Source organism: Bradyrhizobium sp. MI1.11 (assembly GCF_055811255.1).
This window is the reverse complement of sequence record NZ_JBVVPM010000019.1, coordinates 89210-141904: the sequence shown is the minus strand read 5'-3', so window position 1 is coordinate 141904 and position 52695 is coordinate 89210. Positions and strand designations below refer to the sequence as shown.

51 protein-coding genes and 1 pseudogene (1 of these 52 running past the window's edge) are annotated in these 52695 nt (G+C 61.4%); 12 read left to right on the top strand and 40 right to left on the bottom strand.

The window, feature by feature from the left end; all coding sequences use genetic code 11:
- Positions 1-687, top strand: a 687-nt coding sequence (locus AC0L30_RS20360; RefSeq protein ID WP_473405010.1) for an SIS domain-containing protein, incomplete at its 5' end; no start/stop codon positions are given.
- Between the two features lie 60 nt (positions 688-747).
- Here the strand turns inward: AC0L30_RS20360 and AC0L30_RS20355 are convergent.
- The 12 genes and pseudogenes from AC0L30_RS20355 to AC0L30_RS20300 all read right to left on the bottom strand — a co-directional run.
- Positions 748-1290 (bottom strand): annotated as a pseudogene (locus AC0L30_RS20355) (YeeE/YedE thiosulfate transporter family protein); the annotation flags it as partial.
- A 107-nt stretch (positions 1291-1397) separates the two neighbouring features.
- Positions 1398-1841, bottom strand: a complete 444-nt coding sequence (locus AC0L30_RS20350; protein WP_007601182.1) for a DsrE family protein — start codon at positions 1839-1841, stop codon at positions 1398-1400.
- 10 nt (positions 1842-1851) lie between these two features.
- Positions 1852-2751: an alpha/beta hydrolase gene (locus AC0L30_RS20345; RefSeq protein WP_007601695.1), complete on the bottom strand. Its 900-nt coding sequence runs from the start codon at positions 2749-2751 to the stop codon at positions 1852-1854.
- A gap of 14 nt (positions 2752-2765) precedes the next feature.
- Positions 2766-3173, bottom strand: coding sequence for a DsrE family protein (locus AC0L30_RS20340; RefSeq protein ID WP_035994430.1), 408 nt, complete (start codon positions 3171-3173; stop codon positions 2766-2768).
- A 53-nt stretch (positions 3174-3226) separates the two neighbouring features.
- Positions 3227-3922, bottom strand: coding sequence for a c-type cytochrome (locus AC0L30_RS20335; RefSeq protein ID WP_007601692.1), 696 nt, complete (start codon positions 3920-3922; stop codon positions 3227-3229).
- Entirely contained in the window at positions 3906-5177 is a 1272-nt protein-coding gene (gene soxC, locus AC0L30_RS20330) for a sulfite dehydrogenase (RefSeq protein ID WP_007601691.1), read from the bottom strand. Before soxC ends, AC0L30_RS20335 begins: the two co-directional genes overlap by 17 nt.
- Positions 5178-5183: 6 nt before the next feature.
- A complete protein-coding gene (gene soxB, locus AC0L30_RS20325; protein WP_007601690.1) occupies positions 5184-6875 on the bottom strand; it encodes a thiosulfohydrolase SoxB in 1692 nt (563 codons plus the stop codon).
- A 27-nt stretch (positions 6876-6902) separates the two neighbouring features.
- A complete protein-coding gene (gene soxA, locus AC0L30_RS20320; protein ID WP_007601689.1) occupies positions 6903-7724 on the bottom strand; it encodes a sulfur oxidation c-type cytochrome SoxA in 822 nt (273 codons plus the stop codon).
- 21 nt (positions 7725-7745) lie between these two features.
- The gene (gene soxZ / locus AC0L30_RS20315) at positions 7746-8072 is read right to left on the bottom strand and encodes a thiosulfate oxidation carrier complex protein SoxZ (protein WP_007601688.1); all 327 of its coding nucleotides are present in this window, start codon (positions 8070-8072) and stop codon (positions 7746-7748) included.
- 19 nt (positions 8073-8091) lie between these two features.
- The gene (gene soxY / locus AC0L30_RS20310; protein WP_007601687.1) at positions 8092-8544 is read right to left on the bottom strand and encodes a thiosulfate oxidation carrier protein SoxY; all 453 of its coding nucleotides are present in this window, start codon (positions 8542-8544) and stop codon (positions 8092-8094) included.
- Between the two features lie 17 nt (positions 8545-8561).
- Positions 8562-8960 carry a sulfur oxidation c-type cytochrome SoxX gene (gene soxX, locus AC0L30_RS20305; RefSeq protein WP_051058552.1) on the bottom strand — a complete coding sequence of 133 codons (399 nt, stop codon included), beginning with the start codon at positions 8958-8960 and terminating at the stop codon, positions 8562-8564.
- 200 nt (positions 8961-9160) lie between these two features.
- The gene (locus AC0L30_RS20300) at positions 9161-9727 is read right to left on the bottom strand and encodes a thioredoxin family protein (RefSeq protein WP_007601679.1); all 567 of its coding nucleotides are present in this window, start codon (positions 9725-9727) and stop codon (positions 9161-9163) included.
- Positions 9728-9825: 98 nt separating this feature from the next.
- Between AC0L30_RS20300 and AC0L30_RS20295 the strand changes: the two genes are divergently transcribed.
- The gene (locus tag AC0L30_RS20295; RefSeq protein WP_473405009.1) at positions 9826-10545 is read left to right on the top strand and encodes a hypothetical protein; all 720 of its coding nucleotides are present in this window, start codon (positions 9826-9828) and stop codon (positions 10543-10545) included.
- Between the two features lie 124 nt (positions 10546-10669).
- Here AC0L30_RS20295 and AC0L30_RS20290 read toward each other — a convergent pair whose 3' ends face one another.
- Entirely contained in the window at positions 10670-11401 is a 732-nt protein-coding gene (locus AC0L30_RS20290) for a cytochrome c biogenesis CcdA family protein (RefSeq protein ID WP_007601677.1), read from the bottom strand.
- A gap of 102 nt (positions 11402-11503) precedes the next feature.
- Here AC0L30_RS20290 and AC0L30_RS20285 point away from each other — a divergent pair, with 102 nt between their 5' ends.
- The 3 genes from AC0L30_RS20285 to AC0L30_RS20275 all read left to right on the top strand — a co-directional run bounded on the left by AC0L30_RS20285 (position 11504) and on the right by AC0L30_RS20275 (position 13414).
- Positions 11504-11875, top strand: a complete 372-nt coding sequence (locus tag AC0L30_RS20285) for a thioredoxin domain-containing protein (protein ID WP_007601675.1) — start codon at positions 11504-11506, stop codon at positions 11873-11875.
- A gap of 37 nt (positions 11876-11912) precedes the next feature.
- A complete protein-coding gene (locus AC0L30_RS20280) occupies positions 11913-12263 on the top strand; it encodes an ArsR/SmtB family transcription factor (RefSeq protein ID WP_007601673.1) in 351 nt (116 codons plus the stop codon).
- A 71-nt stretch (positions 12264-12334) separates the two neighbouring features.
- The gene (locus tag AC0L30_RS20275; protein ID WP_007601671.1) at positions 12335-13414 is read left to right on the top strand and encodes a YeeE/YedE family protein; all 1080 of its coding nucleotides are present in this window, start codon (positions 12335-12337) and stop codon (positions 13412-13414) included.
- Between the two features lie 1170 nt (positions 13415-14584).
- Here AC0L30_RS20275 and AC0L30_RS20270 read toward each other — a convergent pair.
- The 16 genes from AC0L30_RS20270 to AC0L30_RS20195 form a co-directional block, all read right to left on the bottom strand.
- The gene (locus tag AC0L30_RS20270; protein WP_157158663.1) at positions 14585-15898 is read right to left on the bottom strand and encodes an MFS transporter; all 1314 of its coding nucleotides are present in this window, start codon (positions 15896-15898) and stop codon (positions 14585-14587) included.
- Positions 15899-16167: 269 nt separating this feature from the next.
- The gene (locus tag AC0L30_RS20265) at positions 16168-17079 is read right to left on the bottom strand and encodes a LysR substrate-binding domain-containing protein (protein WP_007601669.1); all 912 of its coding nucleotides are present in this window, start codon (positions 17077-17079) and stop codon (positions 16168-16170) included.
- Between the two features lie 123 nt (positions 17080-17202).
- A complete protein-coding gene (locus AC0L30_RS20260; RefSeq protein WP_007601668.1) occupies positions 17203-18411 on the bottom strand; it encodes an ABC transporter substrate-binding protein in 1209 nt (402 codons plus the stop codon).
- Between the two features lie 53 nt (positions 18412-18464).
- On the bottom strand, positions 18465-18788 hold the full coding sequence (locus AC0L30_RS20255) for a 2Fe-2S iron-sulfur cluster-binding protein (RefSeq protein ID WP_007601667.1): 324 nt from the start codon (positions 18786-18788) through the stop codon (positions 18465-18467).
- 3 nt (positions 18789-18791) lie between these two features.
- The gene (locus AC0L30_RS20250) at positions 18792-19991 is read right to left on the bottom strand and encodes a cytochrome P450 (RefSeq protein ID WP_007601666.1); all 1200 of its coding nucleotides are present in this window, start codon (positions 19989-19991) and stop codon (positions 18792-18794) included.
- A gap of 356 nt (positions 19992-20347) precedes the next feature.
- On the bottom strand, positions 20348-20827 hold the full coding sequence (locus AC0L30_RS20245) for a RidA family protein (RefSeq protein ID WP_007601665.1): 480 nt from the start codon (positions 20825-20827) through the stop codon (positions 20348-20350).
- A gap of 261 nt (positions 20828-21088) precedes the next feature.
- Positions 21089-21871: a fumarylacetoacetate hydrolase family protein gene (locus tag AC0L30_RS20240; protein WP_007601664.1), complete on the bottom strand. Its 783-nt coding sequence runs from the start codon at positions 21869-21871 to the stop codon at positions 21089-21091.
- 91 nt (positions 21872-21962) lie between these two features.
- On the bottom strand, positions 21963-22349 hold the full coding sequence (locus tag AC0L30_RS20235; RefSeq protein ID WP_007601662.1) for a RidA family protein: 387 nt from the start codon (positions 22347-22349) through the stop codon (positions 21963-21965).
- Complete coding sequence (locus AC0L30_RS20230) at positions 22349-23386, bottom strand: helix-turn-helix domain-containing protein (RefSeq protein WP_007601660.1); 1038 nt, start codon at positions 23384-23386, stop codon at positions 22349-22351. The genes AC0L30_RS20235 and AC0L30_RS20230 overlap by 1 nt, the downstream gene beginning before the upstream one ends.
- A gap of 30 nt (positions 23387-23416) precedes the next feature.
- Entirely contained in the window at positions 23417-23959 is a 543-nt protein-coding gene (nbaC, locus tag AC0L30_RS20225) for a 3-hydroxyanthranilate 3,4-dioxygenase (RefSeq protein ID WP_007601658.1), read from the bottom strand.
- Between the two features lie 13 nt (positions 23960-23972).
- Positions 23973-24503 carry a flavin reductase gene (locus AC0L30_RS20220; RefSeq protein WP_007601656.1) on the bottom strand — a complete coding sequence of 177 codons (531 nt, stop codon included), beginning with the start codon at positions 24501-24503 and terminating at the stop codon, positions 23973-23975.
- A complete protein-coding gene (locus AC0L30_RS20215) occupies positions 24503-26053 on the bottom strand; it encodes a 4-hydroxyphenylacetate 3-hydroxylase N-terminal domain-containing protein (RefSeq protein ID WP_007601654.1) in 1551 nt (516 codons plus the stop codon). Before AC0L30_RS20215 ends, AC0L30_RS20220 begins: the two co-directional genes overlap by 1 nt.
- 418 nt (positions 26054-26471) lie before the next feature.
- The gene (locus AC0L30_RS20210; RefSeq protein ID WP_007601653.1) at positions 26472-28175 is read right to left on the bottom strand and encodes an amidohydrolase; all 1704 of its coding nucleotides are present in this window, start codon (positions 28173-28175) and stop codon (positions 26472-26474) included.
- 148 nt (positions 28176-28323) lie between these two features.
- Complete coding sequence (locus AC0L30_RS20205; protein ID WP_473405007.1) at positions 28324-29445, bottom strand: hypothetical protein; 1122 nt, start codon at positions 29443-29445, stop codon at positions 28324-28326.
- A gap of 522 nt (positions 29446-29967) precedes the next feature.
- Entirely contained in the window at positions 29968-31452 is a 1485-nt protein-coding gene (locus tag AC0L30_RS20200; protein WP_473405006.1) for a carboxylesterase/lipase family protein, read from the bottom strand.
- Positions 31453-32179: 727 nt separating this feature from the next.
- Complete coding sequence (locus AC0L30_RS20195; RefSeq protein WP_007601649.1) at positions 32180-32932, bottom strand: SDR family NAD(P)-dependent oxidoreductase; 753 nt, start codon at positions 32930-32932, stop codon at positions 32180-32182.
- Between the two features lie 202 nt (positions 32933-33134).
- On the opposite strand from AC0L30_RS20195, the gene AC0L30_RS20190 reads away from it, so the two are divergent.
- Positions 33135-33917, top strand: a complete 783-nt coding sequence (locus AC0L30_RS20190) for a helix-turn-helix transcriptional regulator (protein WP_007601648.1) — start codon at positions 33135-33137, stop codon at positions 33915-33917.
- A 148-nt stretch (positions 33918-34065) separates the two neighbouring features.
- On the opposite strand, the gene AC0L30_RS20185 is transcribed toward AC0L30_RS20190, so the two are convergent.
- Positions 34066-34455, bottom strand: a complete 390-nt coding sequence (locus AC0L30_RS20185; RefSeq protein ID WP_035994418.1) for a fumarylacetoacetate hydrolase family protein — start codon at positions 34453-34455, stop codon at positions 34066-34068.
- Positions 34456-34551: 96 nt separating this feature from the next.
- On the opposite strand from AC0L30_RS20185, the gene hmgA reads away from it, so the two are divergent.
- Entirely contained in the window at positions 34552-35865 is a 1314-nt protein-coding gene (hmgA, locus tag AC0L30_RS20180; RefSeq protein ID WP_007601647.1) for a homogentisate 1,2-dioxygenase, read from the top strand.
- 475 nt (positions 35866-36340) lie between these two features.
- On the opposite strand, the gene AC0L30_RS20175 is transcribed toward hmgA, so the two are convergent.
- From AC0L30_RS20175 to AC0L30_RS20165, 3 genes are all read right to left on the bottom strand, one after another.
- Complete coding sequence (locus AC0L30_RS20175) at positions 36341-38020, bottom strand: FAD-dependent monooxygenase (protein WP_007601646.1); 1680 nt, start codon at positions 38018-38020, stop codon at positions 36341-36343.
- A gap of 745 nt (positions 38021-38765) precedes the next feature.
- Positions 38766-39968, bottom strand: a complete 1203-nt coding sequence (locus AC0L30_RS20170) for an MFS transporter (protein WP_007601645.1) — start codon at positions 39966-39968, stop codon at positions 38766-38768.
- Between the two features lie 14 nt (positions 39969-39982).
- Positions 39983-41794, bottom strand: a complete 1812-nt coding sequence (locus tag AC0L30_RS20165) for an amidohydrolase (RefSeq protein WP_035994416.1) — start codon at positions 41792-41794, stop codon at positions 39983-39985.
- 166 nt (positions 41795-41960) lie between these two features.
- Between AC0L30_RS20165 and AC0L30_RS20160 the strand changes: the two genes are divergently transcribed.
- A complete protein-coding gene (locus AC0L30_RS20160; RefSeq protein WP_007601637.1) occupies positions 41961-42647 on the top strand; it encodes a TetR/AcrR family transcriptional regulator in 687 nt (228 codons plus the stop codon).
- A gap of 183 nt (positions 42648-42830) precedes the next feature.
- On the opposite strand, the gene AC0L30_RS20155 is transcribed toward AC0L30_RS20160, so the two are convergent.
- From AC0L30_RS20155 to AC0L30_RS20135, 5 genes are read right to left on the bottom strand one after another with little or no spacing between them, the layout of a single operon-like run.
- Complete coding sequence (locus AC0L30_RS20155; RefSeq protein ID WP_245286020.1) at positions 42831-43055, bottom strand: SDR family oxidoreductase; 225 nt, start codon at positions 43053-43055, stop codon at positions 42831-42833.
- 31 nt (positions 43056-43086) lie between these two features.
- Positions 43087-43290, bottom strand: coding sequence for an SDR family NAD(P)-dependent oxidoreductase (locus AC0L30_RS20150; protein ID WP_473405005.1), 204 nt, complete (start codon positions 43288-43290; stop codon positions 43087-43089).
- A gap of 27 nt (positions 43291-43317) precedes the next feature.
- Positions 43318-44115, bottom strand: coding sequence for an SDR family oxidoreductase (locus AC0L30_RS20145; protein ID WP_007601636.1), 798 nt, complete (start codon positions 44113-44115; stop codon positions 43318-43320).
- A gap of 2 nt (positions 44116-44117) precedes the next feature.
- Positions 44118-45506, bottom strand: coding sequence for a transaminase (locus tag AC0L30_RS20140; protein WP_007601635.1), 1389 nt, complete (start codon positions 45504-45506; stop codon positions 44118-44120).
- Entirely contained in the window at positions 45503-46987 is a 1485-nt protein-coding gene (locus AC0L30_RS20135; RefSeq protein WP_007601634.1) for an aldehyde dehydrogenase, read from the bottom strand. The genes AC0L30_RS20140 and AC0L30_RS20135 overlap by 4 nt, the downstream gene beginning before the upstream one ends.
- A gap of 215 nt (positions 46988-47202) precedes the next feature.
- Here AC0L30_RS20135 and AC0L30_RS20130 point away from each other — a divergent pair, with 215 nt between their 5' ends.
- The 4 genes from AC0L30_RS20130 to AC0L30_RS20115 are packed head-to-tail and all read left to right on the top strand — an operon-like array spanning position 47203 to position 50667.
- A complete protein-coding gene (locus AC0L30_RS20130) occupies positions 47203-48465 on the top strand; it encodes a Tm-1-like ATP-binding domain-containing protein (RefSeq protein ID WP_007601632.1) in 1263 nt (420 codons plus the stop codon).
- The gene (locus AC0L30_RS20125; protein WP_007601631.1) at positions 48462-49127 is read left to right on the top strand and encodes an HAD family hydrolase; all 666 of its coding nucleotides are present in this window, start codon (positions 48462-48464) and stop codon (positions 49125-49127) included. Before AC0L30_RS20130 ends, AC0L30_RS20125 begins: the two co-directional genes overlap by 4 nt.
- Positions 49128-49139: 12 nt before the next feature.
- A complete protein-coding gene (locus AC0L30_RS20120) occupies positions 49140-50492 on the top strand; it encodes an aminotransferase class III-fold pyridoxal phosphate-dependent enzyme (RefSeq protein WP_007601625.1) in 1353 nt (450 codons plus the stop codon).
- 13 nt (positions 50493-50505) lie between these two features.
- The gene (locus AC0L30_RS20115; protein WP_157158662.1) at positions 50506-50667 is read left to right on the top strand and encodes a hypothetical protein; all 162 of its coding nucleotides are present in this window, start codon (positions 50506-50508) and stop codon (positions 50665-50667) included.
- A gap of 112 nt (positions 50668-50779) precedes the next feature.
- On the opposite strand, the gene AC0L30_RS20110 is transcribed toward AC0L30_RS20115, so the two are convergent.
- Complete coding sequence (locus AC0L30_RS20110; protein ID WP_007601624.1) at positions 50780-52240, bottom strand: amidase; 1461 nt, start codon at positions 52238-52240, stop codon at positions 50780-50782.
- A 230-nt stretch (positions 52241-52470) separates the two neighbouring features.
- Positions 52471-52695: the 3' portion of a SphA family protein gene (locus tag AC0L30_RS20105; RefSeq protein WP_007601623.1), read on the bottom strand. It continues 777 nt past the right edge of the window; 225 of the gene's 1002 nt are visible here — the last part of the coding sequence; the start codon falls outside the window, past its right edge — the gene reads right to left on this strand; its stop codon occupies positions 52471-52473.

Here is a 52695-nt window from a genome sequence, read left to right as displayed (position 1 = left end):
GCGCGCGCCGCGGGCGCCCGCACCATCGCCATCCTCAATGCGACGTCGTCGCCGGTGGCTGACGAAGCGGAATTCGTTGTTCCGATCGAAGCCGGCCAGGAGCACTCCGTAGCGGCGACCAAGACCGTGATCGGCTCGATGGCCGCCGCCGCCGGACTTGTTGCCGAGCTGGCGGGAGATCATGCGCTGCGGTCAGCCCTCGACAGGCTGCCGGAGCGCCTGCACTGCGCGCTACCGCTCGACTGGTCCGGAATTGCTGACGACCTCACCAAAGCGTCAGCGGTGTTTGTGGCGGCGCGGGGCCTGGGCCTCGGCTCGGCGCGGGAGATCGCTCTCAAATTGTCGGAAATCCTGCGCCTGCCTTCCATTGGTCTGAGCGCCGCCGAGCTGCAGCATGGGCCGCGCGCTGCGTTATCGTCGCGCACGCCGGTTATCATGATGCGCCTGATGGATGAAACGGCGGCCATGGTGGACGCGCTGGCAGACGAATTGCGCGGGCAAAACATCGCGCTTCATTTATGCGGCGGACCGCGTGGCTCGCTGCCCTGGTTGGCCGCGGATGATCCCGCCACCGACCCGATCACCATGCTGGTTCCGGCCTATCGGATGATCGAGCAGACGGCGCGGGCCTGCGGGTTTGACCCGGATCGTCCACCTCGCTTGAGCAAGATTACCGAGACGTTCTGACAGCTCACCGCTGAGATGCCGCAGATGTCTCAGCAGGGCACCGCGTCCTTCTGGTAAGTCCCATAGGGGTGCAGAAGGCAAGTTTCTCGGCGTGCCAGCACCGAACATGGCCATGATGTCGCGCGACGGGCCGCCATCGACCAGCCACAGATTGCGTTCGCGAGCAGGCGATACCAGGCCGCGATAGGAGGCCCGCGCGGTCACCGCAAACACCAGCCCTGACAATAATGCGCGGAGATTGCCGTTGGCCGAAAGCACCAAGAGCCGGCTGGCACAGCCCCGCGCCAAAATCATCCCGCAACCGAACATCAGGCCGCCCACGAGATCGCCAGAGATGCTGCCCTGTTGAGCGAGCTGGCGCGCCTCGGATACATCGAGCCAGCCGAGCGCGACCAGGCCTTGCGTGCCCACCAGCGCCGCGGCAAAGGTCAGGAGCCAGACCGCAAGGCGCGGTCCACCCTCGCCACGGGAGAATTCGACCGCCGCGGCACGCAGGCAGAAGCGGCTGCGCTGGGCGAAGAACCCGAACAGACCTCCGACCAGGAGCCCGCCGAGCCATGACAGCCGGTCTTCACCCAAGAGATCGATGATCGGCGTCAGCACGTCCGCCTCAGCTATTCCTGCGAGCATGCGATTCTAGCGATCTCGGCGTCGCGTCCCATGAGCCAGATCAAAGCGCCAATGCCTCAGGATGCCCGAGCGAAGCGGCCTCATGGCCGTAGATAGGCATATCCCTGCTGCTGCAACTCAGCGAGCCGCACCACGCCGCCCCTCTCGGCCACCACGAAGCCGGGCGTGAGGTCGTCCAGCTCGACGCCCTGCGCCTTCATCGTGTTGGCACAAGCGTCGAAACCGACGCCGGCGTCGACGAGCTTTGTCATCATCGCAATCGTGTGGTCCTGAGCCGCGAGCGCGTGGAAGGCTCGCAGCGCCGGCCCGTGCACCACCAGCCTGATGTCGGCCTTCCCGGATCCGCCGACGCCGTCGACATGGTTCTGCAGATTGCCGAGAACGAAGACGACACGATCGGCATCGGCGAGATGATAGACGACGCGCTGTCGCGCGGACGCTTCCGTCGCCGCGGACGCCTGGTGCACCGCGAAGGCACCAAATAGTCCGGCAAGGCTCGCGCGAAGCATGGATCGACGCTGCATGATCCCCCTCCTATCGTGTCTGCTTGATGAATCCGGCGATGCGGTCGGCGACGTCTTCCGCGAACAGGTCGCGGAAGAAATGATCGGCATCCTCGATCTTGTCGAGCTGGACCCTGCCCCCGCTCGAACCCGCAAGCGGAGCGAATGCGTCTGCCACGTCGGGCACGACATTATCCTTGGTCGCGGCGAGCACCAGCACCGGAAGCTTGATGCGCGCCACCAGCGCGGCCGTGTCCTGGCCGGCATCGGGTCCGTAGAATGACGCAAGGGCCCGCGCGGTGACCACGGCATTGCGACAATAGATGAAGCCGGGCACGTCCATCCACTCCCCGCCGTGGCCCGCCGCGACCGCCTTGGTCGCAAGCTCCAGAAATGGCTCGAGCGGCTTGCCATATGTCTTCACGTAGGACGCGCGCAAGTCGGCCTCGGCTTTTGCGGTCACCGGCGCCAGCAGCACCGCACCCGCCAGCGGGGTTTCACTTGCGAGATACCGCGCGACCTGGTTGCCGCCGCGCGAATGGCCGAACGCGAAGACGAGCCGGGACATACCCCCCGCCCGCGCGACCCAGGCGCCGATCTCCGCAACTGCATCCGCAACGACGTAGTCATGCCGCACGGCGCAGTCATACATGCCCTTGCGGCGGTCGAGCCCCAGCGACAGCGTATGGGCGAGCGAAGCGATGCCGCGCTGCTCCAGTGCCTTGGCAACGCCCTGAATGACCTCCATGTCCTTGTGTGCGAGCGTGCCGTGGGTCATCACGACGAGCGGCGTGTCCGGTGTCATCGCAGCGGGTGTGCGCAAGGTCGCGAACGTCGTACGGCCGGCGACCGACTGTTCGAGCTCCTGCTCGGCAGCGTTCGCAGGCGCCGCGAGCGCGAGCAAGACCGTCAGTTCCATCAACCATCGCATCGGCGGCTTTCTCCTCAGGGCCGGACAATCGTCCAGTTCTTCTCCGCAAGTTCGATCAGCGCGGCAACCCCGACCTGTGTGACGCTGACGCCCTCGATCAGCGGCGGTCGCTTGTCCTCCTTCGCCGCCAGCGTCTCCAGGGTGTTGCCGCAGGCGATGAAGCTCACATTGGGCATCGATTTCAGGAAGTTCACCAGGCGCTCCTTTACCGGCGAGCGGTCCTCGAGCAGCATGTCGAGACCGCCGTTGAAGGCGACCACTGCGATTTCGACGTCCTCGCCCTGCCCGGAATAATGCCGCGAGACGTTGGCCGCAACATCGAGGACGGCGCGCATCTTGAGCGGGTCGTCGTCACTGATCTGCAGCGCGAGCCCATGAGGTTTGGCCGCATGGGCCGCGGCCGGACGGATCGCGATGAGCAAGCCAACAGCGAGTCCGGCATGCAGAAGCGTGCGACGGCTCGCCCGGCCTGTTCTCACTCCACGCCCCGCGACTTCTTCTCCTTGCCGTCCTCGGGCGTCACGTCGATGGCGGCAGCTCGCCCGGTGATCTTCACCGGCGCGATGCAATCCTTCATGCAGGGGTCCTTCTGCCAGAACGACTTCTCACTGGTGGCGCGGTCGTCCATCACGAAGCCCTGCTCGTTCGGCATCTTGATCGCGGCAAGGTTCTTTTTGTTCAGCTCGAAGTTCTGATCGGTAACGACGTCATTGAGATAGAGGACGTAGGCGACCAGCGCATAATATTCATCGACGGACAAGGACCCCGTGTTGCCATAAGGCATGGCGTGCCTGATGTAGTCGAACACGGTTGACGCGTAGGGCCAGTACGAGCCCACGGTCTTGACCGGATTGTCTGAGGTCAACGAACCCTTGCCGCCGGCCAGAACCGGCCAGCGGCCGTTGCCCTCGCCGAACTCGCCGTGGCAGGTCGCGCAATTGTCCATGAACAGTTTTTCGCCCTGCGCGACCGTGCCCTTGCCTTCCGGCAGGCCCTGGCCGTCGGGGCGAACGTCGATGTCCCAGCCGCGGATCTCGTCCGCCGTTGGCGCGCGGCCGATGTGATAGCGCGAACCGCTCTTGGCGTCCGCCTTCTGCTGCGCGAGCGCCGGCGCGTTCAGCGCGCAGGCCGTCGTCAGCGCGGCTGCAATGAGCTTAAGCGACTTCGACATTCTCGACCTCACCATTGGCCTGCACATGCCAGGTCTGGATGCCATTGTTGTGATAGATGGAGTTGACGCCGCGAATCTTGCGCAGTTCGGCCTTGCTCGGTTGCACGTATCCGGTTTCGTCCTGCACCCGCGATTGCAGCAGCAGCGGCTCGCCGTTCCAGTCGAACTCGTAGTAGAAGCGGGTCAGCGCCTTGTCGAGAACGGGCCCGTCGAGCCGCGCCGGCCACCAGTTGCGGCCGCCGTCGAGCGAGACGTCCACGCGCTTGACCTTGCCGTTGCCGCTCCAGGCCAGACCCGAGACGATGGTAAAGCCCTTGCCGTGCCTGATCGGCGCCTGCGGGCTCGGAGACGTGATCACCGACTTGGCGTCCATCGACCAGGTGAAGCGGCGCGCCTTGCCGTTCGGCATCAGGTCCGTGTATTTCGACGTCTCCTCGCGGGTGTGCCAGGGCTGGTCACCGACCTTGATGCGGCGCAGCCACTTGACCCAGAGATTACCCTGCCAGCCCGGCACCACGAGCCGCATCGGATAGCCCTGCTCGGGATACAGCGCCTCGCCGTTCATCTTGTAGGCGATGATGCAGTCGTCGAGCGCCTTCTCGATCGGCAGGCTGCGATCCATCGCGGCCGCATCGGCACCCTCGACCAGCAGCCACTTGCCGCTCGTCTTGACGCCGGCTTCTTCCAGCAAGGTGCGCAGCGAGACGCCGGTGTACTGCACGCAGTGGATCATGCCGTGGGTGAACTGGCAGCCATTGAGCTGGGCGCCGCGCCATTCCATGCCCGAATTCGCCGCGCATTCCATGAAGTGGATGCGGTTGACGCGCGGATAGCGCTTCAGCTCGTCCAGCGTGAGAATGAGCGGACGCTCGACCAGCCCGTGGATCATCAGGCGATGATCGGCCGGATCGACCTCGGCGATGCCGCCGTGATGCCGCTCGAAGCAGAGTCCGTTCGGGGTTATGATGCCTTCGAGCTCGTGCAGCGGCGTGAAGCTCACCGAGGACTCGCGCGAGGCGGTCAGCCATTCGACATCGCGCCGCACGACGTCCTTCTCGAATTTCGACGGCTTGCCGTACGGGCGGACGGCGACGCCCTCGCCGAGCGACTTGGTCCATTCAGGGACGTTGGGCGGCTGGTTGGCAGGATTGCCGGCGCCGGCCGCGGCAGGCTTGGCGAGCACAGACGCTGCAACACCGGCGCCAGCGGCCAGGAAACTGCGTCGGGATTGCCGGGGAGTGTCCAACTTCGACATCGCTTCTTACGCTCCGGTAACTTTGACGGCCCTGTTGGGCTCGAGCCGAACGGTTTTCTGTCGCGTCAAATAGTTCGCGACGACGTCCCAGATCGGCGGCCCTTCAGTTCCTTCGTTGACGCTGGCCCAGCCGGCAACCTGGTATTCCCTGGCGGGATCGATCGGCGCGCCGGTCTTGAGAACCTGCATGTCCGAGATGCGGCCGCCTTGCGGCTTGGTGACGTCGATCGCGTAAGACAGTCCGCCGATCCGCACCATGTCGCCGCCTTGCTGATAATAGGGATCGACATTGAAGAGATTGTCGGCGACGTCCTCGATGATCTCCTTCAACCGTGCGCCCGTCATGCCCATGCGATAGACCGCGGGATAGGTGATCGCGGTTGCGTTGGTGACGTCCTCGAAGGTGATGTCCTGCCCCGGCAGCACGCTGGTGCCCCAACGGAAGCCGGGCGACAGCGCGATCTCGGCGTCGCGCTCCTGCATCAGCGCCTGGCAGATCAGATCGTCGAAGGTGCCATTGAAATTGCCGCGCCGGTAGAGCAGCGAGTCGGTCCTGCCGAGCACTTTGGCCAGATCCGCCGCGAAGGGCTTGCGAACCTCGGCGATCTTCGCGGCCATCTCGGCGTCCGCCGCGATCACATCGGTGAACAGCGGAATGAGCCTGTAGCTGTAAGCCTTGACTTCGCCGTCGCGAACGTCGAGATCGAGCCGCGATACGAACTTGCCGGACGAGCCTGACGCGATCAGCAGGGTCTTGCCGACCTTGACGGCTTCGGGCAGCGCGTCATGGGTATGCCCGGTCAGGATAACGTCGATGCCCTTGACGCGGCTCGCAAGCTTACGATCGACGTCAAAGCCATTGTGGGAGAGCAGCACGACGAGTTGCGCGCCGCCCCTGCGCGCCTTGTCGACCTGCGCCTGAACGTCCTCCTCGCGCACGCCGAACGACCAGTTCGGAATCATCCAGCGCGGATTGGCGACCGGCGTATAGGGGAACGCCTGGCCGAGCACCGCGATCTTGACGCCGCCACGCTCGATCGTGGTCGAGGCGTCGAAAGCCGCCTCGTTCCATTCGGTGTCGCGGATATTGAGGCCGAGGAACGGAAAGCCGAGGCCTTCGATGGCCTGCCTGACTCGCTCGGTGCCGTAGGTGAACTCCCAATGCCCGGTCATGGCGTCAGGCTTGAGCAGCGCCATGCAGTCGATCATGTCCTGGCCGCGCGTCTTCAGCGACGACCACGAGCCCTGCCAGGTGTCGCCGCCGTCGAGCAGCGCGACCTTGTCGCCGCGCTCGGCGCGGATCGCCTTGATCACGGTCGCGGCGCGATCGAGGCCGCCGATCCGACCATAGCTCCTGGCGAGTGCCTCGAAATCCTCCGAGGTCAGGGCATATGCCGCCGACGAGCCGGGCGCGATGCCGAAACGGGAGAGAAACTCCTTGCCGCTGACGTGCGGCGGAACGCCCTTAGCCTCGCCCACCCCGAGATTGGTCGAGGGCTCGCGGAAATAGAGCGGCATCAGCTGGCCGTGGATATCGGTCACGTGCACCAGCGTAACGTTGCCGAGCGGCTCGAAGACCAGCAGGTCCTTTTCGGTCAGGCGCTGCTGGGCAACCGCCCGGCTGAGGCCGGAACCTGCGCCGGCCGAGAGTGCCGCCGTTGCAGCGGCAACCTGAATGAACTCGCGGCGAGAGATCATGCGCAATACTCCTGCAGGTTCATCGTTTCAGTTGCGGACGGACGGCGTCTCGACCGGCAAGCCGATGCCGCGCCAGGCCACATAGAGCTCGAGCGCGAGGAACTCGTCCGAGAGCGGCTTAAACGGCTCGGCCCGCACGTCGAACATGCAGCCCTCGAACCGCTCATGCAGCGGCACCACACGCTGGTCGCGCAGCCGATAGGTCGGAAAGCCGTTGGTCTGGCCCTGGCTCAGGAAATCGGCGCGCATGAACTTGCCGTTGTTGCGCTCGTGGCAGGATTCGCAGGCGAGATCGAGCTGACCATAGCGCGTGTAATAGATCTGCTTGCCGCGCTCGAACCAGGGCGACATCGGCCCGTCGGTCTTCACCGACACCTTCATGCCGTGCGACTGATAGCGCACGAAAGTCGTCATGTCGGTCAGCTCCTGGGATTTGAATTTCCAGGGCTCCGCCTTCATGTGCTCGCTGCGGCAGATGTTGATTCGCTGCTCGAGATTGACCGGCTTCTTCAGCTTGTCGTCCCATTTCGGCATCGCCGCGCCGACACCCTTCATGCTGGTCTCGGCCTCGCCGTGGCAGCTCATGCAAGACTTGCCCTCGCCGCCCTCGACCTTCTTCCAGACATCCGCCGCGCGTTCGACGGCGAGGAAGCCGGGGTTCTCCAAATCGTCGTCCTGCAGCGCCCGCGTTTCCTTGCTGCGGAACTGGTAGCCGGAGATGATGGTCTTGAAGACGTGTCCTGGGGGCGCCGGGATGCCCTTGCGTTCGACCTCCTGCGCGGAGGCACATGTCGCTACCGATGTGGCCGCGGCGACCGCGACGGCGAATCCAATATATCGCGACAGCATCCGCCCTCTCCCTCTCCGGCGTTACGCCTTGAGCGCGATCTTCTCTTCGGCCGTGATCACCGAGCCGTCGTCGTCGGTCCAGGCGAACTTGAACGTTCCGGATTCGTCGATCCTGGCATCGAACTGGACGTAGGGATTGGCCGAGATCGCCGGCTCGAGTGCGCAGGAGAACACCGGCTTGCCGTTGAACTCGCAGGCGAACTTGTTGATGATCTTGCGCGGAATGGTCTTGCCCTGCGCGTCCTTGCGCTGGCCCGATTCCATCAGATGCGAGACCAGGGTCTTGATCTGGATGACCTCGCCCTTGGCCGCTTCCTTCGGAAGCTTGATGCGCGGTTTGTCTGCCATTGTTTCTCTCCTGAAGCTCTTAGCCGCCGCAGCCGCCGATGGTGACCTTGACGGTCTTCTGCTCCGTGAACAGCGACCCGTCGCTCATCTTCGCGACCGCAACCACGTTCTGCGTGGTCGCGAGCCGGATCCGGATCGAGGCTTCCGCCTTGCCGGACAGCGGCGTGAACGACAGCGTCGCGACGCCCGCATTCGGATTGCCGTCCGCGATGATCAGAACGTCCGTGACGTGGGACTCCGCGGTCATCGGGCTATCGATATTGATCGACAGCGGCACGGTGTTGCCGTTCTCCGCGATCTCCGGCAGGTCGAGCGCGATCTTGCCCTTGACCGGCTGCTTGCCGCCGGTGAACTTCTCGATCCACTTCGCCGCGTCATTCGTCACTTCGGCATCGGCCGCCATCGGCATCAGCGTCAGCATGATGAAGCCGCCCCCGAGTGCAAATGCCTGCCGTCGATTGATGGCTTTCATTCCGATCCTCCTCGCCGTCAGTTCAGCGTCTTGAGATAAGCGATAACGTCCTCGACCTGCGCGGCCGTCAGAATGGACTTGCCGGCGAATTCCGGTCGCACCCGGCTGAGGCCCTCGTTCCTGAAGAACGCCGGCATGACCGTGTTGGTGAAGATGCGCTTGGGGTCGGCGACGATGAGGCGCAATTGCGCCTCGGTGTAGCGGCCGGCGACACCGTCCAGGGACGGACCGAACTCGCCGTGGAATTCCTCGGACTTCAGGCTGGTGACCTGATGGCAGGCCAGGCAGTTGCCGAGCGTGCGTGTCAGAAACACCTTCTTGCCGGCGGCGGCATTGCCGGGGGCGCCGGTCAGGGATTTCGGCAAGGAATCGTCGACGATTTCGAGCCTGATGGGCTCCTTGATCGGCTCTCGCATCGGCTGCTGGGCGAGACCGCCGCCAGCCGACAGGCAAAGTGCAAACGCAGCCGCAAGCGAGCGCCGCATGTTTCCTACCCTTGGGATCGCGGGGTGACGCCCGCTCTTGATGGCGACGGACTGACGGACCATCAAATTCAAGTATTATGATATGATCATATGAAAGGCGGCGTCAAGCGAAATCCGAACGACGCGTCCGGTCAGCCATTCCCGGCCAGGAAATCCCGGAACGAGCCGCGCTCATAGGCGCGCTCCCGCACGAAGCGAAACATCGAAAGGAAGTGCTGCGGCTTGAGATAGCCGGGCGCCCGCGCCACTTCGCGCGCGATCGCGTCCTTGGCTTCGAGACCGTCGGGGGATGGCGGAAAGAATTGAAAGGTCGGCGTGTACCGGATCCCGTATTTCTGGGCGAGCTCTTTCTCGGATAATTCCTGGCGGTCGAAGTCGGTCACCTTGCGCGAGCCGATCAGATTGAGCTGCAACACCTCGAAATTGTCGCGGATGTAGCTCGCGATGCCGGCATCGGCGAAGTTCACCAGATGCGTCTCGCGGCAATAGGGACAGCCGCGCAGCTCCCACATGATGGCGAGGCGCTTGCCGCCGGCGGCCGCACTCTCCAGGTCCTCGCGCAGATCGAGGAAGCTCTGCAGAAACCAGGGCTCATGATAGAGCCCGTCTTCTCCAGGCGTGGGCTCAGCCGCCGCCACGCCGCGGCCGGCCCAGGCCGCGCCAAATGCGAATGCGAGAAGGCCGCGCCGCGTCGGCATGCGAAGCGACGTCGGGGTTTCCTGCGTTGGACGATCTTGCGCGCTGCTCATTTTCATTATGATATTCGAATACACGAATGTGACAAGGAGTTCCGATCTTGCGCTGCACCATAGTGCTGCTGGCATGGCTGGCGTCGAACGCAATCGCGCTCGGCGCAGGAGCCGACAGACTTGCGGATTTCGCGACGGCGATGACGCCGATCATGGCCAATCTGCGCACCGCCGCGAGCTATGCGCGCACCGGAAACGTCGCGCTGGCGCAGATCGAGACCGATGAGGCGGTCGCCAGGTGGAAACGGCTCGGGCCGGACAGCTCCAATCCCCTGCCCGCTTACGCGCCGGCCGAACTGTCAGGATTTCTCGACCGGGGGCGCGAACGGCTCGTGACGGCAACGGGCGCACTCGACCGCGGGGACGACGTCGCCGCCGGCCGCGAATTACTTGCGCTTCGGCAGGCTTTTCACGAGCTCAGGCGTCACGCAGGCCTGTACGATCTCGGCGATTGCATCTTCGAGATCGCGCCCGCCATGGAGGCTTTGCGTGTCGCGGCTGTCAGGCACGGCGAACGGCCGGCGCCGGTGAACGCCGAGGAGACCGTCGCCGCCGCGAGCGCATTCCGCGATCGGCTCATACGCTGCAACGAATGGGCAAATGGCGAGATCGCTGCCCAAGGTGAATTCCGTCGCCTGATCGATGGCGCAATCGCCAGCAGCCAAGAGATCGCTCATGCCGCGATGGCGGGCGACGGGTCCCTCGTGCATCGTTATCTCATCGAGCTGCAGTCCTTTGCCCAGTTGCTCGACTTTCGTTACGGATAGAGCGAGATGCGATGAGGATGAATCGTCATTGCGCTTTAGGTTGTTGTTTAAGCATAATCTGCGCGCAAACGCGTTCCGCGTTTGTCGCGAGGGAAAATCGCTGCGCACTTTTCCGGATCATGCTTTAGCCGATGCGGGTCAATCCAGGAAAATGCTCCAGCAGCCATTCCGAGACGGTGGGCATCAATCCGGTCAGGAACATCAGGCCGGTCGCGACCAGGAAGACGCCCATCGTCTTCTCGATCAGGCCGAGATGCCGGCGCACACGGCCGAGCGCGGCCATGAAGCGACCGGTGAAGGCAGCCGCGACCAGGAAGGGAATGCCGGTCCCGATCGAATAGGCGAAGAGCAGTAGCGCGCCCCGTCCGGTCGTATCCTCGGAGCCGGCCATCAGCAGCACGGCGGCGAGAATCGGTCCCGCGCAGGGCGTCCAGCCAAACGCAAATGCCAGGCCCATGACGAAGGCTCCCGCCACGCCGGCCGGACGGTTGTCGACCTGCACGGTCGCACTGCGATAGAGCAGCGGAATCCTGAATAGCCCCACAAAATGCAGGCCCATGACGATAATCAGGGCGCCGGCGACGATGCCGAGCGTTGACAGATGCGCCGAGATGAAGCGTCCCGCGATCGACGCGGTCGAGCCGAGCACGACGAAGACCAGCGAGAAGCCCGCCACGAAAGCCAGCGCGGAGATCAGGATGCGCGGCCGCAGATCCGGCCTGCCGCCGGACAGATCGGTGACCGATACGCCGGCCATGTAGCACAGGAAGGGCGGTACCAGGGGCAGAATGCACGGCGACAGAAACGACAACAGGCCGGCGACAAAGGCCGCGCCAAGCGTGACGTCCAAGGTCATTGCGCCCCATCCCTAGCACATATACGAATTTAATGATATAAAGCGCCGAGGACGTTACAAGCAAGCCGTTTACAAGCAAGTCCACGAGGCCGGTGACGCAGCATGACCAGAATCATCATTTTGCTCGCAATCGCGGTCGGGCTCGCGCTGCCCGTGACGGCGTCGCGCGCCGCCGAGCTCGTCATGTTCGAGCGGGCCGGCTGCGCCTGGTGCGCGCGCTTCAACGCCGAGATCGCGCCGATCTACGCCAAGACCGGGGAAAGCCGGGCCGCACCCCTGCGCCGGGTCGACCTCAACGGTCCCCTTCCCGCCGATCTCGCTGGAATCGATCCGGGTGCCTTCACGCCGACCTTCGTCGTGGTACAAGAAGGCCGAGAGATCGGGCGCATTCGCGGCTATCCTGGGGATGCCTTTTTCTTCGGCCTCCTGGACCGAATCCTGTCAAGCACGGGATCGGAGCTTAAGGGGTCGTGACCGTTCTTGCGGGTTTTGCTCAGGAGAATTTGACGCGATGCCGTTGCCAAAGCTGAAGGAGATCGAGGGCTCCGTCGAACTCGAGCAGATGATCGAGAAGGCGCGCGAGGCGAGCGACATGCTCAAGGCGCTGTCGCACGAGTCCCGATTGCTGCTGCTCTGCATCCTCGCCGAGGGCGAGAAATCCGTGACCGAGCTCGAGCAGTTCCTGGGCGAGCGACAATCGACCGTCTCGCAGCAGCTGGCGCGGTTGAGGCTCGATCGGCTGGTAACGACTCGCCGCGACGGCAAGACGATCTACTACAGTCTCGCAAGCGAGGACGTCCGCAAGATTCTCACTGCCGTTTACGACGTGTTCTGCGAGCCGGTGCGCCGGCGCCGCCGGTAATTTTCCGCGCTGGCTTTTCGCGACCCACCGGCGCAGACTACCCGCGAGGCAGAACCAACAGATGCCGGGGAATGCTGAGCACATCTACCATAGCGTTTGCATGTGGGCTTGCCGCTGGCGCCGTGCTCGGCGTTGCCGGCCGCGCGGGACGTTTTTGCACGCTGGCGATGTTCGAGGATGCGTTCTTCGGATCGGATTTTCGCCGGCTGAAATCCTTTGCACTTGCAGCGGCGGTCGCCCTGCTCATGACCCAAGCGCTGGCCGAGTTCGGCATCGTAGACCTGTCGCGGTCGATCTATCTCACAGCATCGATCGGCCTCGGCGGCGCGATCATCGGCGGGCTGATGTTCGGCGTCGGAATGGCGCTGGTCGGGACCTGCGGTTTCGGCACGCTGGTGCGCATCGGCGGTGGCGATCTACGCGCCATCGTGGTCTTTCTCGTGCTCGGCCTGTCCGCGCTCGCGACCATGCGCGGCATCACCGGCATGCTCCGCGTGAAGCTGATCGAGCCATTGTCGGTGCGCCTCACCGACGGCAACAATCAGACGCTAACTTCGCTGCTCGGGGCCGGCAGCACGATGCGCGCAATCCTCGTCGTGTCGATTGCCGCCGCGCTCACTTTCTGGGCGCTCGCGGATGGCCGGCTGATCCGGTCGCCGCGACTATTGGTCTCCGGTCTTGCCGTCGGCGCCGCTATTGCGTTCGGATGGTTCGCGACGGGGTGGCTCGCGGATGACGAATTCGATCCCGCGCGCGTCTCCTCGCTCACCTTCGTTGCCCCGCTTGGCGACACCATCCTCTACATCGCCACCTTCTCCGGCGCGCGGTTGAATTTTGGCATCAGCTCGGTCGCCGGCGTCGTCGTCGGCTCGTTTGCCGCCGCCATGCTCGGGCGCGGCTTTCGCTGGGAGGCTTGCGACGACGCCCGTGAATTGAAGCGTCACATGAGCGGCGCGCTTCTGATGGGTATTGGCGGCATCATGTCGATGGGCTGCACCATCGGGCAGGGATTGGCCGCATTCTCAACGCTCGCTCTCTCGGCGCCGATCACAATGCTGGCGATTGCCGTCGGAGCGCGGCTCGGGCTTGAGTTCACGATGACTGGCGAGTGGCTGCCGGCAGTGCGCAAGCTGTTTGGCGTCTCGACGTAGTCGGAAAACCACCGCTTCTGCACATGTGGCCGGAATTCGAGGCGACTTCGCCAAGAACAGTCAGCTCTCGACGGCTTCACCCTTGGTCCAAGCCGACGCAATTACTACTATTGGAAGCGTCCGCGATCGTCAAAGGTACACATCGCATAAAATCGCAGTCCGGCGCGCAAAATCGTGGCCCACGGTAGAGGGCGTGACTCGTCCCCAATACGATTGTCCTCACCGCAAAATAGTCGCGACAACACGCCAAGCCGAGCTCTCGTTGATAACGGGCATCAGCCGCCTTCACGCAAGCACCCAGCTATAGACCCAGCATCCCTTCAGAGAGTCAGAGAGTGAATACCCCACTCTTGCTGACGATAGATTTTTCATCTCCCGGTGCACACGACGCCATCTAACCGGTTGAAAAACCCGTGCTCTCGCTCCAGTCCATCATGGGGAAGTTTGATTTAACTCGGGCAATCGTGATCCAACTGGGCACTGTCAACAATGACATTCGTCGTTGAAGCAGTCCGCTCGATTGCAGTCCCCGCGATCGCACGATCCACGCAGGTTTCAGATCACGGAGGCGCAGCCACCGATACCGACATTCGGTTCATTACCATCTGACTGAGCGAGCCCAGCGTCCCGAACGCAGCGAACAACTTCTAAGTCGTTGATTTTTCTTGATCTGGATGGCCTTTCCGTCCCGTTTTGTTCACGCTCGTTTCGTCCAATCGTTGCGATTTCGTTGCGGCGGCAGTCAGGGAGAACGGCGCTCGGCGCGTCATTGGGATCTTGGACTGGCGGCCGAGCAGCCGAGGCCTGCGAGGGTAAGCGCATTAGACTATGCCGTGATCTGTCGGGGATCGAGTCACTAGACCGCCACATTGCTAAACCCACCGCCGTGGAGGCGCTGTTCTCCTACCGGGGGGCAGCTTAACTCCCAACCCCTGGTGTTGGATAAGAGGGGCATTGGCCGGGTCTCGAATGCTGCCCGCTTCTGCAAGCTCAAACTTTCGCGCTACAGAGCCGTCGTTTCGCATTGAGACCTTCCGTTTGCTCTACGCTCACTTATTGCTTCGACAAGTCCCGGGTCGATCGGCAGCGAGGCGAAGGGCATGTAGAAGAAGGGCGCAGCCTGAACATTGCATGACCAATGCCTGTTTTGGTGCACCTCGCGAAATGCGATCAGGTGCCCCGCTTCCCTGCGGAAACATCCCAAAGCTCACTGCCCTGAACCGATCGCGGGAGGAGCAACAGCACGAGAATCGCGGCCAGGATCGGCACGGCCGCCGCCAAGACGATGGATTTCGGAGACCAGCCAAGCGAGAACAGCAGACCAACGAAAGCAGGCCCGACGATCGAACCGATCCGCCCCGCTGCCGCAGAGAAGCCGACGCCGTTGGTTCGCAATGGCGCGGGATAGATTGAGACGGCCAGCGCCGACTGGCCGACCGAACAGGCGATAAGCCCGGCGCCGGCACCTAGAATCAGCGCCCAGACCCACGACGTCGTCGCCCAAAGCGCGATTCCAGTCACGCATAGCCCAGCCGTCGACGCGGCAATCCTCATCACGCTGGTGACGGCGAAGCGGCCCACCAGCGGCACGACAATCAAATTGGCGATGAGGCCGCCAGCGCTGAAGAAGCCGACCGCGAACTGGCCGTCCGCGGCCGGAAAGCCGAACCCGATCAGCAGCGGGGGCAGCCAGAAGATGAGTGCATAGGCGTCGGCGAAGATGAGAAATGAAAAGACCCAGAGACCTGCGGTTCGACCGCCGAGCGAACCGGCAAATATGCTTGAGATGAGCTTCAGATTTCCCGCCATACGCTTGTCGCCCGCCGCCGTTGCCGCAGCATCGGCTTCATCTGACGCAGGCAGCCAGCGCAACAGTACAAGTGACAGCAACAATGGAAGCGCGCCTCCGAAGTAGAACAGTGACTCCCAGCCATACTTTCTGGTCAGAAGGCCGCCAAGCGCACCGCCCAGGGCCCCACCCGCAGCAAGTCCCGTTCCGACCACGATCGTGGCGGCAGCTCGCAGCGTGACGGGTGCCTGCAAGACCGCGATCGCCACGGCCGAGGGAAGTGCAGCGCCAAGTCCTATGGCCGTGACAAGGCGGAGGATGGACAGGACAATAATCGAACTCGCAAAGGGTGTTGCCAAGGTGAGCACCCCGAATCCAATCACGCTGAAAATCAACACACGTCGGGCCCGCCATCGGGCCACCAGATAGCCGGAAGCCAGATATCCTAACACGGCTCCGATGCTTGTCATGATAAATGGCAGTGTCAAGGACGCTGTCGACACGCCGAAGTGAGCCGCGATTGCCGGACCGGCGACTCCGATGGAGCCCGTATCAAGGCCGTCGAGCAATATCGCTAGGAAACACAACAGCAAGGTTTTGAGAAAGGACGGCTGAAGACTTTCGGAAACAGCCGGAGAGGCGCTTGCGACGCTTGCCGCATCGCCCCTTCCAATCACATCCATCTTGTTCGTCAAGCTCATCCCCCGATGACTACGTTGTCTCGCGCATTCGTTTGTTAAAAGATTTCGTTCGGGGCTTGTCGAGGCCCAGGAATGGGACCGTGCATTCCGAATCCGGGACAGGCGGCTCTCAGCGGGATGGAGGACGCAACGGGCAGATCGCATAGCCGCGGGAGTTCCCAACCTCTTGTCCGTTGATCGCCAGCCGAAGCAGTTGCAAGCCGCGTTCCCAGGATGATTGCGGATCAGGTCTCGTCGGCCGCGGGCTGTTCGCCACGACTCGGTTAGGCTGCCGGCATCCTGTCCTGCAAATGACGAGCCAATCCGGCCACAAACAGGCGGCCGGCAAGCGTTAATGACCGCCGCGAAGGGTAAAGAGCATAAACGGTAACAGAAGGCGGCGCCCAATCGGGCAGCGGAAGCACCAGACGTCCTTCCACGAGGTCGGCTTCGCACATCGTTAGCGGCAACCGTGCCAAGCCGGCGCCGCTCAACGCCGCCTGCCTGATCACGTTGAGGTTGTTCGCGCTGAACTTCAGATTGACGTTCAATTCGGTCGTGTTTGCGTTTCGGTTGACGAGCGTCCAGCGTGCCAGATGGCCGTCTGCCGCCCAGCCAATTCCGTTCCGGTCCTGAAGCTCCGATGGATCGTTGATCATTCCGAGTGGCTTCATGAAGCCAGGCGAGGCAACGAGCCGGTAGCTTGCGGCGGCAAGCTTTTGCCGGACCAGCTCGGAGTCGGCCATGGTGTCCCCGCGCGCCGGGTGAATCATCAGGTCATAGTCGCCGATCGCGGTATCGAAAGCACCGACCGCGCTATCCAGGGTGATGCGAACGTCGGTATGCACGATCGAGAATCCGATCGCGAATTCGGAAACCAGACTTTCGGCCAGCACGGCCGGGCAAGAGATGCGAAGCTTGCCTGACGGATGATTTGAAAAGCTCTCCGCCAGCGCCTTAATGGCATCTAACTCCTCCTTGATCCGCTCACTCCGTTCATAGATCGAAATTCCGACTTCGGTTGCGGAGAAATTTCTCGGCCCTCGGTAGAGCAGGTGCACGCCAAGCTGGCTCTCGAGATCGCCGATACGACGGCTCAGGCTGGACTTCGGAATGCCGGTCTTACGGCTTGCGGCAGAAAGGCTGCCGGCCCTGACCGTTTCCACGAAAAGTGTAAGGTCGTCAACGATCCCCATTCGATCACCTCGGCCGCCTTGGCGTCTGGTCAGCGTGCCTTGCCGGCGGCAGCCCTGACCATATTCCCAGCCGAAGGCAGGCGCCAGCAGTCCTATTGTCGGGCAAGGGGAAGCAGCGAAGGCTCATTTCGCCAAGGGACACCCACCGGCTTCCAAAGGACGAAATGCCCGTTCCGAAGGAATGGTCGAGAGACGCTTGTAATAGTCGTAAGGATATCTCGATTCTTCCGGACGCTTCACCTCGAACAAGTGCATCGGATGTATCACGCGACCGTCCTCGCGAATTCTGATATCGCCGAACAACTTATCCCGTCCATTCACTTTCTTCATTTCCGGCACCACAGCGCTCGAATCGTCGCTTTGCGTGGCGGCAACCGCGTCGAGAAACGTCAGCGTGGATGAATAGACGCCAGCTTGGTTTCCACTCGGCATTTTTCCGTTCATGCCGGCGCGCGCAGCGAACCGCTTCGCGAAGGCTCGCGTGTCATCGTCCGCGTCCCAGTAGAACGCCTCGATCAATTGCAGACCTTGCGCGACCTTAAGACCCATTCCGTGAACATCGTTGATGAAGAGGAGGAAGGCGACCATAGACTGGCCGCCCTGCTGAATACCGAATTCAGACGCCTGCTTGATCGCGTTGATCGTATCGCCGCCGGCATTTGCGAGCCCGATGACCTTGGCCTTGGAACTCTGGGCTTGCAAAAGGAACGACGCGAAGTCCGACGTGCCGATGGGGTGCTTGCTGGAGCCATACACTTTGCCGCCGTGCTTTTCGATATAGTTCGTCGCTTCTGACTCGAGGCCTTGGCCGAGCGCGAAGTTCACGGTTATGAAATACCAGTCCTTGCCTCCACGCTCCATCATTGCCGCCGAGGTCGCATGCGCAGTCGCCCAGACGTCATTGACCCATTGGATGGTGTTGGGAGAGCACTCCTTGCCGGTAAGCTCGGATGTGGCTGTCGACGCAGCGAGAAAGGTCGCCCTTGTACCGCGGAGCAGCGAGTTCACCGCCAGTCCGACTGCCGAATTTGGCACATCGACCACTGCATCGACCCGGTCGACATCAAGCCATCTTCGTACGATCGCTGACGCCACATCGGCTTTATTCTGATGGTCTGCAAAGATCACCTCGACCTTTATACCTTTATGAGCACTCTCGAAGTCCTCCGCTGCCATCCTGGCAGCCTCGACCGACCCCGAACCATTTGTGTCCTGATAAAGTCCAGACATGTCAGTGAGCACGCCGATGCGGACGACCTTGTCCGACAGTTCGGCGTTCGCCATCTGCGGCGCGGCGAATGCGGCCATGATGAGCAAAGTAAGCACGCGCATTCTCATCTCGTTACCCTTCGGTTCAGCAATAGCGGGACTGGCTTTCTTCGGCCTTAGATCTGCTTATTCGGAATGTGGAGAAGTAATCCGTCGAGGTCTGACGTCATCTGGACCTGGCACGACAACCGGCTCGTCTGGCGGCGTTCGGCCGCGACTTCGGTGAGCAGCGCTTCCTCTTGCTTTAAGACTGATGGCAGTCGATCGAGCCATTCATCATCGACGTATACGTGACACGTCGCACACATGGCGTTTCCGCCGCATTCAGCTAGAATGCCTGGTATCGCGTTCTGGGTAGCCGCTTCCATTGCGCTCTCTCCCTCGCGTGCCTGGACAAGTTCCGAGCTCCCGGGCGGCTGAACGAACTTTATGGAAGGCATGCGTCAATCCATTGCTTTGAGGGTAACGGGAAGGCTGTCTAGGCCGCGCAGCGTGTTATTGTAGCGGCGCCGAACCGCTCCCGAGATTTCGATTGATTTCACTTTTCTCGCCAAAGCCGACAGCATGACTTCTCCCTCGAGCTGTGCGAGGAATTGGCCGCTGCACATGTGTACTCCCGAACCGAAGCCGACGTGCCCGCTCGTTTGCCGACAAATGTCGTACTCATTCGGACGATCCCATTTGCGTCGATCGCGGTTAGCGGCGCCCAAGAACATCAGCACCTTTTCGCCCGCTGGAACTTCGAAGCCGTCTATCTCGACCTTGCGCGTGGTCGTTCGGAAGAAGGTTTGCACTGGCGATTCGAAGCGGATTGCCTCCTGAAACGCCTTGCGCGCCAGTGTGGGATCTCCCTTCAACCGGCTCCACTGGTCCGGAAAGCGCGCCAGGCAATACAACGCTGCTCCTAACGCATTGACGGTTGTGTCGAGGCCCGCGCTTAACAGTGACCGCACCAACAATGGGGCTTCCAAATCGCTGATCTCGCCAAGTTCAACGCGAGAATAAATGGACGCGCCCAAGCCTCCCGGCATGAGGTTCTTCCGTTGACACTGCTCTTGCACATAAGCCTGATGAGGCATTGACCGCTCCAGCGACTGCTGGCGAAGCTCATTCGGGGGGCCAAAAGCATTGAATACGACCCCGGCATACGGAAGAAGATGCTCCCGCCCCTCTTTTTTCAGTCCAACCGCATCAGGAAATACTGAGAGTGGGAACGCCTCGGCAATATCGGAAACAGCATCGACATTGCCCTTTGAGACCACCTCCTCCGCCTTCAGTTCAGCGATACTTGTGAAGTGCTCCCGCAGGTCTCTCACGAGAGCCGGCGACAGTATTCGATCGAAGACGGCGCGGATTCTGGTATGTTCCGGAGGATCTGCTTCAAGGATAAGGCTAGGTGGCCGCCACGGCGCTTCCTTTGCAAAATCGCTCAGTCCGGCACCGCGGCTCGAGCAAAAGCTGACGTGGTCATGTAGAATGGCTCGAACCTCCCGATGACGGGCAACCGCGTAGACGTTCCATTTTGAAAGCCGGACGACCGGTCCGGTTTCACGTAGAAGATCGTGCGCTTGATATGGATCGTCGAAGAACTCCATTGAAAACGGATCGATGTCGAGTTCTGGAATTCGACGAGTTTTCGTCATCGCTGCAGCCCTTCTCCTCGCCACGAACATAGCCCCTCGTGGCCCCCACAGGTTGCGCACCATCCCTTGAGAGGCCAGGTGCCGCGTTCGCTTTGGGTTCTTACTCCTGCATGCTGAAGTCGCGTCCGCGAGCTGACAATGACCATTTCCGGAAAATCGCGAACCAGTCGCCAATAGCAGCGGCGCGACGCGTCGACCACGTTTAGGAGAAGTTCACGAGGAGCGAACACCGCAGTGGCGCGAGCGATATCCTAACGCGTCGTCGGTCGATGGACCTATCACCGAGACGGCAGCGGCGCAGTCGTCACGATGATCAAATCCGACTGTCGATAACGACCAAGTCGCCGAAAGAGGCGCTATTTTCCAAGGGCGGCGGTTACGTCGATCTCTATGGTCATGAACGGCCACGCGAGCTGACTGACGACTAAGAAGGTCGAGGCGGGAATTGGAGCGCTCCCGAAGGCATCCGCTCTGCATTTTAGCGCATCCCGAAAGAACCTTACGTCAGTGGTGTAAGTAACGGTCCGCACCACGTCATTCATTGTGGCGCCTTGAGCCTGCAGGGCCTTCTTGATCTTCGAGTATGCATATGTGCATTGCGCCATGAAGTCGTCGCGAAATAGAATCTCGCCGTCTCCTTCGCGCTCTGCCCCCGTCCCGGAAAGAAAGATGAACTTGTTCGCGTTTGTGACAGTCACGACCTCCGAGAACTTCCCCTTGGTCCATTCACTGTAGTTGAAGCTCTCCTTCTTGTAATTCGCTTGGACTTGAGCGGAAGCCTCCGCGCAACTTAACAGGGCGAGCATCATCAGCGACGCCACGAGACGGACGAGCATCCTCTTCTCCTTTCGTTACACTTCCTAAAGACCTCGAGTTACATCGCAACAAACGGGCCGACGAAATAAGAGAGGTGGAGTGAGGTCTGCACAACAGCCATTTGTGAAAAATCGCTAACCACTTACCCGCGCCGGTGAGATCCCGCCTACTCGATCCAGGGAATCCCGCGGTTCCTCGGATTTTCCAACATGTTTCCTTTGCGCCAAGTGCTACTAGAAGATCCAGCGCGATCGTTCTGGCTGATTCAGCATCGACTTCGCCTAGCTAAATTGAACCGCAACGCCGCCAAGCGCACCGAAATCTGCGTGAAAGCTGTCACCTTGCTGGGCGAACACCACCCGGGTAAATGAGCCAGTAAGGACGATATGACCGGCCTCCATGGTAATGCCCTGGGCACCAAGCTTGTTTGCCAACCACGAGACGCCGAGGGCCGGGTGGCCAAGCACACCGGCCGCGAGCCCCGTTTCTTCGATCTCGGCGTTGCGATAGAGGATGCAGCCGGTCCAGCGCAGATCGACTTCGCTGGGTCGGAGGGGTCGTCCGCCAAGCACAAGGCCTGCAGCCGCCCCATTGTCGGAGATAGTATCGTAAATCTTTCGCGGATCCTTTACGCGAGCATCAACGATCTCGATCGCGGGACAGACATAATCGCAAGCATCCAGGGCTTCGAATATCCCGACGCCGGGGCCCTTGAGAGGCTTGCCCAACACGAAAGCGAGTTCGACTTCAACTCGTGGGACACAATATTTTTCGCGAGGCGTCTTTCCGCCGTCCGCGATCATCATGTGCTGATAGAGATAGCCGTAATCAGGCTCGTCGATCTGGGAGGACCTCTGCATCGCTTTCGAGGTCAAGCCAACCTTATAGCCGATCAGCTTTGCGCCCGCTTCGAGGCGACGCCTGTTGACCTCGGCCGAAATCGCATACGCGTCATCGAAGCCGATCGACGGCCACTCAGTCGAGAGCTGCCCCGCCTGCTCACGAACACCCTCGGCCTCCATGAGAACGTCTGCGGCCTGGTGGCGCTGTTCGTCCGTTAGCATATGTGCACTTTCCTGCAGCTATGAAGATGCGCGCGCGGCTGACACGCACGCGAGATTGGTCCAACGGCCTCTTAGGCCGCCTGAATCGCGCTCATGCTTCCGCGACGCAATCAATTTCGAGAAGAAAATCGGGCCGTGGCAGCCTGGCTTCGACGGTGGTGCGCGCAGGCCAACCAGAGGGGTCGGTTCCGAAGAACTCCTGATAGATCTCATTCATTTGATCGAAGTCGGCTCTGCGATCGAGATAGATGTTCACCTTGCCGATCTTGTCGATTGAGCTGCCGGCATATTCGAGCGTCGCCTTGACGTGCTTGAGAGCAAGCCGCATTTGCGCTGCGAAATCACCCTTCGGAATCTGCACGTTATCGTCGTAACCCGGAAAGCCCGAGACAAAGATCAGATTTCCAATTTTCACCGCGTTCGAATGCGGAGACTTCGACCGTGGCAGGTTGGGATTGTTGAAGATCGTCCGTGTCATCAGGCATCCTTCTCATAGTTGGCGATCGAACCATGTACGTTTGAATTAATTGCGGCCTCGCCGAGCGAGCCGTCGGTGCAAGCCTTGCGGAAGGCTTCTGGCGTCGTCCCGCGTCGTTGTTTGAAGAACCGAGCGAAGTGGGAGGCGTGCGAATAACCAAGAAGGAACGAGATCTCCTTCACGGGCTTTGTCGTGTACAACAACAGGCGCGTTGCCTGCTCCAAGACGGCAGCTTGCAAGACGTCGCGAGCTGGAATGCCGGAAATGTGCTGGCAAGCGAGATTGAGCGTATATGGAGTGGCCGAGAGGCGTTGTGCGAAGAGTTCGACAGTGAGAGGATTGGTTCTCTGGTCGTCGGCGAAGCCAATTGCATTCAGTGTTAGGCCGATCAACTCACGATAGCGTTTGAATAGATCGAGTTCGAATGTGGATGCTTGCGGCATCTTGTTCTGAGACGGGGACATCAATGTCCCACCGAGTTCGAGGAGTAGGTTTCCGAAGAGATATCGCAATGCGTCGCGACGATAGGGACTGCGCGAGGTTGCCTTCTCGGAGATCAACTCGAGTAACTTTCGAACCGTCGCAACCTCCTGGCCGCCTTCCAAGGCGACGACCCGTTCTTCCGCCAAGCGCAGGAGAACTGTATTCGTCGCTCCCTCGACAGAAGGCAAACCAACGACGAAGTCTGGTGATACGCTGATGACAAATCCGACCGCCGCAGATGAATAGTCAAATTGGTGCACAACGTTGGCTGGCGTATAAACGCAGTTTGGCGCCTCGACGCGCCGCGAGACACCGTCGTGTTCAAATGAGCAGTGTCCACTGAGAAGAATGGAAAGCTGGTCAAAGTCCAAATGCCGGTGCAACGCAATGTGCCATTTGTTCGGAGCGTTGCGAACGAACAGTTCTTCGATATGGAAGAAGCCGAAGATGGAGCCCGACCAGTTTTCTCCATAAAGGAAATAGGCAGGAACGTTAAGCACCTGCGTCGGCTGGTCATGATTAGGCACCTCGATGGGTTCCTTATCGCGCTTCATGCTCGTCCCCTTATTGGCTAACGGTGCCTACTAAGTTGGCACCGGCATTCCAACCCTCCACGTCGTGGGGATCAGCCGATCCGGATTTATTGACCAAGCCTTCCAGGCCGCCTGAACTTTGGCGAGATCTTCCTCGATATTCTTTACCAGGAACTCGCCACGAAATTCCAGACAGCCCTTCTCGTCATACCACTCCAAGGCGTCGACCTCCCCTGGCTGGCGGTAGCGCTCGATGACGAGCCCGATGCACCCCTCAGGCCGTTGCGGCGAATGGCGGACGTGCGACGGCAGGAGATACATCTCTCCTTCCCGCACAATTACCTCGCTGCGTTCGCCCGACGCGGGGTCGATCAGCTTGAGCGTGGCGTCACCGCGCAGTTGAATGAACAGTTCTTCGCCTGGATCGTCATGGTAGTCCGGTCGGTAATTCGGCCCACCAACCATCATAACGAGGGTCGTCTCCCAAGAGCCCTTCCAAATTTGACGATTACCGATCGGGGGCTTGAGCGTTGCCTTGTTCTTTTCGATCCAATCGTCGAGATTGATTGGTGGATTCTCCAACGCGTGTTTCATAGGTTTCTCCAGGTTAGCCCGTACGGGCTGCGCTTTGATCGACCGCAGCCGGCGGCAGAAAGGGCACGACGCGATATTCGCGGTTGAGGTAAAGCAGTGCGTCGCGGGCTTGGTTGAGTGCTATCGCCACCACCCGTCCGAAGAAGATCGTATGCGTGCCATAATCCTGCGTTTCGGAGATCTCGCAGTCGATTGCTCCGAGGGCGTCTCGAAGCGCAGGGGCGCCGGTGGCGACCCGATCCCAAGGGTAAACGGCGAATCGATCGGCCATGCTGATGTCACGACGTCCGGCAAACGTTGCGGAAAGGTCTTCCTGTTCCGCGCTCAGGACGTTCACGCACAGGACGCCGTTTTGTCGAAAAACGGCGTTCATCTGACTCTTGCGATTGAGGCAGACCAGGATCGTCGGCGGTTCATCCGTGACCGAACAGACGGCTGTGCAGGTAAAGCCACACTGGCCGGCGGCGCCATCGGTTGTGATCACCGAAACGGCGACGCCGAACCGGGACATCATGTCCCGAAAGGCAACCCGATCGACAGACATCAGCGGCTCCTTGCGAGATAATCGAGCACAGAGACATCGTCGCCGTTGTGATATGCGGGATCGCGCCAGCCGTTCTCATCGTAGTCGGCGAGGCATGACGTCGCCAAAGCCTCCATTTCTCCCATGGTACCCGACACCTTGGCGTGGATAAGCGCCTGAAGTCGGATCGCCTCATGGTTGCCGGCATAGTTGCGCTCGTAAAGTTCGTGACGCGCGCCGAACTCGGATCCGACGGCATCCCAGAGCGCCTTCATGATTTTGATGCGCTCGATGTGATCGATACCGTTCGAACCACGTGCATAGCGCGCGAGGTACTTTTCGATCTCCGGCACCTTCAAATCCCTGGCACTCGAAGGGAGGTAAATCAGGCCGGACGCTACGATCTGCTGAATAATGGACCGGATAGCGGGATAGGCTTCCGTGGCGAATATCCGGAAAGAAGTACAGGCGCGAATATTCGGCAGGAAGCCATCGTTGACCCAGCGATCTGGCGCGGCAGCCATCGCGTCAGTCAGCGACCAGAACAGGTTTCGCCAACCCACGATCTCGCCGAGTTGCACCTGAACGCCACGAAACTCATCGGTGCCGCAGGCACGCAGGGCCTTCTGCAGCAGGCCGATAATGAAATCGAGCTTCACGGCGAGGCGGGTGCAACTCTGAAAGGTGAAGCCGTTGAGGAAGCCCGACTTCGGATAGAAGGTACGCAACATGTTGATGTCGCGGTGAACGAAGACGTTCTCCCAGGGAACGAACACGTTGTCGAAAATGAACATCGCGTCGTTTTCGTCGAATCGACTGGTCAACGGGTAATCGAACGGCGAGCCGGTCGCTGCGGCCGCAAGTTCATAGGAATTCCGGCAGATCAGCTTGATGCCGGGGCTGTTCATGCCGACCATGAACATCACCGCCATACTGTCATCCGTGATTTCCGCAGCCATATTTTGGCCGAGAAAATTGTAATGGGTCAGCGCCGACGAGGTTGCGACGACTTTCGCACCCGAGACGAATATGCCTGCGTCCGTCTCCTTTTCGATGCGGACGTAGATATCCTTAACGTCGTCTGCGGCCTTGTTCCGGTCGATCGGCGGGTTGACGAGCGTGTGATTGATAAACGGCACCGTTTCCTGCGCATGCTTGTACCAGCCACGCGCATTGTCGGCGAACTTGCCGTAGAAGTCTGCGTTCGCCCCCAAGGTGTTCGTGAAGCTTGCCTTGTAGTCGGGCGTTCGTCCCATCCATCCATATGTCAGGCGCGCCCAGGCTGCGATTGCATCGCGCTGCGCGATCAGATCTTCGCGCGACCGCGCGTAGCGGAAAAACCGATGTGTAAAGCCGCCGCTTCCCGTGTCGGTCTCGGTCGTCAAAACCTGCTTGAGGGACTTGTCGTGCAGCGCATCATATAGCTTGGCTATTGAGACCGCCGCGTTGCGAAACGCTGGATGAGTTGTAACGTCCTTGACACGCTCGCCATAGATCCACACCTCGCGGCCGTCCCGTAGAGACTGAAGATATTCGGCGCCCGTGAAAGGCCGGTTTCCACCGCGATTCATACGCTGCTCCTGGCTAAGGGGTAATTTGAATGCTTTGCATTCGAATGGTCCCCAACACTTCCGCGCATTGGCTCCGAAGACAACAGCCACTTTGGCAAAAGGAATTGCCGCGTAGCTGACTTCTTGATGAGGAGTGGGAGCAAGGTTGCCCTGGTGCCTCACCGGTCAATCGGTTCAACCAGCACGTGCTCGAAGCCCTAACGGGCAAGCCGACCTGCTCACGCGGTGGCTAGAGATCATCCAAGGGCATAAACAGCTCGCTCGAATTCGACGAAGTCCGACATAATACGCGGATCGCCCAAGGGCGCTAACTGCGTCATGAAGAGAGCAGCCAGCTTCGCCTTGGGATCGATCCAGAAGTGGGTGTTCGCCGTTGATGAATGCTTACCGACGATGGGGCGGAGGACCGCTCCAATCGTCAAGGCATTTTGGGATCGCGATAGACTTCTTTCCCGCCAACTACGGTCGATAGGGCCTTCATCTTGGGAATGGCGTCGAGCGGCACTGTCAAGAAGTCGTCGGTCAGTACCGCGAAGTCGGCGAGCTTGCCTGGCTCGATCGAGCCGCGACGATTCTCCTCTCCGATCAACACGGCAAAGTTGATCGTGACCAATCGCAGCAGTTGTGCTCGCGAGGTAACCTTCTGGTCGGCCCCGTAAACACCGTCGGACATCGTATCGCGGCTCGCAAAATGGTAGAGTTCCCAAAATGGGTTGAACGGAACGACCGGCGAGTCGGTGCCGCCGGCGACCAGCAATCCGGCGTCGAGATAGCTCTTGAGCGGCGTCGCTTCGCTGGCGATATCCCAACCCCAATATCCTTTCAAGACTGGCGCGGCGAGATAAAGGTGATCCTGCGCTGACACCATCAGTTTCAGGTTCTGCATGCGTTTGACGAGATCGGGCCGCGCGATGAAAGCATGTTCGATGGCCCATCGCTTCCCAATCAACGGCTTGTCCTTGTGGGCGATCTCGTAGGCGGTGAGAACCTCGTCCACGGCCGCATCCCCTACGGCATGCGTCGCGGCGCGCCAACCCAGGCGATTGATCTCGCGCACGACAGAATTGTAGGCCTCGGGAGGTGAAAGGGTAAGACCCGAATAGGTTCCGCCCTTCCCGAATGGCTCTTGATATGCGCGCGTGAGATGAGCCCCCTCGAAACCACCGTCCACCACGAGCTTGATGCCGCCTACGCGGACGAAATCACTGCCTTCGTCCTGCGTCACCCCCCATTGGGCGACCGCATCGTCGACCTGCTGCGGGGTTCTGAACCCGAACCCCGGCATATAGACGGTATAGCGCACGGTGAGCGCGTGCTCGGCGTCGGCCTGCCGCATCAGCTTCAGCGCCTCCACCAGGTTGCCCCGGTAGGCACCCGGAATTCGAACCGCCGTGAGGCCGAAAGGATTGATCGCTCTCTGCGTCGCGAGGATGTCCTCCATCGCGAGCGGCTTTGGAGCGGGTAGCGGCACAAGCGCCTTGGCCGCGTCGAACAGCTCTCCGGTCAGTTCACCATTTGCGTCACGACTGATCTGTCCCCCGGCCGGCACCGGCGTCTGGCTAGTGATATTGAACTGCGCCAGCGCTCGTCCATTGAGGATGTAGGAATGGCCGCCTCGTACAAGCACCACAGGATTGTTCGGCGCGGCCTCGTCCAACTGTCGCGCCGTTGGCAGGCGCTGTTCTCTCAACTGCGCTTCGTGCCAATCTCCGTTCGAAACGAGCAGCGCGCCCGGCGCGGTCCCCGCGGTGGCGTTGGCTACCTGCAACATGAGTTCGGCGAGACTACGGGTGTGAGACAGATCAATACCGGTACCGCCGCCTTCATTGTGGAAATGCGCGTCGGCAAGGCCAGGGCTAACGAAATGTCCCTTCAAGTCGAACACACGGGTGCCGGTGGACGCGAGCTTCCTGATCTCCTCGTTGCTGCCAACGGCGAGAAAGCGATCGCCTGATAACGCGAACGCCTCCACTACGGTGTTCTTCACATCAGCGGTGTAGACTTTGCCATTAACATAAATGGTATCGGCTATCGCCGGCTGGGCCTCTGCAGCGGACCATGTTGAGCTTCCAAGCAGACCCACAATGATCCACGTGTACGCCAGCCGCTTCACAAACTTCATCGCAACCTCTCCTTCTCAGTTCATGGCCCACGAAGAGGCGGCCAGCAACGCAGCCTCGAAGAAGCTTGCGCACTGTCCGCCATGGAAGCATCCGAAAACTGCGCCGCGGGGCATGCGGCCAGAGTTGACCTTCGGGAGGTAAATGAAGCTAGAACTTCATCGTGACGCCACTGTACAGACTTGATTCGGTACAGGTATTGTTGCTCACACCCGGTGAGAGGTTGCAAAGCCGACTGACGTTGTGATCCAGTCCGTATTTGTTTTGCCAATAGCGATAGGCGACCCACACGTCGACGTAATGCGAATACTTTGGCCCCCACATCGCTTTCGATGCATCGAAGGTCAGACGGATCGGCTCGGAATTTAGCTGAACCGCTGTCATCGAGTTGGCAGGGCTAGCTAGTGGCAAAGGGTTGTAAGGAAGTGGACTATTCTCGGCCCCCATCGTCCCAGTCCAAGCCGCTCGACCGCTGATAGAAAAGTAGCGCACGCTCTCGGGCAAGAAATCGAGATTCATGTAGTAGTTGGTTTCGATTGCCCACGTCGGCTGATATTGTCTGTTGCCGTCGGTAAGGCAGCCGACGCCTGGTGTATTGGGAGCGAACCCTCCGCCACACTGCAGGAAGCCCATGTGGGAGCTGTAGACCCAGGTCGCCAGAGGGGCAATATTTACGTAGCCCTTGTAGGGAAGATCGAACTGGAACTGCAAGCCCGCCGAGACGGCCTGCCCTGCGGACGCCCGATAATAGTTCGCGGCCGCCGCATCAAGGCCGATCTCGAACGAGATGTTGCGCAGCGGCCCGACAGTGAAAGTCTTGGCCCCGAAGATTTCGTTCCAGCCAAATGTCGAGCGAAGCTGGCCCACGCCAGAAATAGCACCTGCGCAATTTGCAGGAGTGGTAACACGCGTGCCAGGATTGAAGATACTGCCGGCGTTGGTGCAAGGGCTGGCTGGATCGTTTTGATCGGCCTTGTACATTGATAGGTTCAGGAAATTCGTGCCGTATCGCCAGGCGTCGAAATGCGTGAACGAATAGACCTGCACCGCGGTGTTGCTGTTGAGCGAACCGTTCGGATTTACAGAGTACACACCCGGGTCTGCTGCTTTTGGTATATACGAAAAGGTGACACGGTCATCGATCACCAGGAAGAATGGCAGATCGGGCGGCGCTGGCTGGGCCTTGACCGGCAGATCTCTCGCCAGACCTGCCGCGCTACCAAAAGAAACCAAGGGCAGTACTGTTAGCATTATCTGAATTGGACGCTTCATTTTCCCCCGCCAATGTTTTGCCTAGCCAGCCGAACAGCGCTGTACCCAGGCCATTCCCCACAATCCAACGGTTGGCAGCATAAGCGGCGGGCGGGTAAGCAAAAGCACCGCAGTTGGCACGGTCGCGTTCCAAGAATGGGACGATAATTCTATTTCGCGCGTTTCATGGACGACGTTCGGGTAACGGCGCAGACGAGCGGGACAGCCTTTCAGCCGCAAGCCGAACGACGAGAGAAATCAAGATTGAGTGGCCGGATTGGCGAGTTCAAGCATCGGCTCGGCGCCTACGTTTGCGACGTGGACCACCCAACTTCGCGGCGACTGAAATGAACTCGTTGATCTACCAACGTGCAAGATCAGGGCCGAGCTGAACACGATCAAAGCTCTGTCCCAGGAATGCTCCAGACGTACAACTTGTAAGCTCAAGCAATGCAACATCCTTCAACAGCCCGCTTTAAGTGACTGGGCAAGCGGCGCGCAACAGACTTTCTTCGGCCGCGCGGCTCAACGGGCTGGAGAGTATCAGGCGACCCAGGCAAAGGCCTGAATGCGCCTATCAAAGTGGAGCACCGCACGGTTGTGTGTGTAGGCGGGCCAATGCGACAGATCGGTCCCGTTTGGTTCGCCGCTCTTCGCAAATGCCGCAATCGCACCTCTAAATCGTCGGCTCAGCCCTTCCACCTCTCGCCAGTCTGCTCCCTTGAGCATCGGAGCGTTCCGCCAGACGTCGATATTTCCGAAAAGAAACGGAAGATCGATGCAGTGGCAGGCGCCTAGTCCTGGGACTGGCGACTGCCAATCGAAACGATAGGAAAACACATTCCGGCCGGCCTTCGCTTGGGCAGTTGCGACAGCCAAGCTCGCGTCCGTGAAGATCGTGTCTGTGTAGAGATCTCCCACTATCGTCCGAGGAATCGCGGGAACGCGCGCTGATCGGATCTTCATGATCGCATCCGCTGCGCCGCTTCCTAGTTGTAACTTGAATATGACATTCAATTCGTTTTCAGACAGGTCGTTCAAGGTCGGATTAGACAGCGAAAACGCAGCGTATTCCTCGCGTGTTACACCAATCATGATGTCACACCAATGTGCGCTACCGTTTTGAATGGATACGACTGGATCTCTCGGGATAAGGCTGCCATCCAGAACGGGCATGAACGGCGGGCTGATGTCCCCCGGTGTCGCCGGAGATCTGTTTTGCAACCCACGTAGTAACCCAAGAATTTGGTCAACGGACATCGTCCGCAGTCTATTGACCTCTTGGTCGGCCAATCCAAGAACATCTAGAAGTGCCTTGGCCAACGGCCTCGCCGTTTCGACCGTGCGCAGCTCTACGCCAACAGGCGCGCTCATGATGATCGCTCGGCTGAAGAGATCGCGGCCAAGATCAGTCCCGAGAAATGCAGCGATGCTGAAGGCGCCAGCCGACTGCCCAATAAGTGTGATGCGCGCGGGATCGCCTCCAAAGCAACTGATCGCCTCCCTGATCCAACGCAGAGCTGCAACTTGATCGTGGAGGCCCAGATTCAATTCGCCGAAATCAGGTCCGGGCCAAAAGCCAAGAAGACCAAGGCGAGAGGTAATGTTCACGACTACAAGGCCATTTTCCCTTGCAAGAATACTTCCATTATAGCAGGGGAGCGACCCCCCACCGGTCATGAAGGCGCCTCCGTGGAGGAAGACCAGAACCGGCGCATTGTCGCCGGCCCGGTGCGTCGTCCATATATCGAGATGAAGGCAGTCTTCACTTTGCTCGACCTCGTAGGTACCCATAACGCTGTCCAGCCGCGAGGGTAACTGTGGGGGAACTGGGCCAGGTACGGTCGCGTCGCGAGTATCTCGCCATCGGGGAGCCGATCCCGCCAACTCGAAACGCCGCGGCCCGATCGGAGCCTCTGCGTATGGCACTCGATGAAACGCGGTAACACCGTCCACCGTGATGCCCCGCAGGCAGCCGAAAGGTGTTTCCAACTCGATATGCTCCACGCTGCGCTCAACTCCAACCATTTCTCGTCTCCAACAATTCAACGCCGAAGCTAGCCCCGGATCAGACTCATACAACCACCAGGACGGCTTTCGAATCTCTGCACCTCCTGCGTGTCTGGGGTGCCACGTCTGCGTCGCCCGGCATTGCCAACTTTGCTTCCGGCGCCGAAGGTCGCTTGCGGCCTACTCAACAGCGTTTCGATATTGCTCGTCCAGTTCCGCGACTGGAATGCCCCGTTCCGTAATTGAGACGTATCGATCGGCTAACCTCATCTATATTCCAATTTACTTTGCCCTAAATGAATTGGTCGGAGACTTGGTCTTTCCCCACGAGTGCTCGGCCACGTGTTGGATATCTTTGTGGTATCCGCGCCATTATGCCACTCATCCACTGAACCAACCGGGGCATCGTAGTGTCCCTCAGGATCAGGAAAAAACGCATGTATGGGTACTGGAAATTACGGGAAAAGTGGGCGGAGCAACGGCAAAACACCTGTTGGCGCGCGGCAAGCAAGTACGCGCTGTCCGCAATCGCGAGAGGGACACCGCGGCGACCGCGACCATGCCGGACACCGCCCGGCCGGTTCTCGACATGGTGACGCTGTTGAGACACCTCTTTGAATCCGCATAGATGGGCGCCAGAACGTCCGCGACGGCGCCCCCCGTGAAGCCAGCGACGATCTTGGTCTGCTGGGCGTCCTGGGCCGACGCACAGGCCAACGCGAACGAGATTGCAATCGGGCGGCGATCACAGGTGACGCCCTCCATCGATGACGATGCGCGTGCCGGTGCTGGCCTTGAGATGGGTGATGCAGGCAACGATGGCGGCGGCCACGTCATCCGGTTCGATGACGCGCTTGAGCGGCGTCGCCTTGGCGCCCGCCTCGAGGGCGCTGCGATCGCGACCCGGAACGAAGTCGGTTGCAACGGCGCCGGGCGAAACCGCCAGTAGCCTTATTTCCGGGCCGAGCACGCGTGCCAAAGAGGCGGTCATGTTGTCCAGGGCGGCCTTCGATGCGCAGTAGGCGACGTTACTGCCGGACGCGGTGAAGCCCGAGATGGACGAGACGTTGATGACGACGGCGTCACCCGATGCGCGTAGCAAGGGGCAGAGCGCCCGGACAGCGGAGTACGGACCGCACACGTTCGCGATCAGGATGTCCTCGAACAGCTGGTCCGTCAGCGTGTCGAGATCGCCATGCGGTATCGCACGGGTGAAGCCTGCGGAATTGACCAGGATGTCGAGTTTTCCATAGCGGATTCCGAGTTCATCCGCCAAGGCTGCGAACGAGGTCTCGTCCTTCAGTTCCAGGCGCGCTACCGCGTGGTCGGCCGGCGGGAGTGTTTCCAGTAGCTTTCGCGCCCGCTCTTCGCTGCTGTGGTAGCCGATCACGACGTTGGCGCCGAGCATGGCGATTTCACGCACGGCGGCGGCGCCGATACCGTTGCTGCCGCCCGTGATCACGGCGACCCGGTCGCGCAGCGGTTTGGCGTCGTTCATCGATGGTTCCACCCTGAATTGGTGACAACGCCGCAAGGCGCTTGTCACGCGCTGATCCGGGGGGAGGCTAACACGCTGCCACCGGTCGCCCAGTCACATGAATAGGGGACACTATCCAAGCCGAAGCGCCGATTGCCTGCACCCCGAATTTGCCTTTAAGTGGCAGGCGAGCGGACAGAGAGCCGCGGGCCGAGGTTCCGGGATGAAGGCTTACAAGGTGGACCATCCGACCGGCGTCTACGACATGACGCCGGCGCTGATTGGACTGATCGATCTCGCAGGCGCGGAAACGTTTCCCGGCACGTTGTTCAAGATGGCTCATGCGATGACCGGCTGCGGCCACCTTACGGCGTTCGCATTCGACCGCGATGCTGATCCACTTGTGCTGATCGCAGAGAACGCCGGGCAACGACCGGTGGCCAGAGACGTTGCGAACCATTACCGCAGCACCTACTGGCGTCACGACCTGGCCAATCAGGTGATGGCCGGTACGCCAACATCGGGGAGCGCGACCTGGTGCATCCGCACGCGCGCCTCCGAGATTAAGCATTCCGACTATCGCAGCGCCTGCTACACGTCGGTCGGACTGGGCGACCGCATCTGCATCGCCGGCGCGCCGGCGAACCGGACCATCCGCATCAATCTGTACCGTTCCGGTGGGAACTCGTTTTCGGATTCCGACGAGGCCTTGATCGCGCGTGGCGCCGACATGCTCTTGGCGTTGATCGGGCGCCATGCCCGCGATGCCCGAGCGGCCCAGCGCGGCCCCGCCCAAGACGTTCGCGCGCGATTGCTGCGGGTTGCGCCCGTGTTGTCCACGCGGGAAGCCGACGTCTGTGCCGGCATCATGGAGGGGTTGACCTCGGAAGGCATTGCGCTGCGGCTCGACATCGGCATCAACACGGTGCTGACCTATCGCAAGCGCGCCTATGCCCGCCTCAGCATCTCGTCGCAGAACGAATTGCTCCGCCTTGTCATGGATTAAACCTGCGCGCAGGGAAGCCTCAGACCGCAGGTGTCACCCTGCCCGTGCATTCACCAAAGCCGATCGTGGCGAAGCCGTCGCGATTGCACTATCCCGTCATCGAACTTCGTCGCCGTCCGCCAGGAACGATCGGGGCTCGCCGCCGAGATCAAACGGCTTGGTGGCCGCACGCGGTGATCTCGAGCGGGCTGCCGAGACTACCCAGCGTCGTTCCGGAGACGGTGCCGGATCCAAGCAGATCGCCGGTCTCTAGATTGCATCTGTTGCTCGTCTGGTGCGTGACGAACTGGGCAGGCCTCCAATACAGGCCGAGGCCAGTGAAATTGGCGGCGCATGTGCTTACATCGAGGATCATGTCGCCGATCGCGATGCCACCTCGCGGAGCTTCGGCCGGGTCGGTGCGCCGGAACACGCCGAACGGCAGGTTCTGTATTGGAAGGCGCTGCCGGAATTGGCGGACTCCATCAAACTGCGGCGTGAGCCGTCGTGGGTTGCGTTGAATTGACAGAACGGCACCGCCGTCCGGAAGAGAGGCCATGTCACACGCCGATGGGACGGGGATCGCGGACAGGGCGGCTTATGCTCGTGCCATTGGCAGCGCCACGCGCCAGGCAACGAGCAAGGTTCCTCGAACATGAACACATCGCAATACATGTCTGGATTCGGCAACAGCTTCGAAACAGAGGCGCTCCCCGGCGCGCTGCCGGTCGGGCGGAATTCGCCGCAGCGGGCCACCTACGGGCTATATGCCGAACAGTTGAGTGGCTCGGCGTTCACGGCACCGCGCGGCACCAACGAACGATCGTGGCTTTACCGTATCCGCCCCAGCGTCAAGCACACCAGCCGCTTCACGCCGGTCGAGCCGGGCTTCCTCCGCACCGCTCCCAACACGGGACAATCGAAGCTGCCGATCGGGCAATACCGCTGGCAGCCGGTCGCCATCCCCGCCGACGAACTGACCTTCGTCAGCGGACTGCGAACGGTGACGACTGCCGGCGATGCCGAAGCACAAGGCGGCATGGCCGCCCATCTGTCCTTCATCACCCACTCGATGAAGGACGAGTATTTCTGCGACTGCGACGGAGAACTGCTCGTCGTGGCGCAGCATGGCGCGTTGCGCTTCTGTACGGAGTTCGGCATCATTGAAATCGCACCCGGCGAGATCTGCGTGATCCGGCGCGGAATCATCTTCCGCGTGGAGCTTATGGACGGGCCCGCTCGCGCCTATGTATGTGAAAACTACGCAGGGTCGTTCACCCTTCCGGAAAGGGGGCCGATCGGCGCGAACTGCCTGGCCAATTCCCGCGATTTCCTTACGCCGGTCGCAGCCTATGATGACGTTGATTCATCGAGCGTCGTGACCTTCAAATGGTGCGGCGAACTGTTCGCGACCAAGATCGGGCATTCGCCGCTTGACGTCGTCGCCTGGCACGGCAACTACGCGCCCTACAAGTACGACCTACGGCACTTCTCGCCGGTCGGCGCAATCGCCTTCGACCACCCGGACCCATCAATATACACCGTCCTGACCTCGCCGTCGGAAAGTGCGGGCACCGCCAATATCGACTTCGTCATCTTCCCGGAGCGCTGGGCGGTCGCCGAGAACACGTTTCGGCCGCCTTGGTATCACCGCAACATTATGTCCGAATTCATGGGCCTTGTTTACGGCGTATACGACGCGAAGCCCGAGGGCTTCGTGCCCGGCGGCATGAGCCTCCACAACATGATGCTTCCGCATGGACCGGACGCCGTCGCCTTCGAGAAGGCGAGCACCGTCGAACTGAAACCGCACAAGATCGCCAATACACTCGCCTTCATGTTCGAGTCGCGCTTTCCGCAAAAGCTGACGCAATATGCGGCCGACTTGGCGGAAAGAGACGACGACTACGCCGAGTGCTGGACCGACCTTGCAAAGAAATTCGATCCTACATCGGCTCCGGTCAGGTGATGCCGGCGGGGTCCCTCGCTCAATGCTCGCTACGCGGTCGAAGGGGTCACGCTATGTCCTCGCCGCCTGCGCCGTCGTGAGCCAGGAAATGTTCGGCATGGTCGTGGATACGCCGCAGAAAGCCTTTTAGCTCAATCCGCGCACGTCCAAACCAGGTGCGGGATTTTCAATGATTAATGGACCGGACGCCCGCAAACTCTGTGAGCGTATTCCTGACCACCAAGAGGCATCCTCAACGCCGATCTCCATCCCGGAGCGCTTGCGGTTGCAAAATCCACTGCGGATCCAGCCGGCCGCTATTCGCGCACCGACGCAGTGCGGCTGGTAATCAACCGCGAGAAGCAGGCGGTGATCCGCGTAGCGGCAGTGGCGGCAAATCCGACTGTCGCTATGGCGCGGCCAAAGCTTTGCGATCCAGAGGCGCCGCGCTCGCCGCTCCGCCGCTTGCGAAGTCCGCAAGCGACTTGCGTCTCCGTTAGCTCGAGCGAATAGGTGACGAACTGACGTCTTCCCGCAGCGGGCCAAACGATTTCTCAAGCTCTGCCAAGACCGCACCAATCCCATCTAGCGTCGACACAGCCGCGACATATCGATCAGGCCGCACAAGCAGCACCCGACCGGTAAGCGGTCTCAAAAACGCTTCCGCCTCCGGCGAGGCCGGTCTAGCGTGGTGCACACCACTAACTTTCACACGCTGCATTTCATTGAAGCAAATAGACAAAAACCGCGGGCTCAACACTCGCGAATCGGCAAGCAAGAGCAAATCGTTGGTGGGTACAGCGATCCCTACCACCAGGAACCAACCGTCCGAAATCGCATCAATTGACTTCGTGCTACCACCATCCAGGAAAAGCGAAACACGCGGACATGTCCGTCCAACAACGAGTTCCTGCCGCCTCGACCGCACCATGAAGCCGGCCTTAATCCATGGTCGAGGCATATAGCGCATCTCGGCAAAGAAACGCTGGATCGCGGGGATAAGGTTCAATGTCTGGAAGAAGGCGTCCCTCGCCGCAGCAATAATGCGGTTGCGAATGTTTGCCATTCTTCCGATCATCACCGAATATCGAATAATCGCCTCAACCTGCGGCCTCCTTTCTGTCTCGTAGGTCTCAAGGATCGTGGGGTTGAGCCTCCCTTGCAGTACCGCCGCAATCTTCCAGCAAATGTTGTTGGCATCGCGAGCGCCCGTGTTCATGGCCTGCGCGCCGAACGGCGGCATGACGTGCGCTGCGTCGCCGAGCAAGAAGACCCGTTTCGATCCCATTCGCTCGGCGATGCGCTCCGAAAATCCATAGACCACCGACCGGATGATTTTGAGGGGTGTTCCTTTGTACGGAGTATGTCTGTCCACGAGATCACGGATGCTGTCCGCCGTGGCAATCTTGTGATGATCTTCGCCGGGGTTGAGCATGAACTCCAGTCTTCGCCCGCCATATGGCGCAGGCACGCTGTTGAACGGCCGCTCAGGATTGCAAAAAAAACGCGAGAAGGGGGACCGGTCGGGAAACTCGGCGAGGTCGACCACTAAATGGGGTTGATCAATGCGATTTCCGGCGAAAGAAATATTGACAGCCGAGCGGATGAAACTTCGCGCGCCATCACAGGCGAGTACAAATCGTCCAGTCACTAGATGTTCTCGCCCGGCACGAACGACCTTCAACCTGACGCCATTCTCATCCTGATCTAGGCCTGCGACAGTAGACCGGTACTGCAGATCGAGGCAGGGATAGCGCCGTGCGCCATGCAGCAGCTTCTTCTCGAAGACTGGCTGCATCAATCCCGCGCGGTTGCCAAATCCATTCGACGTCAAGAAGGGGTTGACCTTCACCACCGGCTTGCCCCGCATAGAATAAAAGAAAATTCCAAAAGGCGGCGAGAGGTGCTCTTCCATGTCGTCGAGCAAATCCAGGCTATCAAGAAGACGGAGATATTCGTCGTCGATCACGAGTGCTTTGGGCAAGTCCGACGTCAGTTCATTCCGCTCCAGCAAGATTGTGGAAATCCCGAGCGAGCCGAGAATGTTAGCGACCGTCAGGCCGATCGGACCCGCACCAACGACCAAGACATCGGCATCTTTGGTTCCTCGCCCGTCGGGTCCCGAAATCGGCTTGATGAGTTCGCGGATCTGATCAAGCGACAGATGATTATCCATTAACGCCCGCCTTTCTAATTTGGCAGTTAGTTTCGACCGGCGACCGTCTCAGAGCCAAACTACTAGTGGACTTGATTCGCGTCTGTCCCATGCACAGGTGACGAACAGAAGTTTGAGATCAGCAAAATACGGTCCGTTCCGAGAATTCTGCATCATCATCATGCCGCCGCCACTGCTTTTCCAGCGTAACCAACTAGACCCAGCCGACGAATCAAACCTAGGTAGCCATCCCCTCAGAGAGGGGCGTGTCATGCTTCGGATCGGCGCGGCCGAACACGTGATCGGGGCGCGGCGGCGAGAAAGGTAGAAAGCATCATCACATCCCTGTCCGCTTCCTAGTGATGGGCCGGGCCGGAAGGGCGTTTATGCGAATACAGCTGGTCCTGCCTGTTGCGAAGCCCTGCTACGGCTCTGAGCTTCTAAACGGCGATCTGTCACGCTGCGGCCGACCGAACGCGGATTTGTCGGATCCGACTTCGAGGGCGATGCCAGCCACTCAGCGGTCGTTCTGAGCCGGCCCGCCCGACAGCTGGTAGCTCGAAACTCGCCCCTTGAGGATGTGGCAGACGACGGCTTGACCTGAAGTATGCGCAGAACACCCGGACAGTTCGCTCTTCCACATGTTCGCGGAGCGCTCCCGGGGCGGCCCGATCGGCCGAAGTGACAGCCATCTTGAGCGAGGACCGCCACGCCCGTCCATCGCGCCGACGCGACGCCAATGATGCTTCATGGCTATGCAGTCGAGTTACCATTTGAGTGAGGCTGCGGTATCTCGCCGCTCGCGTAAGGTCGACTCGCGCGCGATGGCGAGGGCGATCAAGGCAAACAATGCCATCGCGGCGGCGACGACGACCAATGCGGGGCGAAGACCGCCGACCGACGCGGCCAGCGGCGCAACGAGCAGTGGGCTCAAGAACTGACCGAAATACAGACCGAAGTATACCTGGCCGGTTGCCTTGCCCATGTGCCAGGGTTTTGCGGCGGCCATCGTCCAGGCCATGACATTGGGAACCAGCATCCCAGCACCAAGTCCATGTACTGCGAGGACGACGAAACTCTCGGCATAGCTGGTGATGCGCGACAGCCACCAAATCCCCACTGCCAGCAGCGCAAAGACCAAGACGTTGATCGATTGCGTATTGAACCGCCTCCGTAAGACGGGCCACAGCAACGTTCCCGCGGTAGCCGAAAGAATTCCGAAAGCGGCCCCCATTCCGATGGCTTGTGTCGACGTTATACCCAGATCTGCGAGCAGAAACGGGTACTGGACCGGCGGTAAGTAGACGGCGATCATGCCAACCAGCATGACTGTAATCTGGGGAAGCAGCGCGGACTTTGGCGGCCGTGTAGCTGCGAACCCCAGCGTATCGGTGCGCGGCGCGTATTGTGGGGGGGGCAGTCGCAGTTGGAAGGGAATCAGGAGCAGCGCGAGACCATAGAGCGCGAACGGCAGCCGCCAGTTCATTTCGCCGAGAGCACCACTGATAAAAAAGAGAACTGTGCCGGCAACGCCGATAAAGCGCATTTGCAGATTAAGATAACGTTCGCGCTCCTGTCCTCTGAAGTGAGTACCGATGATGGACGTGCAGCACGTCATCACGATGGCTTCAGCGGCACCGAAAATGAACCGAGAGACGACGATTTCAGTTATGCCATCGAGCCAGAGCGGAGCGACGCCGGAGACGGCGTATAGCGCTGTGCCCCACACCAACAATTTGCGGCTCCCCCAACGGTCAATGACTGTGCCGATGACGGGTGAAGCGATCGCCGTGACGAATGCAGGCGCCATCAGCGCCAACGCCACCAACAATTCGACGTGTTTGACCGAGGCGTAGGCCGCCTGGAACTTGACCAGGATAGGGACCACCAGGATGGATGCCAAGATGGTCATGCAGCTGCCGAACAGCAGAACTATGCCGACGCCGTTCACGCGTTCAATTGTCTTCATGTCGCCCCTCACCCTCACTGCACTTCTTGACTTGACATCGATCCCGCCGATGCTCGCGCGCTGTGGGAACAAGCCGGACCGCAGATATGTTTCCAGGCAGCCGGACCTGCCGCGCGAGCGAAGGTGTCGACCTGCGGCGAACGCCTCTCTTCTGGAAGGTCGACCTTTGCGACAAGGGACAAATCGCCTGTATCGTAGACTTCGCGGCCGTTGAGCATCGTCTTCAGCACCCGGATTTTGGGAAGCGCATCGTTGTCACAGGTCAGCGGGTTGCGATCGACGACCGCAATGTCGGCCTTATAGCCTGCGCGCAATGCGCCGATCCCGCTCCAATTCATCAGCGTCGCGCCCGAGCTGGTCCAGGCTTTCAGAGCCTGGAGCCGCGACACCGCCATGCCAGGCTGAAGGTTCCGATGGCCTGAACCTGCAAACTCGTGCGTCCCAGCGAAAGCGATATGCTCGAAAGGCCTTGCCGGCCCCCAATCACTGCCGAGCGTTACGTTTGCTCCGGAGTCCATCATCCGACCCAGTGGGATGAGGTCGCTCAAGCAGTCTCTTCCAATTCGCTCAGCGAAGAGGTCGCCCTTCCCCCAAGTGAAACTCATGCTCGTCGACAGATGGAAGCCAAGCTCCGCATAGCGCCGAATCGTCTCCGGGCTGATGAGGATGTTGTGCTGCATGATCCACCCTTTGGATGGAATGTCGTAAGAACTCAGGAAGGGCTGGAGCGATTCCAGAAACTCGCGATGGTCCTGGTATGCTCCTTGAACCATGTTCAGCCGTAGATCGTTCTTCAGGCAGAACTCGATCGCCTCGCGCTCGATGTTCTGAGGAACGAAGGTGTGTCCCCGCGTTGCACGACCGTAGGGATCTCGAATCGTTTGGTCCGCGCGAAGAAACCCTGGCCAGCACGGACCTCCACGCGAAAGCGTAAGACCGTTGATGCGAAAGAGATCGTCCTCCACAGACCTCGAGCGAAGCGCTAAAGCAAAGTTGGAGCGACAGTCCTCTTCCGACAACCCCAGCCCATAATCGAAGCCGTACTGCGCTGCTTCAAGCGAGCTCATGACGCGCAGCGTGCTTTCACCGGCTTCGCGCATAAGCCGATACGCGTCGATGTGCTCCGGGGCCATGACGTGCCCCTCATAGGCTGCTGTCACACCACGGCTGTTGGCAATGAGCTGTCCCAGCCGCGCACCACGGTTCCAATCATCAGCAGTCGGCATGGGAAAGTTGACCGTCAGGGACAGCCAGAAGGGATCAGGATTGTAGTAGCTGGTGACGCTGCCGCGAAAAATGCCGCTGGGCTCTCCGTCCGGCTCTTTTTCGATCCAGACATCGCTTACGCGGGAAGGTAGTGAAGCGGTTATCCCTAAACGGCGCATCGCCACGGTATTCATGGCACAGACATTGGGAATGCGCGGACCCCACGCGGCAATCATGACCGGATGGTTCGGCGCGATCGCGTCGAGTAGCGTACGGTTCGGCAGGCAACCCTCGGCGAGGTCGCGCCAGCTCCTCCTGGTGAAGTAATGAGGCTCGCCGACCGGGGTGGTAATAATCCATTCGCCTGCCGGCACTGTCCGTGCACGTTCTCGGATACGCTGGGCGATGTCGTCATGATTCTTAGCGTCGAGAATATCGACACACATGCCAAGGACGGCTGCAAAGTGAATGAAATGAGGATGTGTGTCGATAATACCGGGCATGGCGGTCGAGCCGCGCAAGTCCAAACGCCCCGCCCCTTTGCCCGCGACCGTGAGCATCGAGCCTAGATCTCCGGTCGCGAGAATGGTTTCACCATCGATCACCATGGCTTCGGCCATGGGCGATGCCGCATCAAGTGTAAGGATTTCACCTCCATGAATTACGGTTCGCATCGGCCTCTCTCAAGGTTCAAGGTTAAGTGACCATTGGTCACTTTCTAAGACTTGCCGTTTTGACAGTGGCTGTCAAGTATCGCAGAAACGGTTATTCACAGCGGGACCGACGATGAAAATCCGAAAGAAGACGCCCGACGCCCACCACCACGGCAATTTGCGCGAGGCCGTGTTAGCAGCCGCGATGTCGCTCCTGCGGCAACGGCAGACTCCGTCGTTCAATCTCCGCGAGATCGCGAAGATGACGGGCGTGGGGCACTCGGCCGTGTACCGGCATTTCGCCAGCAAGGACGCCCTGCTCGCCGATATCGCGGCCCGCGGTTTTGCCGAACTCGCCCAAATTCAGGGTCGGGAAATGGATCTAGCCGGCGATGACCCTTGGGAACGGCTCATTGCGGCGGGGCTTGTCTATGTGAATTTCGCCCGAACCAACAGGGCGGCTTACATTGTCATGTTCGACCCCACTATGCGGGAGCGTTGGACCGAGCTAGAGAATGTCAGAACGGCATTGGACACATCATTCGGCCAGTTCGCCAGGACAATCGTAGCCTGTCAAACAGCCGGCCTGTTGCCGGCGGCGCCTCTCGAAATCCTGACCAGCATACTTTGGTCGGCAGGGCACGGCCTCGCACAACTACTCGGGTCGGGTCACCTCAACTGGCTTCAGTCTTCGGCAATAGGCGAAGACCAGTTTGTATCGATAGCCATACATGTATCTTGCGAGGCCTTGCGCGCACCGGGTTCAAGACCATGGCTGGAATTACCGCCCAGTCTAGCCCCCGCGACCCGGGGCCCGTAATCCAAGAACTCCTCTTGATCAAGCTCGCCTCACCAGGAGACCGGCCCAAAGTGATCTATGGTAGAGCGCCGCGCGACACCTTGCAGGCGTCCGCAAGGTCGGCGATCGCGCATATAGCGAAGGAGATCGGCCCGCCAAGCGCATGCCGAACTCGCCTCTCCCATGCTCGCCTGATTACCCGCATCAAATAGCGCGTCTGTGTATGAGAGAGCGGCCACCGCCGTCCACCACGAGAACAGCTCCGGTGATAAAGGAAGCCCCGTCCGACCCTAAAAACAGACAGCTGGCAGCAATCTCGGCAGGCGCGGCCGTACGCCCCAGCGCGATCCGCCGTTCGACAGACCGGACTTCGGCATTGGCCGTCGCGGCATTCTGCTCCGCCAGCAATTGCATCTCGTAAGTGCTCATCGGCGTCCGCACCCAGCCCCGCGCTACAGCATTAGCGCGGATAGAATCGGAGCCGTGCGGCCCGCACGATATCGGCGCTCTCCGTAACGTCGCTCGGGACCGCTTCTCCACCCGCCTTTGCAGCGGCCGCGTCAAGTTCGGCATCACCGAGGCCGAACAACACGACGAGTGCACCGTTCCGCGCAAACATCAGCGCGGTCGCGCAACCGATGCCGGTCGCCGCTCCTGTGATCAAAGCAGTTTTTTCCCGCGAGCCGCGCCGTCATCCAAGCCCCCATTGCCGCTCCACCGCAAAGCCGGTCTCCGGCAGCGTGCTGCCGCCATCGACGACGATGGTCTGCCCGGTCATGTATCCCGCTTCGACGGAAGCCAGATAGAGCATCGCGTAACCGATATCGTCGGCACTCCCCATCCGACCGACCGGGACGAAACGCTCGAGTTTCGCCCGCGTCTCTGGCGCACTCATCGTGCCGCGGCCCGGCTTGGCGATGAACCCTGCCTCGACGCCATTGACGGTGATGCCGTCGCGCGCCAGTTCGAACGCCGCGCCGCGGATGAAGGCGTTGACGCCGGCTTTCGCCGCCGAGTAATGCGCGCCACCACCCATCGCAACACGCGCGGACACCGAGGACGTCACGAGAATGCGCCCAAAGCGATTGGCGCGCATGTGCGAGATCGCGGCCTGCGCCAGCCAGAAACTGGCATTGAGGTTCAGCGCCAGCGCTTCCTCCAGCTTGGCTTCGTCCAGTTCCTCCAGCGACGACCACGGACAGCCGCCAGCATTGTGAACGACGATGTCGAGACGGCCATATCGTCCCGCGACGCGGTCGACCATGGCGTGCAGGCTGGCACGGTCGAGGGCATCGAACGGCACGCAATGCGCCGTCAACCCATTGATCGCGAGCTCCGCCGCGAGGGCTTCCGCAACCTCTCGCGTGCGGTTGGCGATCACGACGGTGGCGCCGGCCTCCGCCAGGCGCGAGACAATGGCCGCGCCAATGCCTCTGCCCCCGCCGGTCACGATGGCGATCCTGCCTGAGAGGTCGAAGGGACGCGGCATGGTCAGATGACTCCGGACTTGCGCAGGAGATCGATGAAACGGACGAAGACCGCGGTGTGCCGCGCAATGTCCGCATCCGACGTCGCTGGACACATCAGCAGCATGGTGTGGAACGGCGTGACCAAAATGCCCTCGTTCATATAGAACGCGTGCAGCAGCGTCTCGAGGCCGGCCTGCCGGCCGGCGATAACATCGGCGCCGCTGCGCGGCTGCTGCGCCATGAACATGATTTCCGCACGCGCGCCGATCTGGGTGACATGCCAGGGCAAACGATTGGCCTCGATCAAGCCACGGATCTCGTCGGCAAGCCGGGTCGCGGTCGCGATCATGCGGCCATAGTTCTCGTCGGTCAGCACCTTTTCCAGCACGGCGCGCATGGTTGCGACCGTCAGTGCGTTGCCGGCGAGCGTTCCGCCGAAACCGAAATGGGCGGATTGGCGTTCGCGCGGATTGACATGGGGCACGATGGCCCAGAGACGTTCGGAGATTTCCTGGTTCAGCCCGAACACGCCGGCCGGAATGCCGCCCGCGATCGCCTTGCCTGCGACGAAGATGTCGGGCTGCAGGGCGTGGATGCCAGTGTAGCCGCGAGGGCCGCAGGACAGCGTGTGGGTCTCGTCGATCACGAGCACCGTGCCGCTCCGCCGCGTCAGTTCGCGCAATGCACGATGAAAACCCGGATCGACCGGGATCATGCCGAAATTGGTCATCAGCGGCTCGGCCAGCACGCAGGCGACGTCGCCGTGCGCAAGCGCCGCCTCAAGCGCCGCGACATCATTAAACTCCACCACGCGTGTGACGGTGTCGTGATCGATTCCGTTCGGATGAATCATGTTCCGCAAGCCGACGCGGCCATCGCGGATTTCGACATGCGCCTCCTCGACGCCGCCGTGATAGCAACCCGAGAACACCAGCACTCTGGGACGGTCGGTGATCATCCGCGCGATCCGGATCGCCGCACGATTGGCATCCGTCGCCGAGGTGGTCAGCGTCCAATGCCGCCGCCCAAACCGGCGCGACAGCTCGGCACCGACCCACAGGCCGTCCTCGGTCGGCATCATCATCGTCGCGCCGCGCTTGAGCTGACGCAATGCCGCGTCGGTCACCGCTTCAGGCGCGTGGCCGCACATGCCGCCGGAGTCGCCGAGACAGAAGTCGATGTAGTCATGGCCGTCGATGTCACGCATATGTGCGCCGCTGGCCTCGTCGACATAAACGGGGAAACCGCCGGCCCAACGCCGCATCCAGTGCGAAGGGCCGCCGTAAAGGAAGTGCCGCTTGCCTTCCTGCCAGGCGCCCGCGGAGCGCGGGTGCATCTTGCGGAAGCGCTCCTGCTCGGCATCGATCAGGCGATCGATGACTCCGGCACGGTCTTCGGTTGTGATGTTCATAGCGCGATCCAGGCGGTCTTGAGGTCGGTATAGGCATCGAGCGCGTGCAGCGACTTGTCGCGCCCGAAGCCGGATTGTTTGAACCCGCCCAGCGGCACGGTGATATCTGCCCCGCCATAGGTGTTCACGTGCACGACCCCGGCATGGATGGCGCGAACCATGCGGTGCGCGCGCGAGAGGCTGCCGGTCCACACGGCGGACGCGAGTCCGTAAGCGGACTCGTTTGCAAGTGCCACGGCATTCTCCTCGGATTCGAATTGTGTCACGGCGACAACCGGACCGAACACCTCCTCGCGCCAGAGATTCATCCGTGGCGCGACATCGGCCAAGATCGCCGGCGACATGAAGTGGCCGCCGCTATCCGCCAGGATCTGCTCGCCACCGGTCAGTAGCTTGGCGCCCTGCTCCTGCGCCAGCGCGACGGCATCGAGATTGCGGCGCAATTGCGAGGTGCTGGAGATTGCGCCGATGTCCGAGGTCAGATCGAGGGGATCGCCGACCCTAAGGCGCGCGGTCGCGCTCAGCAGCTCATCCATGAACCGGTCATAGATCGATGATTGCACCAGCAGCCGCGATCCGGCGACACAAACCTGGCCTGAATTCCGGAAGATGCCATTCGCCGACACTTTTGCCGCGTGACTGATATCGGGCGCATCGGCGAAGACGATGTTCGGGGACTTGCCGCCCAGCTCAAGATGGACGCGCTTCAGGTTGGAGCGTGCCGAGGACTCCAGCAGCCGTCGCCCGACCGCACCCGAGCCGGTGAACGCCAGCGCATCGACATCCATATGCAAGGCCAGCGCCTCCCCGGCCGAGGCGCCACGGCCGGTAACGACGTTGAACACGCCGTCGGGCAAACCGGCCTCGCTGGCGAGCCGCGCGAGATACAGCAAACTGAGCGAGGCGATCTCCGGCGGTTTCACCACGACCGAATTGCCGGCCGCCAGCGCCGGCGCGATCTTCCAGGCGCCGATCATCAGCGGAAAATTCCAGGGCACGATCACGCCGACGAGACCGAGCGGCTCGCGATGGACGAGGCCGAGCACGTCGCGGCCGGTCGGCGCGATCTCGCCGTAGAGCTTGTCGATCGCCTCGGCATAGTAGCGGAAGGTGCCGGCAGCGGACAGCGGCTCCGCCTTATAGGCCATGCCGATCTCGGTGCCGTTGTCGCGGACGCCGAGCACAGCGATCTCGAGCGCATGTTGCTCGATCAGCTCAGCAAGGCGCAGCAACACTTTCTTCCGATGCGCCGGCGCCGACCGCGACCAGCCGCCATGGCTGAACGCCTGTCGCGCTAGTTTCACGGCCAGATCGACATCGCGGGTGTCACCGTCGGCAATGGTGGTCAGGCACCGACCATCGATCGGCGAGAGCACGTGGAGCCGCGCGTCACCGAGCGCATCCGTCGGCTGGCCCCCGAGAAAGAGCTGCTGGGGCGGAATGACCGCCGACCTCAATTGATTGATCTGGACTTGCTGCATGTCGGGTGAATTGTCCACTGGCATGAGCAGCGTCAGGTGCGCCGCTCGCATGGTCTGATCCTCGCCAAAACGACGGCCGAGCGGCAATCAACCGATGGGTGGATGTCGTCCCGCGGCCGCCGCCTATAGCGTGCGGCCAAGCCTTGATGTCCTGCCTTCTGATGCAGGCACGTCGTTCCATTCTACCCACAGCCGTCGGTGAGAGCTGCCAGGTCATGCCCGAAACCATGAAACCCCGAATCCTGCTGATCGGCACCGGCGACACCAAGGCCGACGAGCTAGTCTTCATGCGCGAACGTATCACGCGGGCCGGCGGAGAGACCGTGATGATGGACATCAGCGTGCTCGGCGATCCGCCCTACCGCCCGCAGCACGACAAGCATGCCGTCGCCGCGGCCGCGCAGACGACCATCTCCGCGATCCTCGCCAGCGGTGACGAGAACTCCGCGATGTCAGCGATGGCACGCGGTGCCGCTATCCTTGCCCGAGAGCTCACTGAGGTCGACGCAATCGATGCGGTCATCGCCATCGGCGGCACCATGGGGACCGATCTCGCGCTCGACGTAGCGCTGGCGTTACCGCTCGGCATGCCTAAGCTCGTGGTCTCGACGGTCGCATTCTCGCACTTGATCCCGCCGGAGCGGATCGCAGCCGACCTGATGATGATCCTGTGGGCCGGCGGCCTCTATGGCCTCAACAGCACCTGCACATCGGTGCTGGCGCAGGCCTGCGGTGCCATCGTCGGCGCAGCGCGCAGCGCGATCCGACCGAAGAAGGACCGACCCGTCGTCGCCATCACCTCGCTCGGCAAGAGCTGTCTCAATTACATGGTGGAGTTGAAGCCGCAGCTTGAACGGCGCGGCTATGAGGTCGTGATCTTCCACACCACGGGCATGGGCGGCCGCGCCATGGAATCGATCGCCGCGCATGGCGGCTTTGCCGCGGTGCTGGATTTGAGCCTGCAGGAACTCGCCAACCAGCTCACCGGCTCGGTGGTGAATTCCGGCCCTGATAGGTTGGAGAATGCGGGCAAGGCCGGCATCCCGCAGATCGTCGCGCCCGGCGCCATCGACATGGTGGACTTTCCGGCCTGGCTGCCGACGCCGAAGGAATTGGCCGATCGTCCGTTCCACGCCCACAACCGCCTGCTCGCCTCGGCAACGTCGGGTCCGGACGACCGCCGCCGGATCGCACGCGCGATTGCCGAAAGGCTCGCGCAAGCCAAGGCGCCGGTGGCGTTCGTGCTGCCGGCAGGCGGCATCCAGCAATGGGACCGCGAGGGCGAGTCCCTGCACGATCCTGAAGGGTTGACGGCGTTCGTCTCTGAGATGCGCTCGGCCATCACTTCCCCTGTGGAACTTCACGAGTTGAAGGAGCATATCAACCACCCCGCCTTCGCCGAGCGCGTGCTGCAGATTTTCGATCGATGGGTGGCGGCCGGCATCGTGCCGGCCGGCCAGGCCACGGCCGCCGCGTGAAACCGCCGCTCGCCCGCGCGCTGGTGCTGGATTTCGGCGGGGTCATCTCAAGGACCCTGTTCGAGACTCATGATTTGACCGAGCAGGCACTGGGCCTGCCGCCCTGCACGCTGAAATGGCTCGGGCCCTTTGCGCCTGACACTGATCCTCTCTGGGCCTCCATGCAGCGCGGAGATATTTCCGAGCGCGACTACTGGCTGACGCGCAGCCGCGAGGTCGGGCACATGCTCGGCGAGGACTGGCAGGCCATGGAGACGTTCGTGCAGCGCGCTCGCGGCGCCGATCCCGTAACCGTCATTCGTCCCGAGGCGGGCCGTGCCATCCGCATGGTCGATGACGCCGGCTTTAAGCTCGCCATCCTCTCGAACGAGCTCGACCTGTTCTATGGCGCAAGCTTCCGGCACCGGCTGCCGGTCCTGTCGCGTTTCGCCGTGATCGTCGATGCGACCCATACCGGCATCCTGAAGCCCGATCCGCGCGCCTATCACGACGTGCTCGGCCGGCTTGGGCTCGCCGCGGAGGATTGCGTCTTCGTCGACGACCAACGCCGCAACATCGCAGGCGCCGCCGCCTGCAACATGCGAACCGTGCTGTTCGACGTCAGGAATCCCCGCGCGTCATACGGCGAAGCCTTGCGGCATTTTGGACTGACCTTCGACTGAGCCGAGAGGGACATGCGCGACAAGAATTTCCTGATCGAGAACAACGCCAAGCCAATCTGGCATCCGATGGCGCATCCCGCCGAGATGCGCGCGCAGCCGCCCCGCATCATTATGAAGGGCGACGGCGTGCATGTCACCGACATCGACGGTCGCAGGGTGATCGACGCCGTCGGTGGCCTCTGGAACGTCAATCTCGGCTACAGCTGCGATCCGATCAAGCAGGCGATCGCGGACCAACTCGGTGCCCTGCCCTACTATTCCGGCTTTCGCGGCACCTCGACCGGCCCGTCGATCGAGCTCGCCTACGAGCTCACCGAATGGTTCAAACCGGAAGGTATGGTCCGCGCCTTCCTGACGTCAGGCGGCTCGGATTCGGTGGAGACCGCGCTACGGCTGGCGCGGCAGTACTGGAAGATCAAGGGGCAAAGCGATCGCACCAAATTCCTGGCGCTGAAGAAGGGCTATCACGGCACCCATTTCGGCGGCGCCTCGGTCAATGGCAATGCCAATTTCCGCCGTAACTATGAGCCGCTGCTACCCGGCGTGTTCCACGTCCCCGCGCCCTGGACTTACCGCAATCCCTTCAATGAAACCGATCCGGTAAAGCTCGCGCAGCTTTGCGCCGCGGACATGGAGGATGAAATCGCCTTCCAGGGTGCCGACACAATCGCTGCTTTCATCATGGAGCCCGTGCTCGGCGCCGGCGGCGTCATCGTGCCGCCCGATGGCTTCATGACGCTCGTGCGCGAGATCTGCGACCGTCACGGCATCCTGATGATCGCGGACGAGGTCGTCACCGGATTTGGCCGGACCGGCGCCTGGTCGGGCTCGCGGCTGTGGGGCGTGAAGCCGGATATGATGACGATCGCCAAGGCCATCACCTCGGGCTATTTCCCGCTCGGTGCGACCTTGATCGGCGACAAGGTGGCTGAAGCGTTCGAGGCCGACACCACCAGCTTCGGCTCGATCGGGCACGGCTACACTTATTCGGGCCATCCGGTCGGCTGTGCGGCGGCCATTGCGGCGCTGGCCGAAACGAAGCGCCTCAGAGTCGACGAGAATGCCGCCGCGCGAGGCAAGGAGTTGGCCACCGCCCTCGAAGGGCTGAAATCGAAGCATGCGCTGGTCGGCGACATCCGCTGCAAGGGATTGATGGCCGCGATCGAGCTGGTCGCCGACCGCGACAGCAAGAAGCCGATCGACAAGAGGCTGATCGACAAGATCGCCGACGGCATCTACGAGTCCGGGGTGATGATCCGCGTCTCCGGGAACAATATCATCCTGTCGCCTCCCCTGATCCTCTCGGCGGTCGACGTGGTGACAATCGTCCAAGGCATCGACGCCGGCCTATCAGTGGCCACCTAAGGCGACGCAGGCGATGGCCCGCTCGAGCAGCGGACCGTCGTCCCGTCCTTGTCGAGGCGAAGTCGGCGCCATGGTCTGGTCGGTGCAGAAGATCCGCGCTGCGCAGCAGGTCGAGGGCAGCAACAATCTCGCGTGCGGTCACGGCGTCCATCGATGGGACGCCGATGCCGGTTGAGACGCCCTGGTCTCCGCATGCAACGCCGGCATGATGACGATCGCTGCGGCAAGCACCGCTCCGGAGCCACGACGTCCGCGATCCCCTGTCCAACCGTCCGTCGCAAGCATACTCACAAAGGCGGCGGGATGAAGCCCCCGAGCGCCCGTTCGAGCAACTGGGCGAACTTCAGCGGCGTGCGGTCTTCGAGGTAAGGACCGACGATCTGGACGCCGGCCGGCAGCCCCTCTACCAGTCGTCGGGTCGGGATCGCGGTGGCCGGCAGGTTCGCTACCGTCACCAGGCCGGGCCACATCAGATTGTCCATGTAGGGCGACGGCCGGCCGTTCACGACGATTCGACGCTCGAACTGCGCAGCCAGATCCATCCGCGCGACATCATGCGGAAACGCGACCGTCGGCGTGGTTGGGCACAACAGGACGTCATAGTGCGTGAAAAACTCGCGCCAGGCGCGGAACAGTCTTTCGCGCGCTTCAGCGGCATCGGCGAATTGCGCAAGGCTCTGGCCCATCGCCTCCGCCACCATGCGCGGATAGCTGCCCTCCGGCGCCGCCTTGCCACCTGCGATGATCTCATCGCGCGCCGGCGGCGGCACACCCACGCCGATGATACCGAATAACGTCTGCATGTAGACGCGGAAGCTCTCCGTCGGATCAATCGCCGGCCGCGCGGTGGTGTCGACTTTCACCCCAAGTCGCGCGACATCCTCGACCAGCCCGTCGATCGCGGCGGCATAGGCTCCATCCAGTGCATAAGCCTTCGCGTCATTCCAGACAGCAACCCGGAATTCGCGCAAGTCCGTGTGCCGCGCCGGCGGTAAGGCGAGGCGATACGCCGTCCGCTTCAGCTCCGGCGCGTCGGTGAGCAAATCGAGCATTAGTTCGAGATCGAACGCAGAGCGTGCTAACGGACCGACGACAGCGAGCTCGGGCTCCGACAAATGGCCGGGCGGCGGCGGGATATGTCCGTCGACCGGCACGATGCCGTAGCTCGGCTTGTGACCATAGACGCCGCAAAAATGCGAGGGCACGCGGATCGAGCCGCCGATGTCGCTGCCGAGCTCCAGCGGCGTGAAGCCGGCCGCCAGCGCCGCCGCCGAACCGCCGGAGGAGCCACCAACCGTGCGGTCGCCATTCCAGGGATTGCGCGTCAGCCCGAACAGGGAGTTGCAGGACTGGTGGTCGGCCGCCGCCGGGGGCAGATTGGTCTTGCCGAAGATGATCGCGCCAGCCGCGCGCAGCTTCGCGACCGCGGCCGCGTCGATCGCCGGGCGATAGTCGCGCAACGGTTCGAGCCCGCAGGTCGCGGTCATGCCGGTGACGGCGAACGTGTCCTTGATCGTCATCGACACGCCATGCAGCGGGCCGAGGGATGCGCCACGGGCCCGCGCCGCGTCCGCCTCCTTGGCCGATCTGCGCGCACCCTCCTCGTCCAGCGCCACCACGGCGTTCATCTGTGGATTGAGCTGCCGCACTCGCGCAAGATTCTCATCCAACAACTCGCAGGCGCTGATCCGACCTGTCGCGAGCATCTTAGCGAGATCGGCAGCCGTGGCGTAAGTGATCTTTTTCATCGCGGTGTCCCTTCAGATACGTCGTCGTTTAGCGCCAGGCCCGCCGCAGGAAAAGTTCGGCAAGTCGCGGTTACGAATAATCCACCATTCGGTGGATGCTCCCGGCCGAGCACGTTTTGAACAGCCAAAGGCGGCCGTTAGGGAACCGCGATCAACGCGATTCCCTTCTGGCTACCCACTGCACGCTGCAGAACGGGCGGCGTTGCTGCCCGCTTTACTGGGTGAGCATCTTACTTCGTGAACGTCGGCCGCTTGGCCGGCGGCGGGGGCGCATCTGGTCCCCACAGTCGGAAGCTCAGATTGGCGAACACCGAATAACCCTTGGTGATCGCGGCGGTGTCGATGCCGGGCGGGCCGGCGGTGCCGCCGGACACTGTCGAGGAGAATTCATGCGTGGCCCAGACCGTCAACGCAGCCGGCCCGAAATTGTAGCCGACCAGACCACCGCCGGCCCA

What these genes read in the sequence shown, in the direction of transcription:
- AC0L30_RS20190 (WP_007601648.1), top strand. Translation starts at nt 33,135, where the DNA reads ATGAAGGCTTACAAGGTGGACCATCCGACCGGCGTCTACGACATGACG.
- AC0L30_RS20250 (WP_007601666.1), bottom strand. Translation starts at nt 19,991, where the DNA reads ATGACGAAAACTCGTCGAATTCCAGAACTCGACATCGATCCGTTTTCA.
- AC0L30_RS20185 (WP_035994418.1), bottom strand. Translation starts at nt 34,455, where the DNA reads ATGGCCTCTCTTCCGGACGGCGGTGCCGTTCTGTCAATTCAACGCAAC.
- AC0L30_RS20110 (WP_007601624.1), bottom strand. Translation starts at nt 52,240, where the DNA reads ATGAAAAAGATCACTTACGCCACGGCTGCCGATCTCGCTAAGATGCTC.
- AC0L30_RS20120 (WP_007601625.1), top strand. Translation starts at nt 49,140, where the DNA reads ATGCGCGACAAGAATTTCCTGATCGAGAACAACGCCAAGCCAATCTGG.
- AC0L30_RS20335 (WP_007601692.1), bottom strand. Translation starts at nt 3,922, where the DNA reads ATGTCGAAGTCGCTTAAGCTCATTGCAGCCGCGCTGACGACGGCCTGC.
- soxA (WP_007601689.1), bottom strand. Translation starts at nt 7,724, where the DNA reads ATGCTGTCGCGATATATTGGATTCGCCGTCGCGGTCGCCGCGGCCACA.
- AC0L30_RS20130 (WP_007601632.1), top strand. Translation starts at nt 47,203, where the DNA reads ATGCCCGAAACCATGAAACCCCGAATCCTGCTGATCGGCACCGGCGAC.
- AC0L30_RS20215 (WP_007601654.1), bottom strand. Translation starts at nt 26,053, where the DNA reads ATGAATCGCGGTGGAAACCGGCCTTTCACGGGCGCCGAATATCTTCAG.
- AC0L30_RS20275 (WP_007601671.1), top strand. Translation starts at nt 12,335, where the DNA reads ATGCTGAGCACATCTACCATAGCGTTTGCATGTGGGCTTGCCGCTGGC.
- AC0L30_RS20170 (WP_007601645.1), bottom strand. Translation starts at nt 39,968, where the DNA reads ATGAAGACAATTGAACGCGTGAACGGCGTCGGCATAGTTCTGCTGTTC.
- AC0L30_RS20280 (WP_007601673.1), top strand. Translation starts at nt 11,913, where the DNA reads ATGCCGTTGCCAAAGCTGAAGGAGATCGAGGGCTCCGTCGAACTCGAG.
- AC0L30_RS20350 (WP_007601182.1), bottom strand. Translation starts at nt 1,841, where the DNA reads ATGCAGCGTCGATCCATGCTTCGCGCGAGCCTTGCCGGACTATTTGGT.
- soxZ (WP_007601688.1), bottom strand. Translation starts at nt 8,072, where the DNA reads ATGGCAGACAAACCGCGCATCAAGCTTCCGAAGGAAGCGGCCAAGGGC.
- AC0L30_RS20220 (WP_007601656.1), bottom strand. Translation starts at nt 24,503, where the DNA reads ATGTCTGTCGATCGGGTTGCCTTTCGGGACATGATGTCCCGGTTCGGC.
- AC0L30_RS20115 (WP_157158662.1), top strand. Translation starts at nt 50,506, where the DNA reads ATGGCCCGCTCGAGCAGCGGACCGTCGTCCCGTCCTTGTCGAGGCGAA.
- soxX (WP_051058552.1), bottom strand. Translation starts at nt 8,960, where the DNA reads ATGCGAGAGCCGATCAAGGAGCCCATCAGGCTCGAAATCGTCGACGAT.
- AC0L30_RS20195 (WP_007601649.1), bottom strand. Translation starts at nt 32,932, where the DNA reads ATGAACGACGCCAAACCGCTGCGCGACCGGGTCGCCGTGATCACGGGC.
- AC0L30_RS20145 (WP_007601636.1), bottom strand. Translation starts at nt 44,115, where the DNA reads ATGCCGCGTCCCTTCGACCTCTCAGGCAGGATCGCCATCGTGACCGGC.
- AC0L30_RS20160 (WP_007601637.1), top strand. Translation starts at nt 41,961, where the DNA reads ATGAAAATCCGAAAGAAGACGCCCGACGCCCACCACCACGGCAATTTG.
- AC0L30_RS20155 (WP_245286020.1), bottom strand. Translation starts at nt 43,055, where the DNA reads ATGAGCACTTACGAGATGCAATTGCTGGCGGAGCAGAATGCCGCGACG.
- AC0L30_RS20345 (WP_007601695.1), bottom strand. Translation starts at nt 2,751, where the DNA reads ATGCGATGGTTGATGGAACTGACGGTCTTGCTCGCGCTCGCGGCGCCT.
- AC0L30_RS20285 (WP_007601675.1), top strand. Translation starts at nt 11,504, where the DNA reads ATGACCAGAATCATCATTTTGCTCGCAATCGCGGTCGGGCTCGCGCTG.
- soxB (WP_007601690.1), bottom strand. Translation starts at nt 6,875, where the DNA reads ATGATCTCTCGCCGCGAGTTCATTCAGGTTGCCGCTGCAACGGCGGCA.
- AC0L30_RS20235 (WP_007601662.1), bottom strand. Translation starts at nt 22,349, where the DNA reads ATGACACGGACGATCTTCAACAATCCCAACCTGCCACGGTCGAAGTCT.
- AC0L30_RS20140 (WP_007601635.1), bottom strand. Translation starts at nt 45,506, where the DNA reads ATGAACATCACAACCGAAGACCGTGCCGGAGTCATCGATCGCCTGATC.
- nbaC (WP_007601658.1), bottom strand. Translation starts at nt 23,959, where the DNA reads ATGAAACACGCGTTGGAGAATCCACCAATCAATCTCGACGATTGGATC.
- soxY (WP_007601687.1), bottom strand. Translation starts at nt 8,544, where the DNA reads ATGAAAGCCATCAATCGACGGCAGGCATTTGCACTCGGGGGCGGCTTC.
- soxC (WP_007601691.1), bottom strand. Translation starts at nt 5,177, where the DNA reads ATGTCGAAGTTGGACACTCCCCGGCAATCCCGACGCAGTTTCCTGGCC.
- AC0L30_RS20175 (WP_007601646.1), bottom strand. Translation starts at nt 38,020, where the DNA reads ATGGATAATCATCTGTCGCTTGATCAGATCCGCGAACTCATCAAGCCG.
- AC0L30_RS20260 (WP_007601668.1), bottom strand. Translation starts at nt 18,411, where the DNA reads ATGCGCGTGCTTACTTTGCTCATCATGGCCGCATTCGCCGCGCCGCAG.
- AC0L30_RS20135 (WP_007601634.1), bottom strand. Translation starts at nt 46,987, where the DNA reads ATGCAGCAAGTCCAGATCAATCAATTGAGGTCGGCGGTCATTCCGCCC.
- hmgA (WP_007601647.1), top strand. Translation starts at nt 34,552, where the DNA reads ATGAACACATCGCAATACATGTCTGGATTCGGCAACAGCTTCGAAACA.
- AC0L30_RS20205 (WP_473405007.1), bottom strand. Translation starts at nt 29,445, where the DNA reads ATGAAGCGTCCAATTCAGATAATGCTAACAGTACTGCCCTTGGTTTCT.
- AC0L30_RS20240 (WP_007601664.1), bottom strand. Translation starts at nt 21,871, where the DNA reads ATGCTAACGGACGAACAGCGCCACCAGGCCGCAGACGTTCTCATGGAG.
- AC0L30_RS20245 (WP_007601665.1), bottom strand. Translation starts at nt 20,827, where the DNA reads ATGCTCGTCCGTCTCGTGGCGTCGCTGATGATGCTCGCCCTGTTAAGT.
- AC0L30_RS20165 (WP_035994416.1), bottom strand. Translation starts at nt 41,794, where the DNA reads ATGGCCGAAGCCATGGTGATCGATGGTGAAACCATTCTCGCGACCGGA.
- AC0L30_RS20300 (WP_007601679.1), bottom strand. Translation starts at nt 9,727, where the DNA reads ATGCCGACGCGGCGCGGCCTTCTCGCATTCGCATTTGGCGCGGCCTGG.
- AC0L30_RS20265 (WP_007601669.1), bottom strand. Translation starts at nt 17,079, where the DNA reads ATGGGGATCGTTGACGACCTTACACTTTTCGTGGAAACGGTCAGGGCC.
- AC0L30_RS20200 (WP_473405006.1), bottom strand. Translation starts at nt 31,452, where the DNA reads ATGGTTGGAGTTGAGCGCAGCGTGGAGCATATCGAGTTGGAAACACCT.
- AC0L30_RS20230 (WP_007601660.1), bottom strand. Translation starts at nt 23,386, where the DNA reads ATGAAGCGCGATAAGGAACCCATCGAGGTGCCTAATCATGACCAGCCG.
- AC0L30_RS20255 (WP_007601667.1), bottom strand. Translation starts at nt 18,788, where the DNA reads ATGCCTTCCATAAAGTTCGTTCAGCCGCCCGGGAGCTCGGAACTTGTC.
- AC0L30_RS20210 (WP_007601653.1), bottom strand. Translation starts at nt 28,175, where the DNA reads ATGAAGTTTGTGAAGCGGCTGGCGTACACGTGGATCATTGTGGGTCTG.
- AC0L30_RS20290 (WP_007601677.1), bottom strand. Translation starts at nt 11,401, where the DNA reads ATGACCTTGGACGTCACGCTTGGCGCGGCCTTTGTCGCCGGCCTGTTG.